Annotated in this window: 35 protein-coding genes, 3 pseudogenes and 1 riboswitch; of the genes and pseudogenes, 16 read left to right on the top strand and 22 right to left on the bottom strand. The window is 34.9% G+C overall.

Features of this window, described 5'->3' with window-relative positions:
* The first annotated feature begins 40 nt into the window (after positions 1-40).
* The 3 genes from CD147_RS04055 (at position 41) to CD147_RS04065 (ending at position 5590) form a co-directional block, all read left to right on the top strand.
* Complete coding sequence (locus tag CD147_RS04055; protein ID WP_103166167.1) at positions 41-1585, top strand: AbgT family transporter; 1545 nt, start codon at positions 41-43, stop codon at positions 1583-1585.
* Between the two features lie 201 nt (positions 1586-1786).
* A complete protein-coding gene (ppx, locus tag CD147_RS04060; RefSeq protein WP_103166168.1) occupies positions 1787-3328 on the top strand; it encodes an exopolyphosphatase in 1542 nt (513 codons plus the stop codon).
* Between the two features lie 96 nt (positions 3329-3424).
* On the top strand, positions 3425-5590 hold the full coding sequence (locus tag CD147_RS04065; protein ID WP_103166169.1) for an RNA degradosome polyphosphate kinase: 2166 nt from the start codon (positions 3425-3427) through the stop codon (positions 5588-5590).
* A 79-nt stretch (positions 5591-5669) separates the two neighbouring features.
* On the opposite strand, the gene CD147_RS04070 is transcribed toward CD147_RS04065, so the two are convergent.
* The gene (locus tag CD147_RS04070; RefSeq protein WP_103166201.1) at positions 5670-6911 is read right to left on the bottom strand and encodes an acetylornithine deacetylase; all 1242 of its coding nucleotides are present in this window, start codon (positions 6909-6911) and stop codon (positions 5670-5672) included.
* 78 nt (positions 6912-6989) lie between these two features.
* A complete protein-coding gene (locus tag CD147_RS04075) occupies positions 6990-7685 on the bottom strand; it encodes an SDR family oxidoreductase (RefSeq protein WP_103166170.1) in 696 nt (231 codons plus the stop codon).
* Positions 7686-7861: 176 nt separating this feature from the next.
* On the opposite strand from CD147_RS04075, the gene CD147_RS04080 reads away from it, so the two are divergent.
* Positions 7862-8137: a DUF1413 domain-containing protein gene (locus CD147_RS04080; RefSeq protein WP_174694338.1), complete on the top strand. Its 276-nt coding sequence runs from the start codon at positions 7862-7864 to the stop codon at positions 8135-8137.
* Positions 8138-8356: 219 nt separating this feature from the next.
* Here the strand turns inward: CD147_RS04080 and CD147_RS04085 are convergent, their stop codons facing one another.
* The 13 genes and pseudogenes from CD147_RS04085 to CD147_RS04145 all read right to left on the bottom strand — a co-directional run bounded on the left by CD147_RS04085 (position 8357) and on the right by CD147_RS04145 (position 25454).
* Positions 8357-8548, bottom strand: a complete 192-nt coding sequence (locus CD147_RS04085) for a hypothetical protein (RefSeq protein WP_103166172.1) — start codon at positions 8546-8548, stop codon at positions 8357-8359.
* A 724-nt stretch (positions 8549-9272) separates the two neighbouring features.
* Positions 9273-12140 (bottom strand): annotated as a pseudogene (locus CD147_RS04090) (DEAD/DEAH box helicase).
* Positions 12140-12535, bottom strand: a pseudogene (locus tag CD147_RS04095) ((deoxy)nucleoside triphosphate pyrophosphohydrolase). Before CD147_RS04095 ends, CD147_RS04090 begins: the two co-directional pseudogenes overlap by 1 nt.
* A gap of 1288 nt (positions 12536-13823) precedes the next feature.
* Positions 13824-14690: a UTP--glucose-1-phosphate uridylyltransferase GalU gene (galU, locus tag CD147_RS04100; RefSeq protein ID WP_103166173.1), complete on the bottom strand. Its 867-nt coding sequence runs from the start codon at positions 14688-14690 to the stop codon at positions 13824-13826.
* A gap of 339 nt (positions 14691-15029) precedes the next feature.
* On the bottom strand, positions 15030-16388 hold the full coding sequence (locus CD147_RS04105; protein WP_103166174.1) for a gluconate:H+ symporter: 1359 nt from the start codon (positions 16386-16388) through the stop codon (positions 15030-15032).
* Positions 16389-16426: 38 nt separating this feature from the next.
* Positions 16427-17962, bottom strand: coding sequence for a gluconokinase (gene gntK, locus CD147_RS04110; protein ID WP_103166175.1), 1536 nt, complete (start codon positions 17960-17962; stop codon positions 16427-16429).
* A 21-nt stretch (positions 17963-17983) separates the two neighbouring features.
* Positions 17984-18664, bottom strand: coding sequence for a GntR family transcriptional regulator (locus CD147_RS04115; RefSeq protein WP_103166176.1), 681 nt, complete (start codon positions 18662-18664; stop codon positions 17984-17986).
* Positions 18665-18805: 141 nt separating this feature from the next.
* Positions 18806-19522: a MerR family transcriptional regulator gene (locus CD147_RS04120; RefSeq protein WP_103166177.1), complete on the bottom strand. Its 717-nt coding sequence runs from the start codon at positions 19520-19522 to the stop codon at positions 18806-18808.
* A 327-nt stretch (positions 19523-19849) separates the two neighbouring features.
* On the bottom strand, positions 19850-20548 hold the full coding sequence (locus CD147_RS04125) for a GTP pyrophosphokinase (protein ID WP_103166178.1): 699 nt from the start codon (positions 20546-20548) through the stop codon (positions 19850-19852).
* Positions 20549-21039: 491 nt separating this feature from the next.
* Positions 21040-21453 carry a DUF2188 domain-containing protein gene (locus CD147_RS04130; protein ID WP_103166179.1) on the bottom strand — a complete coding sequence of 138 codons (414 nt, stop codon included), beginning with the start codon at positions 21451-21453 and terminating at the stop codon, positions 21040-21042.
* Positions 21454-21527: 74 nt separating this feature from the next.
* A complete protein-coding gene (locus CD147_RS04135; protein WP_411841047.1) occupies positions 21528-23411 on the bottom strand; it encodes an FUSC family protein in 1884 nt (627 codons plus the stop codon).
* A 210-nt stretch (positions 23412-23621) separates the two neighbouring features.
* Entirely contained in the window at positions 23622-23906 is a 285-nt protein-coding gene (locus CD147_RS04140) for a putative quinol monooxygenase (RefSeq protein WP_103166181.1), read from the bottom strand.
* A 267-nt stretch (positions 23907-24173) separates the two neighbouring features.
* Positions 24174-25454 (bottom strand): pyruvate MFS transporter, encoded by a 1281-nt coding sequence (locus CD147_RS04145; protein ID WP_103166182.1) that lies wholly within the window; start codon positions 25452-25454, stop codon positions 24174-24176.
* A 340-nt stretch (positions 25455-25794) separates the two neighbouring features.
* Positions 25795-25904, top strand: a riboswitch (TPP riboswitch).
* A 66-nt stretch (positions 25905-25970) separates the two neighbouring features.
* Here CD147_RS04145 and CD147_RS04150 point away from each other — a divergent pair.
* The 7 genes from CD147_RS04150 to CD147_RS04180 all read left to right on the top strand — a co-directional run bounded on the left by CD147_RS04150 (position 25971) and on the right by CD147_RS04180 (position 32546).
* A complete protein-coding gene (locus CD147_RS04150) occupies positions 25971-26561 on the top strand; it encodes a thiamine phosphate synthase (protein WP_103166183.1) in 591 nt (196 codons plus the stop codon).
* Positions 26554-27669: a glycine oxidase ThiO gene (thiO, locus tag CD147_RS04155; RefSeq protein WP_103166184.1), complete on the top strand. Its 1116-nt coding sequence runs from the start codon at positions 26554-26556 to the stop codon at positions 27667-27669. Before CD147_RS04150 ends, thiO begins: the two co-directional genes overlap by 8 nt.
* Positions 27653-27853: a sulfur carrier protein ThiS gene (gene thiS, locus CD147_RS04160; RefSeq protein ID WP_103166185.1), complete on the top strand. Its 201-nt coding sequence runs from the start codon at positions 27653-27655 to the stop codon at positions 27851-27853. Before thiO ends, thiS begins: the two co-directional genes overlap by 17 nt.
* A 1-nt stretch (position 27854) precedes the next feature.
* Positions 27855-28622: a thiazole synthase gene (locus tag CD147_RS04165; RefSeq protein ID WP_103166186.1), complete on the top strand. Its 768-nt coding sequence runs from the start codon at positions 27855-27857 to the stop codon at positions 28620-28622.
* Complete coding sequence (locus tag CD147_RS04170) at positions 28622-29620, top strand: ThiF family adenylyltransferase (RefSeq protein WP_103166187.1); 999 nt, start codon at positions 28622-28624, stop codon at positions 29618-29620. The genes CD147_RS04165 and CD147_RS04170 overlap by 1 nt, the downstream gene beginning before the upstream one ends.
* Before the next feature lie 140 nt (positions 29621-29760).
* Positions 29761-30378 carry an undecaprenyl phosphate transporter UptA gene (uptA, locus tag CD147_RS04175; RefSeq protein ID WP_103166188.1) on the top strand — a complete coding sequence of 206 codons (618 nt, stop codon included), beginning with the start codon at positions 29761-29763 and terminating at the stop codon, positions 30376-30378.
* A 203-nt stretch (positions 30379-30581) separates the two neighbouring features.
* Positions 30582-32546, top strand: coding sequence for a fructose-1,6-bisphosphatase (locus CD147_RS04180; RefSeq protein ID WP_103166189.1), 1965 nt, complete (start codon positions 30582-30584; stop codon positions 32544-32546).
* A gap of 379 nt (positions 32547-32925) precedes the next feature.
* Here CD147_RS04180 and CD147_RS04185 read toward each other — a convergent pair whose 3' ends face one another.
* Positions 32926-34707 (bottom strand): cation:proton antiporter, encoded by a 1782-nt coding sequence (locus tag CD147_RS04185; protein WP_103166190.1) that lies wholly within the window; start codon positions 34705-34707, stop codon positions 32926-32928.
* 247 nt (positions 34708-34954) lie between these two features.
* Between CD147_RS04185 and CD147_RS04190 the strand changes: the two genes are divergently transcribed.
* Positions 34955-35998, top strand: coding sequence for a YkvI family membrane protein (locus CD147_RS04190; protein WP_267919580.1), 1044 nt, complete (start codon positions 34955-34957; stop codon positions 35996-35998).
* 69 nt (positions 35999-36067) lie between these two features.
* Here CD147_RS04190 and mhqR read toward each other — a convergent pair whose 3' ends face one another.
* A complete protein-coding gene (mhqR, locus tag CD147_RS04195; RefSeq protein ID WP_103166192.1) occupies positions 36068-36502 on the bottom strand; it encodes a MarR family transcriptional regulator MhqR in 435 nt (144 codons plus the stop codon).
* A gap of 194 nt (positions 36503-36696) precedes the next feature.
* Between mhqR and aldA the strand changes: the two genes are divergently transcribed.
* The gene (aldA, locus tag CD147_RS04200) at positions 36697-38121 is read left to right on the top strand and encodes an aldehyde dehydrogenase (RefSeq protein WP_103166193.1); all 1425 of its coding nucleotides are present in this window, start codon (positions 36697-36699) and stop codon (positions 38119-38121) included.
* Between the two features lie 152 nt (positions 38122-38273).
* Here aldA and CD147_RS04205 read toward each other — a convergent pair whose 3' ends face one another.
* Complete coding sequence (locus CD147_RS04205) at positions 38274-39233, bottom strand: metal ABC transporter solute-binding protein, Zn/Mn family (protein WP_103166194.1); 960 nt, start codon at positions 39231-39233, stop codon at positions 38274-38276.
* A gap of 182 nt (positions 39234-39415) precedes the next feature.
* Between CD147_RS04205 and CD147_RS04210 the strand changes: the two genes are divergently transcribed.
* Positions 39416-39697, top strand: coding sequence for a GNAT family N-acetyltransferase (locus CD147_RS04210; protein WP_103166195.1), 282 nt, complete (start codon positions 39416-39418; stop codon positions 39695-39697).
* 608 nt (positions 39698-40305) lie between these two features.
* On the top strand, positions 40306-41112 hold the full coding sequence (locus CD147_RS04215) for a VOC family protein (protein WP_103166196.1): 807 nt from the start codon (positions 40306-40308) through the stop codon (positions 41110-41112).
* Between the two features lie 110 nt (positions 41113-41222).
* On the opposite strand, the gene CD147_RS04220 is transcribed toward CD147_RS04215, so the two are convergent.
* Both CD147_RS04220 and CD147_RS04225 read right to left on the bottom strand, forming a co-directional pair.
* Positions 41223-42716 (bottom strand): aldehyde dehydrogenase family protein, encoded by a 1494-nt coding sequence (locus CD147_RS04220; protein WP_103166197.1) that lies wholly within the window; start codon positions 42714-42716, stop codon positions 41223-41225.
* 228 nt (positions 42717-42944) lie between these two features.
* Complete coding sequence (locus tag CD147_RS04225; protein WP_103166198.1) at positions 42945-43604, bottom strand: NAD(P)H-dependent oxidoreductase; 660 nt, start codon at positions 43602-43604, stop codon at positions 42945-42947.
* Between the two features lie 319 nt (positions 43605-43923).
* Between CD147_RS04225 and CD147_RS04230 the strand changes: the two genes are divergently transcribed.
* Positions 43924-44916 (top strand): D-lactate dehydrogenase, encoded by a 993-nt coding sequence (locus CD147_RS04230; RefSeq protein ID WP_103166199.1) that lies wholly within the window; start codon positions 43924-43926, stop codon positions 44914-44916.
* Positions 44917-45133: 217 nt separating this feature from the next.
* Here the strand turns inward: CD147_RS04230 and CD147_RS04235 are convergent, their stop codons facing one another.
* Complete coding sequence (locus tag CD147_RS04235; RefSeq protein WP_103166200.1) at positions 45134-45931, bottom strand: Cof-type HAD-IIB family hydrolase; 798 nt, start codon at positions 45929-45931, stop codon at positions 45134-45136.
* 193 nt (positions 45932-46124) lie between these two features.
* Positions 46125-49574 (bottom strand): annotated as a pseudogene (locus tag CD147_RS04240) (DUF4988 domain-containing protein); the annotation flags it as partial.

Genomic DNA, 49574 nt, shown 5'->3' on the forward strand with positions numbered 1-49574 from the left:
TTGTTATACTTTACGTTAACTAATAAAGGGGGGCTACTTTATGACTACAAAGACAAAAGAAAGACCATCTTTAATTAATCGATTTCTCAATATTGTTGAAAAAGCTGGCAACAAATTACCAGATCCGGCTGTACTATTCTTTTTAATGTGTGTTGGCTTAGCTGTCATTACATGGATTGTGTCATTATTTGATGTGTCAGTTAAACATCCAGGTAGTGGAGAAATGATCCATATTAAAAATATTATCAGTACCGAAGGCATCGCGATGATTATGAATGATGCGATTAAGAACTTTTCAGAATTCCCTGCACTTGGGCTTGTGCTAGCTGTAATGATTGGTGTAGGTGCCGCTGAAAAGTCAGTCTATTTCGATAAACTAATGATTTCAGTAGTCAATAAGGCCTCAAGGAAAATGATTGTGCCTACCATTATTTTGATTGGAATTTTAGGGAGTTTAGCTGGGGATGCTGCGACAGTCATCTTACCACCGCTTGCTGCAATGATCTTCATTAAAATTGGTTATCATCCCATTGCCGGTTTGGCTATGGCATACGCTTCTGCTGTTGGAGGATTTGGTGCTAACTTACTTATTGGTATGCAAGATGCTTTAGTATATGCTTTTACAGAACCAGCGACAAAGATTGTTTCTGATAGCGTAAAGATCAACGTCGCAATGAACTGGTATTTTATTGCAGCGAGTGTCTTTCTCGTGTTGCCGATCATTTATTTTACAACGACTAAAATCGTGCTGCCACGACTAGGTACATATGATGAAAGTCAATCTAACTTCGATGAGGAGGAAGAAACATCATCAACTATAACAATGACGGAGAAACGTGCATTATTTTGGGCAAATATGTCATTTATCGTTTTAGTTGTTGCGCTTATTATTTGTTGCCTTCCTGAAAGTAGTTGGTTGCGTAACGCTAAAACAGGTAGCCTGATTGATGATTCACCCCTTATTAATGGCGTGGGTCTTGTTATTCTTGTACTCTTTTTAATCCCTGGTATCGTTTATGGCGTGCTTAGTAGACAAATTAACAATACTAAAGACTTGGGTGCCATGGTTAGCGAATCTTTAGGTTCAATGGGTTCATTCATCCTAATCGTCTTCTTTGCCGCTCAATTACTCGCCTTTTTACAATGGAGCAACTTAGGAATTATTGTGTCTGTTTACGGAGCTAAGTTATTACAACACCAAAGTGGTATTGTCCTTATTATCGGTATTATCATTCTAAGTAGTTTAATCAACCTAATCATTGGTAGCGCCTCTGCTAAATGGGGAATTCTCGCTCCAATCTTTGTGCCGATGATGATTTTAGTTGGCTACCATCCTGCTTTTACGCAAATGATTTATCGTGTAGGTGACTCAGTTACAAATCCAATTACGCCTATGATGCCTTATTTGCCTCTCATCTTATCTTATGCGCAAAAGTATGATAAAAATATGAAGCTGGGCTCTCTACTTTCAAGTCTTATGCCATATACAATCGCCCTATCCATCATATGGACGCTCTTTATTATTGTATGGTACTTAATTGGACTTCCATTAGGCCCAGGTGGCCCGATAAAAACACCAAAATAACACGTTAATTTAGTCATTTTTTCCGACTAAATAAAGTGGTTAATCATCTTCATAAATAAATTAAATACTTGGGTAAATAAATTCTTATTTATTAAATAAGATTTCTGCTTCAGTACCTTTTTCAAACGGCAATATTACGGTAAAATATAAGTATAGAGAGTGTATAAATTCAGCTATTTTTTAGCAATTTAGGAGGACACGATGGAAGAACGTATAGGTTTAATAGATATTGGGTCAAACACCATCAGGTTAGTTATATTTAAATTTGATAAGGCGACAGGTGTTAATGAATTGTTAAACATTAAAACACCTGCACGTCTTAGCCAATATCTCAATAAAGATAATGAAATGAGTAAAGAAGGTATTCAAGTTTTAATAGATGCCTTACACAGTTTTAAATCTGTTTCTGAGAAATTTAACGTCACAGAATTACATCCAATTGCGACAGCTGCAATTCGTCAGTCTAAAAATAACGCTGACATTGTAAAAGCCGTCAAAAAAGAAGGCGATATGGATATTAAAATTGTACCTGAAGAAGATGAAGCATTTTACGGTTACTATGCGATTACACATACCACAGAAATCGAAAACGGTGTTTCAGTTGATATTGGTGGTGGTTCAACAGAAGTTACATTATTTAAAGATAAAGAGCTTCTTAAAGCACACAGTTTCCCATTTGGCGTCGTAACACTCAACCGTAAATTCTTTGACGGTAAAGCGCATAACGACAAAGGTGCCATTAAAGATATGGAGAAATTCTTGGCACAACAATTCGATACTTTAGATTGGTTAAAAGGCCAAGACGTGTCACTTGTAGGCGTAGGTGGTTCTGCACGTAACATCGCTCGTATCCATCAAGCGAAACACTCTTACCCTATCGGTGGTGTGCATAACTATACGATGACATATAAAGATATCGATGAAGTTTTTGATCTTATCCGTAAAAGTTCTCGTGATGAGTTAACGAATCTTGATGGTTTAAGTCGCGATCGTGCTGACATCATTTTACCAGCCGTTTCTGTCTTTAAAGCACTATATAAGAAAGTAGACGCAAAACAATTTACATTTTCAAGAAATGGGCTTCGTGAGGGCTACATCATTCACCAAGTGCGTGAACGCTATCCTGATGTGTTCGATAAACACAACGTGCGTAAAGAATCGATTCATTTCTTAGCACGTGAATATATTATTGAAGATGAGAGTTCACAAGTACGATTGAAACTAGCAAAATCTTTACTCGCTCAACTTATCAAGACGGCTAATTTAGATATTAGTGAGAACGACCAACGTTTATTTGAAGAAGGAACATATATTTATTACTTAGGTAGTTTTATTGATTCCGATTCAAGCTCACCACATACGTACTATATTATCGCGAACTCAATGATTAATGGCTATACACATAAAGATCGTGTCAAATTAGCACTATTAGCTAGTTTTAAAAATAAATCATTATTGAAATTCTATTGCGAAGAAACGGACTGGTTTAGCAGTAAAGAAATAGACACTATTCAAACTCTCGGGGGTATTATCAAGTTCATCAATGCATTAAACATCTCACACACAAGTTTCGTTGAAGATGTCGTATTGAAGAAGAAGAAAAAAGGTGATGAGGATTACGAACTAACTGTATTTTACACTGAAGGTGAACCTATCGCTGAAGAGTATCAAGCTGTAAGACAAAAAAAACATATAGAAAAGATACTTAAAGGGAAAGTTTCCATCATCTTTACAAAATCTTAAAATAACTATGCTATTTTAAAGTTAGGTAGTTATGCCTTTCGCTAAAAAACAATTAAACAAAGTATATTTGAGGAAATGACGAGGTGTATTCGGAATATGCAAACTCAATTGGGAGAAAATGATATTAGCTTACCACAATACTATAATAACCGCGAATTAAGTTGGTTAGACTTCAACTATCGTGTACTTCAAGAGTCATATGATAATAACAATCCATTATTAGAAAAATTAAACTTTATTTCTATTTTTAGTTCAAATTTAGACGAGTTCTTCATGGTGCGTGTAGCCGGTTTAAAAGACCAAGTGAAATTAGGTTACGACAAGCCTGAGAATAAAACACAAATGACGCCACAAGAACAAGTCGATGCCATTCAAGAAAAAGCTAAAACATACGTAAATAAACAGTATGAACGTTATAACGAATTAATGAACGAACTTAAAGATTATGACATCGTAATGTGTGAACCTGACGAGTTATCAGAATCTCTATTAGAAAAGTTAGAAAAGGACTTTAAATTAACCATTCTACCAACATTAACACCACTTGGTATCGATGCGTATCATCCTTTTCCAAAACTTAATAATAAAAGCTTAAACATCTTTGTAGATATTGATACAGAAGATGCGATTAATTCAGCGATTGTACAAATTCCATCACTTATTCCAAGATTCTTAACTTACAACGAAGGGCCTAAGCAATATGTCCTAATGATTGAGGATGTTATTTCTTACTTCATTAATTATTTATTCACAGGGTATGAAGTTTTAAATACGTTCACATTCAGAATTACAAGAAATGCCGACTTAACTATTCATGAAGATGGCGCTGAAGACTTATTAATCGAAATTGAACGTTTCCTTAAAGAACGTAAAAGCGGTTCTGCTGTACGTTTAGAAGTAGATGGACGCACTGCGAACCCTGATGATTTAGACTGGCTAATTGAAACATTAGAAGTTGATAAACAAGACGTGTATTTCTTAGACGGTCCATTAGATTTAACATTTATCTTTAGTTTAGTTGATCATCTATCTCATAAACTAAATTATTTAACTTATAAAAAATATTCACCACAAGTTTCTCGTTCTTTAGGCAACAATAATGTGTATGAATTAGCATTAAAACGTGATATCTTCTTCCACCATCCTTACGAATCATTTGACCCTATCGTTGATTTTATACGTGAAGCGGCAGATGATCCAAATACAATCGCGATTAAACAAACGCTTTATCGTGTAAGTAAAGATTCACCGATTATCAACAGTTTGAAAGAAGCTGCTGAAAAAGGTAAACAAGTAACTGTTCTAGTAGAATTAAAAGCTCGTTTCGACGAAGAAAATAATGTGCATTGGGCACGTATGTTAGAAGATGCAGGTTGTCACGTCATTTACGGTATGACCCATTTAAAAACACACAGTAAAATTGCCTTAGTCGTCAAACGTATTGGTGGCGAATTGACATCATTCGTTCATCTTGGCACTGGTAACTATAATGATAAAACTGCGAAACTTTATACTGACATGGGTATCATTACCACTAATAAAGAAATTGCAGAAGACGCGATTAACTTCTTCAATTACCTAAGTGGTTACTCAGTGAAACCAGAATACAACAAATTAATCGTTGCGCCATTTGATATCCGTGACGTCTTTATCGACCGTATCGACAAAGAGATTAATAGTCATCTTCAACACGGTAACGGTAAGATTATGATGAAGATGAACTCTTTAACTGATAAAGCTATCATTGAAAAGTTATTCGAAGCATCACAAGCTGGCGTGAAGATTCAATTAATTATCCGAGGTATTTGTTGCTTAAAACCAGGTATCCCCGGTATTAGTGAAAATATTGAAGTCGTAAGTATCGTAGGACGTTTACTTGAACATTCTCGTATTTATTACTTCCATAATAACGGCGATGAGCGCATTTATTTATCATCTGCCGATGTAATGACGCGTAACATGATTAAGCGTGTGGAAATTTTATTCCCTGTCGAAGATAAAGAAATTGGTAAACGTTTAGTAGATTTTATGAATTTACAATTATCTGACAATCAAAAAGGTTGTTATCAAGACCAAGAAGGTAATTATCATTACGTTGAAAATGATTTATCACCATTAAATTCTCAAGTGTATTTAATGCGTGAAGCTGTTGAATATGGCCAAGAACTAAAGAAACAATCGGCGCAACCATCAGGTATGCCTGTCGTTTCTAAACGTAAAGCGGGTTGGGTCAATCGTATTCGACGTTCATTAAAGAAGTAGGATTTTAATACTAAAAAGCTAGGACGCTTATATGATAAGTATCCTAGCTTTTTTCATTGATTTATTAAGTTGTATATCATTATTTTTCGGGGTTTTGGTACCAATGTTTGAGGAAGGGGTATAAGACGTTGCTATAGGTCTCTAGTTCTGAAGCTTCTATTTTTTCATCTACGCTATGAGCTTCTTCAAGACTTCCAGGTCCATATAAAATAGTCGGAATGCCAAAATGCGCCGTCCAACCACCATCTGTAACAGTCGTACTCATACCATATTGCATGTCGGTACTATTTACTGTTTGATGTGCATCTTGTAATTGTTTAAATCCAGGGTGTTCTGTTGGAATAGTAAAGCTTGGGAAGATTTCCCCTTTATCTTCAATCATAGATTCTCCGCCCCATTCAAATTGTAATGGGTTCTCTCTTAACCAAATATCTGCATTTGCCATTCGATTCAAGTAATCTTCAATTTCTACAATAACATCTTCATAGCTTTCATTTGGTAAGTAGTGTACCGTAATCCATAATCGGCACTCGTCTGCAATAAAGGCTGGATGGCGACCACCTTCTATAACTGCAGGATTAATAGTATTTGCGCCTGGTGGCATACCAGGGCTATGTTTCATAACCGCCCAATGTTGTTCCAACTCATTCAAGGCTTGAATAACTTTAGTCATCTTTTCAATAGCACTTGCTCCAAACAAGCCACCGCCAGCATGAATTGTTTGGCTACGTGCGCCGTCATGGATTGTGTTTTTACTTTTCACTGTCACCCAACCTGTAATAACGCCGCCTTGACCTAGTGCCATCATTTCACTTGTATCTAAGACTAAAGCTAGATCTGCTTTTGGACCAATTTCACACGCTAACTTTGTCCCCGCTTCGCCTACTTCTTCACCTACTACCGATTGTACGATAATATCGCCTTCAGGTTGGTGTCCTTCTTGGCGTAACTTTTCAAGAACATAAAATAATGAAGCCATGCCGCCTTTCATATCACTCACGCCACGACCATATAGCCAGTCACCACTTTGCGTAAGTTTAAATGGTGGATAAGTCCAGTTCGAGTCATCGTCAACGGAGGCTAAATCTATATGACCATTTAAAATTAACTTCGGTGCGTCGGGATTCTTACCTTTCAAGGTCCCTACAATTACACTGTCATTCTTATACAGTTGTTCACGTCGAATACTAAAACCTAAATCTTTTAATAAATGCTCAATCTTATCTTGTAATCGATCTGTATTACGTCCAGGAGGGCTCTCCGTATTATACTTAACCAATAAATCTAATAAGTCATAAAGACGTTGTTCCATGTCAGTCACATCCTTGTATAAAATTGAATACACTAAGCGTATGTCAACTTTAGTGTAACATTTTACAGGGTATTATTTAGCCACTATTTACACCGGGCGCACAATGACTTCGTTGACATTGACATGATCAGGTTGCGTTAATGCATAAATGACTGCATTGGCGATATCTTCAGGGTCTAACTTTTTACGTCCTCCGAAATCGGAGTTTTCTGTCATAGGCGTATCTACCATACCCGGTAAGATGCTTGTTGATTTAATGCCTGTACGCGCTAATTCTTTCTCTAAGGCTTCCACGATACGTAGTACTGCCGATTTACTTGCGCTATAGAGTGCACTGTCTTTTGATACTTCGAAGCCAGAAATTGAGGCTAAATTGATAATATGACCACTGCCTTGTTCTTCAAAGTGTGGTAACACTGCATTCAAGCTATATAATAAGCCTTTAACATTAGTGTCTATCATACTGTCCCAAGTTTCAACGTCATAATCTGTAATTTTAGATGAACCGTTAATACCGGCGCAATTGACTAGAATGTCGACTTGTTTAAACTTGGCGACGGCATTTTCAACTAATGCGTCCACTTCATCTTTAGATGTGATATCTGTTGGAGTGATGAGGTAATCGCCTTCTGCCATGTCGCTTGCTACTTCTTGTAGTTTGTCTTCATTACGTCCTGCTAAGACGACTTTTACGCCTTGATGTGCAAGTGTTTTAGCAGTTGTCGCACCGATACCACTACTTGCTCCTGTAATAATTGCTACACGTTCATTTAATTCTGCCATTTCAACTTCACCCTTTACTTTAGTTTCATTGATTACCTATCCTTAATCATCATTGGCTAAACTTGGGTTGCTTTAATTTTCAAAAATTCTCAGAGAAAATCTTATGAAGAATTGTATTATTTGTGAAAACGTAATAAAGTTAAGATATAGGATTCATGGGCATATAGAAATGGAGGATGACGAGAGTGACATTTACTGAACGTATTCAAGCATTACGTAGTAGCATAGGTAGAACGAGTTTCTCATTCCGCTTCGAGGATTTATTTACTGAGGAAGAATGGTTGGAGATGAGTGTGAAGCAACGTACGCGTCAAGAGAGAGAATTTATTGCACAGATTGATCGTATTCCACGTGTGAGAATGACTTTCTCAAGTGCAGAGCATTATAAATTTAAGCTATATAATCAAGAGTATCAATATAATGAAGTTAAGAAGAACTTTAAAGCAGTATAATGTAAGCGAGAGTTGGAATGGATTAAGTATGTATTAAGCGTACTGGGATTCAATTAGCTCGTACCACATGAAAGGCTGAGACACTTCTATAGAAGTGTCCCAGCCTTTTCAACACATTATTCCATGATGATTAGGGGTATATTTATGGTATGCCTCCGACTGCTCACCAACGAAGGCATAGTAAGTTCTTGAATGTTATAGGAGGTCATTCAAATTGTGTTAATTGCTTACGAGTGTTTTACGTTCGAGTCCATAGAAGTATAATCGTTCGGCATCGATATAAGGAATTGAGTCGATTGTTAAATAGCCATCTCTAATATCGCCAATAGTTCCTTGGTTTACACCTGTTTTCAAATAAATATCGTAACTGCCTTCTTCAGAAAAAATCACATCTTCAATTACTTTTCTCATCCGTATCACTCCAATTACTTATTCCTTACAATTATCATCATACACCCTTTTTAAAATTTTTAAAGTGATTTGTGATAGTTTTCACAAATAGTTCATTATTTTTAAAAATCATATCTTTTCAATGTTTTTATGTAGATAGTATCTAATATGTTGTTTTGAGAAAAAGGAATCAAAATGGTTTGGGTTACGATTATGTTGTGACGCTTTCCTGCGTGAACTCGACGAGCCACGGTCTCGCCATTCGTTCTTTTACGCTAGGAGTCGCACAACAACACTCCACCCGGCATTTGGGAGCAGGACTGAAATCTAATGTAATTTCAAAGATTTCGTAGTCCTGCCCCGGCAAGGTTGACTAGAGATGAAGAAAGTGCGATTAAACGCATCTTCATCTTAGTCAACTACTGCCAATTGGCCCAGAAATTCAGCATTTAAAGCGTAGTTTCTTTTCAATTGCGAAAATCATCTTTACTTATTATTCGGCTCGCTTTCCAAGGATGCCATCTCATCCAGTAGTCTTCGACCGGCATCGTTTCCTCAGGAGTCTCGCCAACATTACTATGTTGCTACCTTGAACATTACATCGAAATATAAAATCCTTTAGAACAAAATTTAATTAAAAAATGATAATCTCTATCTTATTTCAATAGAAATTACCATTTTATTTTTAATCTGAGATATTTATGTCTCAGAGTGATTTTTTCATATTAACCTGAAAGTGTATATATTATTCTTCAACAATATATCTATAAATATCATCTCTAATTGAAGTCTTCATAGCTAAATTCATAGTAACTACTCTATCCCCAATATCTCTAGTTTCTTCTTTAGCAGTGCCTTTTATATATTCCGCTTCTCCTAAATAATAATGTAGTTTGCCTTCAGCATCACTTTTTTTAACAAATATATATATCTTCTTATTTCTTTCCTTATGATTAATAATATCTTGGATTTCTTTACTCTTAAGTGAAGCATTTGCTCTTGAAACCCACGCTAGCTCATCTTGACTAAGAAAACGATCTTCATATTTTATATTATCATCTATACCTTCAGATTTTGTATAAGTTATAAATACTGGAATATGATCATCTAATACTCTATAACCATAGATATTATTACCCATATTTTTTCATCATTTCTCCAATTGACTAACTTAAGGAAATCTAATCTTGAATATTGGTTATATAAAATTAAATCATTACCAGAATCTTGAAATTTATTATTATAATATTTAGATAAACTAAGAATATCGATTACATACTTTTTAAACTCTTCATCTTCAATATACTTTTTAAATGTATTACTGAGTGAAACTTGCGAATCATTAACGACAATAGGTGAACCATATCTTTCTTGTTCAGGTAAACCAAAATAATCTAAAGTTAGTATTTTAATTGTCGTATCAATATCTTCATTTTTAATCGTATCTAAATTTTCATATAGTGCTTCACGAGTCATATCAGTATTAATAATTTTTTCTAAAACATCAATATCAGAACGTTTCAAACCTGGTAATATTTCTTTAGAAAGAAATGTTAGATTTTTAATCGCATTTTCAGACAAAACTTTTTCAGTATAATTAATTATATTTTTTTAAGAAACAATAATAATTACCAAATTTAGAAATTATTACTTCAGGATCTATAGAATGCTGTTCAATATAATCCATCAACATAGGTGTTCTACCAATTCTCTGTTTAACACTATTAAAAGCTTCTTTAATTACTTTAACGCTATTTAAAGTTGCTTCGTTAATCGAATCATAAATTTTCTTTTTAGCTACTTCTTCAAAATTAATGGTTGATACACCTTCAATTTGATTTGGGTCACTTAGAAATTTACGATAATCATTTTTATTTTGTGATTGATTATCTGACAATGCAATTGGAATAAGATAATTATTTTTATAATTCCCAATAAAGTCAATCACAGTTACATAGTCTTTATTTAAACTTTTTCTTAATCCTCTTCCTAATTGCTGAATAAAAATAATACTAGATTCTGTCCCTCTAAGCATAACAATTTGATTTACTTCCGGGATATCTACGCCCTCGTTTAATAAATTAACTGAAACTATATAGTTTATGTCCCCATTTACTAGTTCATTTATTACTTTTAGCCTTTTATTTTGATCGTCTTGATCACTAGTTAGTGACTTGCTAGGTATATTTCTATCTTGTAATAATTTAGCTATTTCTTTTGCTTCTTCTGTACTACTAACAAAAATTAAACCCTTTAGTTCTTCACCTGAATATCCATAATAATTCGTCTTTTCGATAATATGATTTATTCTTTCATCTGAAGTTAAATCTTTTAAAGTAGTTAAATCGTCACTTTCTACTCCGTTATATATATAATCTGTAACTCCAAAATAATGGAAAGGACAAAGTATATCACTTTCTAACGCTTTAGGCAGTCTAATTTCATAAGCTACATTATTATCAAAAAGCTCAAATATATTCCCTGTATCTGTTCTTTCAGGCGTGGCAGTCATGCCTAAAAAGAAGTCTGGTGTGAAATATTCTAAAATTTTACGATAGGTTTTTGCATCAGTTCGATGTGCTTCGTCAAAAACTATATAATCAAATTCGTCTTTGTTAAAATATTTATAACTATCTTTACTATTTAAAGATTGGATAGTTGCGAAAATATATTTAGCTTCTTTATTTTTAATAGTTCCTGTATAGAAGCCAAATTGATCATCACTTTCAAAAGGAAGTACCTTTTTAAATTCTTGGCGTGCTTTTTTTAGTATTCCTTCATTGTGGACTATAAATAAAAACTTTTGAGGATTATAATTTCTAACATCTAGAGCACATAAAATAGTTTTCCCAGTTCCTGTTGCTGAAACTATAAGCCCTTTGTGTTCTCCTGAAGTTCTTAATTTTTTCAAAGCCATTAAGGCTTCCTCTTGCATTTTATTAGGCTTAATTTGTATTGAATTAGTAAACTTTTCTATAGCTTCGTTTTGTTTACTATTAATCTTAAACAAATCTTTATACAATTTTGATTCGAATGTTTCTTCATAGTTGCTAATCCATTCATAGTTTAAAGGAATGCTCTTTTCCCATAAATCAAAGAATTGACTTTGAACATTATAAATTAACTCTCCATTTTTATGAGTCGATAATAATACATTATGTTCATAGTTTATTTTCAAAGCTGTTGAGGTTAAATTTGAACTTCCAATAATCATTGAAGAATGATTTTCATGTTCAAAAATATACCCTTTAGCGTGGAAACCCTCGATATCAGTTAATCGTACCTCAACGTTCTTCAATTTTAACAATTCTTTGTACATTTTAGGTGTATTAAACCCTAAATAATTTGAAGTGATTAGTTTGCCTTGAACACCTTTTTGTTTTAAATCATATAATACTCTCTTTAAACTAGTTAACCCGCTTTCAGTTATAAACGCTACTGAAATATAAAACGTTTCACATTTTTCTAACTCATTTATAATTGAAGTAAGAACATTTTGATTTCTATTATTAATTAACAACTTAGGGTTTAAGTTACCTGTGTGAGCTGCGTTTTTATCAATGAATCCTTTGTATAAAGACTGTGTCAGCTTAGGTACTAAATTACTTTCCATTAGTTTTCACCCTTAATGAGGATATTAACAGCAGGGACATCTGCTGGGGCCCAATTTAAATTACTTAATTCATTTAATGGTAGCCATTTAATAGCTTTATGTTCTGTTAAAGTAGGCATTTCCTTATTCAACTCACATTTATAGGTCGATAAGCTTACTATTCCAAAATCGTACTCATAATCTGTAGTAGTAATTTTTTCTTTCACTATAAGATCACATTTCATCTCTTCTTTAATTTCTCTAATTAAAGCTTCTTTTTCAGTTTCTCCTTTTTCAATTTTTCCACCAGGGAATTCTCACATCAAAGGAAGACTCATATTTTCACTACGTTGTGCACATAACACTTTGTTTTCTGAGTAGATAACTGCTCCAACTACTTTTATAACTTTTTTCAATAAAAACACCCTTTTTGTATTATTATCTTTAATTTTATCAAAATTAGCTTTTTCATCAATATCTTAAATACCATAGCTATTATTTTATAATAAATGCATTTATCGAATATAACTGGTTAATATAAAGTTATATTAAAAAAAGACTAAAAAGTGATATTTTTAGTCAAAAGATTGCTATTTCTAGGGGTTTAAATATAAATTATTTATATTATAATTTAATTATGTAATAGCTTTGTGGCTATTACATAATTGGGGGTTTGCGTGGTTATGGAAAGGGAAATTCAAAAATCTTCCTTTTTATACATCTTAGCGGAAAATGAGATGTTTTTTTATATTATTAGTAATTAGTTTACTACTTTTCCATTTCCATAGTTTCGGTAGATCGATCTAATTATCATTGAGGATGTCGTTGTTTCTCAATTGGTAAAATTCCTTAGGGGCTTATCTTAATGGAGAGTATGATGAGTCCCTTTGTTTATTTTTTACCGATATATACTTTTGCAATTTTTATTTCTAAAACGGTTATCCATACATTTTATAAAATTTGAAAATTAAAACTTACTTAAAGATGGTATAAGGACTATTTTTTTCATCTTTATTTTTGTTATTTGCTTTTCGGTTTAGTATATCGATAATATAAATTCTAATTTCTTTTAAAATAGCTGGTAATCGGTAGATGACTACTGATTGTCAGTATTTTTGTGTCTGATTTTCATTTCCCGTGGTTCATACACCTTTTTATTAATCAATTTCTTAGTGTTTCATGATTTTTAGATTGAATTTTATAAATTAGTCAAAAAAGTGATATTTTTAGTCAAAAGATTGCTACTGCTTGTGGTGTATTTTCGAATATAATAAATGCATATTAGATTTCGGTCTAATATACGGAGAATCATAAGGGGGGGGGACATTACATATGTAACTTCCCCGGGGATGCTCATCTTAGCGGAAAATAGGATGGGTTTCTCTCATAGTTAGTTTTATACTTTGTCTCATATTTTGTTTAGTTTAAATGATTTTAAATATCTATTCTTTGTTTAAAACGAGTATAGCCAATATTATCAACGATTTATCATTATGACAGACGAAGGATGTATTAATCGTTTAACTATTACAAGGTAAGAGGACACATTTGTCATGTTTAATGCCTTCTCTCTACTCCAAATATAAGGCAGACGCAAGACATTTTAATCGAGTATTGCGTATTTCTTAATACGCAAAGAGCCTAGAGCGATATTAGTTAATCATTTAGGGTGTTTAATATTAACTTACGCTTTAGGCTCTTTTTTTATAATCCGAGTTGTTTAATAAAATGTACAAGTTCATCTTTCATTTTTGGATCTTTGAGGGCATATTCAATTGTTGTTTTGACGAAACCTAGTTTTTCTCCGACGTCGTAGCGATTGCCATCGAAGTCATATGCGTATACTGGGATGTCGTTGTTCATGCGTTCTATTGCGTCGGTTAATTGAATTTCGTTGCCGGCGCCTTCTTTTTGTGTTTTTAAGTAGTCGAATATTTCTGGCGTCAGAATATAGCGTCCCATAATAGCTAAGTTGGATGGTGCAGTCCCTTGTTTAGGTTTCTCTACAAACTGTTTAACTTTGTAACGTTGGCCTTCTTTTTCTAAAGGATCAATAATGCCATAACGATGTGTAACCTCTCCTTCTACTTCTTGTACGCCAATAACTGAATGGCCTGTTTCTTCATAGACATTCATTAATTGTTTAATCGCAGGTTCTTCAGATTCCACGATATCATCGCCTAATAAAACCGCAAATGGATCATTACCGATAAATTGACGTGCTGTATAGATGGCATGTCCTAACCCTTTTTGTTCTTTTTGACGAACGTAAAAGATATTAGCCAAACCTGTGGAATAATTTACCTTTTCAAGTAGCTCTGTTTTACCTTTTTCTTCTAGTACCATTTCTAATTCTTTTTGATTATCAAAATGATCTTCAATCGCACGTTTATGTTTGCCAGTTACTATAATGATATCTTCAATTCCTGCGCGAGAGGCTTCTTCTACTATGTATTGGATGGTAGGTTTATCTAAGATTGGAAGCATTTCTTTAGGCATCGCCTTGGTAGCTGGTAAAAATCTTGTTCCTAAACCAGCGGCAGGTATGATAGCTTTTTTTATTTGTTTCAAACTTGAGTAACTCCTTTGTACATTCTGTTGTTTTTATCATTTGTTAGTTTATCACTCTTTATGTGTCATTCCTAGTGATAGCCTAATGATTGCTTTATAAATAGAAACCGTTTCAAATTATAAAAAGAGGCTAAGCCATTAATATAAAAAGTGGTTCAGCCTTTAGTTATGGCAGTAGTTGTCTGAAATGAAGATGCGTTTAAACCTCACTTTCTTCATTTCTAGTCAACCTTGCCGGGATGGGACAACGAAATCTTGGAAATTGTATTAGATTTCTGTCCCACTCCCTAGATTTCTGTCTCGCTCCCTTAAATGACGAAATAGTAATGTAGCTTAATTTTAAATAAATAAACTAATAAACAGGATAAAGATAATACCTGATACTGAAATAATAGTTTCAAGTAGTGACCATGTTAAGAAGGTTTCTTTAACTGTCAATCCAAAGTATTCTTTAAACATCCAGAAGCCTGCGTCGTTAACGTGTGAAAGGATGACGCTTCCGGCTCCGATTGCAAGAACAACAAGTGCGACGTTTACATCTGAATGTTGTAATAATGGTAAGACAATACCTGTCGTTGAAATGGCTGCCACTGTTGCTGAGCCTAATGCGATACGTAAGACTGCTGCGACTATCCATGCTAGTAATATTGGTGACATAGTTGAACCTTCAAACATTTTCGCAATCGTATCACCTACGCCGCCGTCGATGAGGACTTGTTTGAATGTACCGCCACCGCCGATGATTAAGATCATCATGCCGATTGGGTAAATCGCATTAGTGGCTGATTTCATAATGTCGTCCATTTTTCTACCACGTTGTAAGCCCATTGAGAAGATGGCGAAGATGACAGAAATCAACATTGCCGTTCCTGCTGTGCCTATAAAGTAAATGACTTGTTCGACAATATTTTTCGCTTCTTCATGTCCAGTGACCAACTGTACAATCGTTGAAATCAACATTAAGATGACAGGTAAGATAGCTGTGAATATACTTAATCCAAAGCCTGGCATTTCAGATTCTTTGAATTCTTTTTGAGACCCTAACGCTGAAATGTCACCTTCACGTGTATAGGCTGATGGGATTATTTTTTGTGCTACTTTATTGAAAATTGGGCCAGCTATAATAGTTACGGGTATCGCAATAATAATACCGAATAATAATACTTGACCTAAGTTAGCTTTTAACTCTTTAGCGATAACTACTGGACCAGGGTGTGGTGGCAAGAAACCATGTGTTACTGAAAGTGCAGTCACCATTGGTAAGCCGAGTTTCAATGGTGACACGTTAGCGCGTTTGGCGATTGTAAATACTAACGGTATAAGTAAAACTAGTCCTACTTCAAAGAATAATGCAATACCGACGATGAAGGCTGCGATAAGCATTGCCCATTGAACGTGTTTTTGTCCAAATTTAGCGATTAACGTATCGGCAATTCGGTTTGCCCCGCCTCCGTCTGCGAGTAATTTACCGAGCATCGCACCTAAACCAAAGATTAATGCGATATGGCCAAGTGTGCTACCCATCCCATTTTCAATGGTTTCCATAATTTTATTCAGTGGCATGCCGAGTAAAATGGCAGTGACGACTGATGTAACGATTAGCGAAATAAATGTATTAAGCTTTAAGAATATAATAAGTGACAGTAGTAATAAAATCCCAATAACCACGCTTATTAGTGGCCAAATTTCTCCAAACATCGTAAATCCTCCCTGTTTCTTTTTTATGTACTGATTGACTACATATGTTTACGTTGAAAATCTGCTATTTCTGCATATCTTTCTTCTAGCGAACGACTTAAATTGATAAAGATAGATACTAATTGTTGATAGACGTTCACTGTATCTTGATCAGGTTGATGTTCGTGTGTGGTACCGACCATCTTTTCAACAATAGAAAAATCATCAATCTCACCTAAAGCTTTAAGACCAAGTACACAAGCGCCTAGGCAAGAACTTTCATAGCTCTCTGGTACGTTAAGATTTGTATCAAAGATATCAGCCATCATTTGACGCCACATCTCACTCTTCGCAAAGCCACCTGTCGCTTTAATTGTCTTAGGTGTTTCATTCATCACTTCTACTAAGGCAAGATAGACGGTATAAAGGTTATATAGTACGCCTTCTAAAGCGGCTCGAATCATATGTTCTTTCTGGTGTGAAAGTGTTAAGCCAAAGAATGAACCGCGCGCATCTGCGTTCCATAAAGGTGCGCGTTCCCCGGCAAGGTAAGGATGGAAGATTAATCCATCAGCGCCTGGTTTCACTCGGCTAGCGATTTTAGTAAGGACATCGTAAGGATCGACGCCTAAACGTTTAGCCGTTTCTACCTCACTTGCAAGTAACTCATCTCTTAGCCATCTAAGGACTACACCACCATTATTGACCGGCCCACCAATAACATAATGATCTTCATCTAAGACGTAACAGAAGATACGGCCTTTATAGTCTGTACGAGGTTGATTAATTACTGTACGAATAGCACCAGAAGTTCCAATCGTGACTGCGACTTCACCTTTTTTATAGCTATTTACTCCTAAGTTAGACAGCACACCATCGCTTGCGCCAACGACTACTGGCGTATCTTCATCGATGCCCATCAATGTAGCGTAACGTTTCTTCATACCTTTTAGTATATGTGTAGTGGGTACTAACTTTGGTAGTTGTTCACGTGTGATATCTAATAATTGAAGCGCCTCGTCATCCCAATCTAAATTTTTCAAATTGAACATACCTGTAGAAGACGCCATTGAATGGTCAATGACATACGTGTCAAAAAGTTGATGGAAAATATATGTCTTAATATCTGCAAACATAGCCGTTTGATTATAAATTTCAGATTGCTCATGTTTCATCCAAAAGATTTTAGCTAGGGGTGACATTGGATGAATCGGTGTACCAGTGCGTTGATAAATATCGAAACCGTTATGTTGTTGATTAATCATTTCAGCATATTTACTAGCACGATTATCAGCCCACGTGATACTTTCCGTTAAGCGACTGTGTTGTGCATCTAATGCAATTAAACTGTGCATTTGGGCACTGAAAGATATCAATTTAATATCTGATTTGTTGATGCCCGCTTCTCTAACGACATATTTTACTGTCATTAGTACTGCATCAAATAATTCATCTGGATTTTCTTCAGAAACATCTACGTTTGGCGTATGTAAGGGATAACCGATATGATGTTTCATAATCAATTGTCCATTTTCATCGTATAATACTGATTTCGTACTTGTGGTACCAATATCAACGCCAATCATGTATTTCATAATATTCCTTCTTTCCTTTATTTATTGTAACCAGAAACTTTCAATGTCTTTACCGACGTCATCAAAGTTGAGATGAAATGCTTTCTTTAATGTCGCCGAATCATAGTTCTCTACTGCTTCTATAAATACTTCATGATTATGATGTATGCGTTCAAAATCTGCTTTATCACGTTCCATACGTTGTCGCATCGATATTAAAACGAGCGATTCTATGATGGGTTTTAAGTGACTCCAAAACGTGAGTAAGTATTGATGATTAGAGGCCTTAATTGTTGCTTCATGAAATTGTATATCATGTTGCGTAAATGCTTCAGCATCATCAAATTTTATAGCAACTTTCATCATTTCTAGATGTTTACGCATTTCTTGTACGATCGTTGTCGTGTCTAGATGCTTTATTTTTGAAAATGCGAACGACTCGAGCATTAATCTTAAATCATAGAGTTCTTTCTTTTCTTGTTCACCGAATTGAAGTACCTTCGCGCCCATACGTTCTAACTGTATCAATTGATCAGTTTGTAATAATTTGAAGGCATCTCTAACTGGGGAACGGCTCACGTCAAACTGTTTGGCCACTTGGTTCTCTGTAAGTAATGTGCCTGCCTCGATATCGCCATTAACAATTTGTAACCGTAATTCCGCTGCTACACCTTCTCCTTTGGTCATACCTCCAAGCCATTGTTTTGGGTATCCCTGTTCCACTTTTGTCACTCCCACTGCCTAATTTCCAACTTGTATACAAGTATAGTAATACACAAAAGTAACTTTTGTAAACGTTTTCTTTTTAAGATATAAAAATTCCTGCCTTCTTTTAGAAGTCAGGACATAAATTTGTCATTATTCTTATTTATTAGCCACTTCAATACAATAACGCTTTTCATGACATTTTGGACAAGATAAGTGTCGTGTTTTCGAAGTATGTTTTGCTAAGACGAAATCTTTTAGCGTTGGTTTAAAAACATATTGACAGTTAGGACAGAGATAAGAGATGCGCTTAAAGTACACTCCTGTTAAGGTAAAGCCGTAAGTTATTAAGATGGGCAAAACAGCAATGAATGGCTTGATAGAACTTCTTAACAAGCTAACTAAAAGACTAGTATATTGAATAACTCCAATCACGCTTGCGCTTAGCCACATTTTCGATTTGAATGATTTTAAGGTTGATGTTTGTTTCATGACTTTATCTATGTCAGTTAGATGATTGATTGGAGAATTTGATTGAGCTGAAATATAGTTTTGAACTTCTTCTATATTATTTAATATATCTTTTTGATTATTGATGCTTGTTTCTAGTTCTTCTTTATGCAATGTGAGTATCATTTTTAATGTTTGCAAATTACTCTCATCATGAAGAAGCCTCTTAATTTCGTCTAAGGTACAGCCGAACCTTTTCAATATTAATATGAGTTGAAGTTGGTGAAGATGTTCATCATTATAGATGCGACGGTTAGAGTCTTCTAAACGTTGAGCGGTTAACAGTCCTTTGTGATCATAGTATTGTAAGGTTCTTACGGTAATACCTACGTGATTCGCAAGTTCTCCAATAGTGTATTGTGACATAAAGTTCACCTCCTACTTGCACTATAGCTAATAACGCTACGTCATGAGCAAGTAAGTATTTCAATTTTTTTAATTGGTTAGTCTGCCGGTGGTCTTTTATTTATCAATTATTGTTTCTTATTATATGTATGGTTGAGATAAAAGCATTTAGAATTTGAGCATAACCGAACGATGAGCAAAAAATATTATCTCCTGCTATGGTTAGACAGTAGTTGGCTGAAATGAAGATGCGTTCGAGCCTCACTTTCTTCATCTCTAGTCAACCTTGCCGGGGCGGGACAACGAAATCTTCGAAATTACATTAGATTTCTGTCACCGCTCCCCCTGTTAATTATTATCTGTAATTGCGGAATGTATGGATTGCATTTTTGATTCTACGTCTGAAATTTCAAACGCGCATTCTTTTAATGTTTCTTTGTAATCTTCGGTACTTGCATTATTTTTATATCGTATTTTATGTTCTAAGCTAGCCCACATATCCATGCCGATTGTACGAATCTGAATTTCTACTGGAGTAATTTCTACTCTATCTGATAAAAAGACAGGGATAGAAACGACAATATGTAAGCTACGATATCCGTTTTCTTTAGGTTCTTTAATATAATCATTGCGTTTTAATAATTTAACGTCTTCTTGTTTAAGTAACATCTTTTCAATAACATAAATATCATCCAAGTAGTTGCAGACAACTCGAATACCAGCGATATCGAGAATATTTTCTTTGGCACTTTCTGCACTTACGATTAAATTTTTACGTTGTAGCTTTTTCACTAAACTGTTCATTTCTTTCACACGACGTTCCATGTGATGTATGGGATTATGTTTATACACATGATTGAAATTATCGTCTAAGATGTCTAGCTTCGTGCATATTTCTTTTAATGCTGAGGAGTATAGATGATCAAGTTCAACGAAGCCAATTAAACGGTCGAATGCTTCGTCCCCATTTTCAAAATGATTTAAACTCTCTTTAAATTCATTACGTAATTCTTCAATATACAATGACGGTTTTCTCTCTACGTACATAGTATTTCCTCCTTATTTATCACATTACATTATATCGAATTGAAAAATGAACTAAAAATAATATCCATCTGTATTTACTACATCATTAGCCCGATATACGTTTTGTGCATAATAAAGAGGTAAATTAGAATGTCGCTTCAAAATATTATGCCTTGATTTATAAATATTAAGAAGTATTAAATATATCTTTAAGAATACATGAGTATAAAATTTCATATTTATACGTAGTATTGGTGGCGGGACTTCTTGGCAAGCAATGCTTGTTGAAGGCTACAAGCTAAAACTGGCAGTAGTTGTCTGAAATGAAGACACGTTCGAGCCTCACTCTCTTCATTTCTAGTCAACCTTGCCGGGGCGGGACTACGAAATCTTGGAAATTCCATTAGATTTCTGTCCCGCTCCCCGGAACGGAGCCAATCAATACGAAGTATTAAAAAACCTAAGACATTCATACTGAAAATGTCCTAGGCTTTGATTGGAAGTCTCTTTAATTATTCATCTTTTTTATGTTCGATAACTTTTGTATCGCGATTATCGGCAATATTTTGTGCTTTCTTTTTAGCTTCTTCTTTAGTATCAAACGTGTCTGATGCTTGTTTCGCACCTTCAGTTTTCACTTTCCATTCGTTCTCTTCATAATACACATGCACATTTTTATCATTTAATTTAGGATTAGCTGATTGATCTTTTTGATGCTCAGTAATATGTTTATTCTTTAACTCTTCTAGCTCATCTTTACTTGCATCTTTATACCAATCTTCAGCTTGTTTTGTCGCGATAGGTACAACATCGCCTTCTTTATAACCATCTTTCAACATGGCATTACCGATATCAATCGCTTTTTTACGTTCAAGCTCTTTCATATTTTTCCAAGTATTTGGATAATCGTTCATTGTCCAAGGCATAATGTCACACTCCTCTATTTATTAATAGTAAGCTTTACCACTTCTCTTGAAAATGAAACCTCCACTACACCAAACTACGCTTTCGTCGCCGCGCCATCTTCAATCTCATCAATATCTTTTCGCGTGTAAACACAATTATTTTGTAACTTCATCAATACAGATTTTAAATAATTATATTGAGGTAAGTCCGATAACGTATTTATTTCAAGACTACTTTGTAACTCAAAATGCTTAGCAATATTTTCAAAAATAACTAAGTATTCTCCCATTTGTTCATCTGAAATATGTTGACGTTGGTGATTCTGCATAGCTCGCATTAACATAAAGTTGATTTCTTCTAATGCGAAGATACTTGGATAGTAATAGCGAATCACTTCTTTATTAGAGAATAGTTCTTCACTCGCTGAATTATAAACTTGGGTCATATTGCTCATTTTCACTGATAATGCTAAACTTTCGTTTTTCTCGTAGTCTTCATCATGATACGCGTTACTTGAGAAGACATATTGAAAAATGTCGGCTTCTTTACGTACTACTTCCGCTATCGTACCTGGAAGCATGGCAGACGATGTTTGACGATTAATTAATAAAATACCAATAATCGCTATAGTGATACCAATTAACACATCAAAAATACGTGTGTAAGCAATGTTAATTGATAGATTTTCAGAGGCTAAACCGTTTAATAAAATAACTTGCGTTGTAATAAAAATCACGGCGAAAGCATAGTTTGAACCTACAAATGCTTCAGTCATCATCGCTGCAAGTCCCATTACAATAACTGCCACAATAAGGTGAGGGTTAAAGTATAGAATCACCGATAATAACAAGGTACCCATAATCGTACCGAGTCCACGCGCTGTGGCACGGTCTAACATACGTCGTGTCGTCATACCTACCAAAACAGTGTGCGCCGTTAATGGAATCCAGTATGATTTTTGAATGTTAAACGCTAGCGAAATAAAGATTGCGACCGCCATAATTACGGTATAAATTAACGTATTACGGAAGACAATTGAATCTAGCGTTAAATTATGAATAATTCTTTGACTATATAATGGCTTTCTGACGCTTGCCTCGTGTTCAATTTGGTTTGAACCTAAGTTTGCTATTTCGTCGATTTTTAATATATATTGCAACAAATTATCAAATTCAGCATCCACGCTAACTTCTTTCGTCCATTTCTCACGATTTGCGCTTGGGCGATATGCATTACGTGTCGTTACTTCCATCATTTCAATTAACTCTTGTGGAAGTGGACGTATATCTTTTTCATGTAGTTCAAGAAGTTCGGAATAAATACCCTGTGCCGACGTATGTAACAAGAGTAATCTTTGGAAACGTTGACTCAAATTATTATTTGTTCCAGCTGTCGCAGTTATCAGTAATTCATCTGACGTTTTAAATTGTGTGACTGCACTTTTGGTAATTTCTTTAAACTTTTCACGATCATTAAAGTTATGCATTAATTGATTAATAGTTTTAAAGTCAGAATTAATGGCTTTATTTTCAATTTTTTGTTTTTGGAGAAGCACTGTAATAAGTACAAGAAGTGTCGCAATTCCCCCACCAATAAGAATGGCTAAGCCACGTATTAATGCTTGGTCTGGTGCTACTGGTAAGTTACTAGGTAAACAAAATGTAACTAAGAAGAAGGTTGAAGATGGTCCGGCAATCTTCAAGGCACTAAATACGTAGAATGGGACTACCGTTACAATAAGTAATGTTACGCCATAAAGTATGGGTTCGGTAACAGTGAGTGTACCTAGCATCATACAGACTGCGAAAGATAAGGTACATAAAATGACCGTTCTAAGCATAGAACGTGGCGAGCTTTTAAAGACATAAATATGTGCTAATGTACCTGTGGCAACAAGTAAGCCAAAACTAAAATTACCTAGGAAATAACCTATTAATGCTGGGATAATCATTAGTAAGCCCTGTCTAATCCCTTTCATTGGGTCAATTTTAGAGGTATCAAAGCTTATAAGAGATTTTAGTACGTTTCCCAATGCTATCGTTCCTTTCTATAAACATATACACTCTATGATAACATTTTTATCACTAAATTTTGTTGTAGAATACTAAACCACTATTTAGAAATTCAACAATATTAAAAGCTGAAACATTCTTATATCAATGCCCCAGCTTATAGATTTATTATTAAATTATTTTGTTTCAGCAACATCAATTTCTGGTTGTTCAGTAATATATTTACCAATATTTTCACTAAATACTTTGAAATGTTCTGAATGGTTGTGCGCTTCTACCGCTTCTTGGTCTTTATAATTTTCAACAACAACAAACGTATTGCGTTCACTTACGTCTTCGTAATGGCTATAAAATGTATTACCTTCTTCTTGACGTGCATTGTCTACAAGGCCTTTCATTAATTCTAAATATTCTTCACGATACGCTTCATTTACTTTAAGTTTTGCATTAATAATGATCATACGAATCACCCTTACCTTTAAGATTTACCTTTAGTTTATCATTTTCTTTGTTTTTAAGTTAATTTTATACACATGAGGCCTCATTAATTTATTAAAATATACGAAAGTATAATATTCTTAAAGCACTCTAATGTAAATTCTCACCTAAACCACGGAGTATTGTCATAAAGTATTGATAGAAAAAGCGTAGAAACAATTCATAATTGAATCATTTCTACGCTTATTAAGATTTATGTTTCAACCTATAATAGGTGGTTGTCGTTCAATCTATTTCAATTTACGTGTTTCATCTTTAATCAGTGGTTTATCTGGTGTAACAAATAACCATAAGATAGCAGCGATAACTGCTGGAATAATTAATAATTGGAATGTCATTGTCCAACCAAGTGATGCAACTAAAGCACCGGCTAAGAATGGACTTAATAAGGCACCAAAATTCCCCCATAAGTTCATCCAACCTGACACTGTTCCAGCAAAGTTACGACCAATATCGTTCGCTACAGCCCAGCTCATACCCATTGAAATACCCATGCCACCTAAACCAAGTGATAACCAGAAAATAGTGACATATAAGCTCTCAGTATGTACTGCAAAGAAGATTGAAATCGCAAATACAATAAAGCCAAGAATAGCAATTAATCCTCTTGAAACGAAACGAGATTGACCACTACGTAAAATTTTATCTGAGATTGCCCCAGCAGATAAGATTAAAATAAACATGATAAACCATGGTAATGAACTAATTGTCATGTGTTTAAATTCTACGTGGTATTGTTCAGTTAAATATGTTGGTAACCAAATTAAGAATAATGTAATTACAAATTGAACTACAAAATATTGTCCTGCAATCGCATAGAAACTTAAACGACGGAAGAATTGATTCCATGGAGGTGTTGATTGAGTTGTTTGTACTAAATCACGGTTCTCCATAATAAAACGTTTCTCTGCTTCATTTACCATACGATGTTGTTCTGGTAAATCTTTTGCGATGATGCCCCATAAAATAGCGATTAAAATACCTGCACCACCAAAGATATAAAAGACTGCTTGCCAATTAAAGGCATTAACAATCGCAATTGTAATAATAGGTGCTAATACGGGTCCAAAGTATGAACCTGCTAATAACATACTTGATGCTCTACCTTTTTCATCTTTTGAGAACCAAGTCGAGTTAAACACGGCATTAGATGGATACATTGGTGCTTCCCCTATACCGAATAAGAAACGAACTAAATATAATAATCCGTGATGTTTAATCATACCTGTAAAAATAGTGAAAGCACTCCACCATAATAAGGCAATTGTAATCATCTTACGTGGACCAAATTTCTCTGCTAACATACCTGAAGGCACTTGCATTAAAGCATAACCTAGCGAGAAGAATGAAGCGAGCAACCCAAATTGTTGCTTGTTCATATGTAAATCTGCCATCATTTGTGGCGCGATATATGAGATATTCGATCTATCCATATATGCGATAACTCCGATAATAAAAAATGCTAATGCGAAAAACCAGCGAACACTACTTCTTTTTTGTCTTTGAACCATTTCCTCTTTTTCCTACTTCCCTTAAATTTGTTGATTCTTAAAATGTTGTCTAATATATTCTTCGAGACTCCCAATTCTCTAAAAAATATTATCCTATAAAGCCCATTCTCATAGGCTTTTTAACTTATTTTTGTTTATAATATCAGGTTTTGTAATCGTTTATAATAGATTTTCTTAAAGTTTTTTATTAAATTGTGTTTATTTAAATATGAAAGCAACTTTTTCCTTTAAGAAGCCTTGCGCTACGTGTGATAAACTAAGATTTGAATTCTATCCCAAAAAATTGTAGAATGAATTTGAAATAAAACGTGAACGGTTATTTTTTAACACATAAAATTTAATTTTCCACTGGAAGTGCCTTTGTTTAGGGCTGAGAGTAAAGAATGGACTTTATAATTCCTGGAACCTGATCCAGTTTGTACTGGCGTAGGAAAGTGGCGCATAAGTTATTATAAGGTTGAGTTAAACGCTATTTCCCTACGAGGGAGATAGCGTTTTTTTATATCTTAGGGAGTGATGCTCATTTTCATTGCTATAACATCTTATAAAGCGTTAACGACTAAAGATTTACACCATTTTCTCGAAATTGCTAAAGGCATAGACGGCTTATTATTCAGGAGACCAATGTCTCATGAAGACTTATTTTATTTTATAACGAACTTGATTCAACAAGGATTTCCTAAAGATAAAATAATTATTCATAGTGACATCGAATTACTAGAAAAGCTAAATCTCTCACGCTTACACATGCGTGAAATGGACGCCCGAGCGTTTGATTATAAATCACGACACCCAGAAATTGAAATTAGCATGTCGACACACTCACTAGAGTCTGTAACACAAGCTTATGAACACCATCTTGATTACGTGTTTTATGGTCATATCTTTGAAACACCATCTAAACCTAATCAGACGCCACGGTCCATGGAAGAGATTTACCAAGTTTTACAACTCCCAATTCCTGTCTATGCGATTGGCGGTATAACTAAAGAAACGATTCACGACTTGCCACTTGGCTTTGCTGGTATTTGTGCAATTTCTTTCTTTATGAACGCATCTTTGACACAAATTGAACAGTTACGAAAGGAGTGGGTGAAAGATGCATGACGTTCTCATTATTGGTTCGGGCGTGATTGGTATGTCTATCGCTAGAAACTTAAGCCAATCACAAATGGACATTGCTATTGTAGACCGTGATATCCCAGGTAAACATGCCTCATACAAAGCAGGTGGCATGTTAGGTGCGCAGAATGAATTTACTGAAGATAATGATTTATTTAGACTTGCACTTGAATCGCGTAGCCTTTTCCCAAAACTGTGCGAAACATTGCAAGATGAAACGGGCATCGATATCCAATATCAAGCTTCTGGTTTAATTAAAATTGCGAATCGCCCAGAAGATATCGAGAGTTTGCGTAAACAGTATCATTTCTTAAATTCACTAGATGACAGTGTAGTAGAACTTTCAGATTCTGATTTGATTCACTTAACAAATGGAAGTGTCACATCAAGCGAAATGGCTATCTACATCCCTCATGACGGCCAAATTAATGCGAACCATTATACGAAAGCTTTATTTAAATCATTGCAACAACGTCATATTAAACGTTATTTCAATACGGAAGTGACACGCATTGAACATTTAAATGGATATTATCAGGTAGAAACGTCTAATGACTCACTTTATGCGAAGAAAGTGATTGTTGCTGGTGGCGCTTGGTCATCTCAACTATTAAAAGACTATCACCTTCCACGTGAAGTTGTAGGCGTTAAAGGTGAAGTCTTACTCATTGAAAATGATAATCTGGATTTAAAAGAAACGGTATTTATGACAAATGGTTGTTATATCGTTCCTAAACAACCTAACCGCTTCTTAATCGGTGCGACAAGTGAATTTGATAATTATTCTGTCGGAAACACAAATGAAGGTGTGTCTTGGCTTCACCAATATGCGAACGAACGTATCCCTGAGCTCGCTCAAGGTAAAGTGATTAAACAATGGTCTGGTGTGCGCCCATATACCGAGGGCGAAGTACCGATTATGGACCGTATTGATGATGGGCTTTATGTCATTACTGGTCATTATCGTAATGGCATCTTACTCTCGCCTATCATCGGACGCGACATCGCGAACTGGTTATTTACGGGCGTGAAGCCACGTAATTATGAATCTTTCAATGTTTCAAGGAGGTCAAATCATGAAGTGTATCATTAATGGCGACGAATTCAATTTCGATTCAGAACAGTCCATCAACGACGTTTTACGTTCTCTCGAATTGGATCCACAACGTGTCATTGTCGAATATAATAAAACGTTAATTAAACAAGAAGACTACGATAATAATACTGTTAGAGAAGACGATCAACTAGAATTATTAGAATTTGTTGGAGGCGGATAATATGTTTAAAATTGGACCATTAGAATTACAATCTCGTTTACTATTAGGTACTGGTAAATTTGAAAATGAAGATATACAAACACAAGCGATTAAAGCGTCAGAAACCAATGTACTTACTTTCGCAGTAAGACGCATGAACCTATATGATAAAAACTTACCTAACCCACTTGCGAATATTAATTTAAAAGACTTTATTACTTTTCCAAATACTGCAGGCGCAAAAACGGCTGAAGAAGCGATTCGTATTGCAGAAATCGCAAAACATGCCGACGTATGTGACATGATTAAAGTCGAGGTCATTGGCGATGATGAAATATTACTACCCGACCCATTCGAAACTTACGAAGCTTGTAAAGTCTTATTAGATAAAGGTTATATCGTTTGTCCATACATTTCTAACGACGTCGTATTAGCGAAGCGTTTAGAAGAACTTGGCGTACATGCGGTTATGCCACTTGCTTCTCCAATCGGTACAGGACGCGGTATTAATAACCAACTTAATTTAATCTACATTATTAAAAACTCAAATGTCCCTGTTATCGTAGACGCAGGTATCGGTTCAGCGAAAGATGCTTGTCATGCAATGGAGTTAGGCGCAGATGGTATTTTACTTAACACAGCAGTTTCAGGTGCTAAAGACCCTGTGAAGATGGCTGAAGCAATGAAATTAGGCATTCATGCTGGTCGTTTATCTTACGAAGCCGGCCGTATACCTGTGAAATATACAGCTCAAGCTTCAAGCCCTACTGAAGGATTAGGATTCTTATAATGCAACGTTATCAACGTCAAATGCGTTTTCATCCTTTTGGGGAAAATGGGCAAAACGCCCTAACCCGTGCCAATATTTTAATATTAGGCGCCGGCGCATTAGGCAGTCATGTGGTTGAACAACTCGCACGCATGGGCGCGCACCATTTAACCATCGTTGACATGGATATTGTCGAAGAATCCAATTTACATCGTCAAGCACTCTATACTGAAGACGATGCAGTGAATATGACGTCTAAAGTCTATGCGGTCAAAGACAAAATTGCCCATATCAATTCTAACGTCGATGTTCAGACTTATTATCAAGAAATTGACTCGACCAATATTGAAGATTTATTGAGAGATGTTAATCCAGATATTGTGATAGATGGCATGGACCACTTTAAAATACGTTATCTCATCAATGAAGCATGTCATAAACACAATATTCCATGGGTTTATGGCGCAGCCGTTGGTAGTAAAGGGACGGTATACGGTATTGATTTCAGCGGTCCTTGTTTAAAATGTTTATTAAAACGTATGCCATCAAGTGGCGAAAGTTGTGCTATCAACGGTTTCTTACCACCTGTCATTTCTCAAGTAGCAAGTTATGAAGTGTCCGAAGCCGTTCGTTACCTATCTGGCCACGGCTTTTCAAAAAAGCTTATAACTATCAATGCATTTGATATCGATTATAAAGCAATGAATGTGGATATCTTGAAGGATGACACTTGCGAAGTGTGTGCTAAACACCATTACACTTTACTTGAAACGAAGCAACAACAACAAATTGAAAGTTTATGTGGGAAGACCTATCTCTTTAGATATGATGCGTCAGTGTTTGAACATGCAGACTATTTCCCAGGCGATATTGTGAAATCAACGTCATTCGCTAAGTTGATTAAAGATGATGACTATGAAATCACTTTATTTAAAGATGGGCGTATGAATGTTTACGGTGTGGAAGATGATGACGAAGCGAACAAATTATACCATTATTATTTAAAAGCAATAAAATAATGTGAGTAAGTTGTATTCATAATAAAATCGGGCAATTTTTAGGCTTATACAAGCAATTCATAGTAAATTTTATTATAATGAATTTACTATGAATTTTTGTTTTCAATATAGCTTAATATTAAAGGAGTCCTTGCTAATAAATGGAACAATTAATCACCGACTTTATAAGTAGATGGGGTTATACAGCAATTTTCATTCTTATTTTACTGGAGAATGTATTGCCTGTAGTACCATCTGAAATTATCTTAACGTTTGCTGGGTTAATGTCAGTTAAATCAGGCTTATCGATTCCAGTCCTATTCCTTATTTCAACTATCGCCTCATTAATTGGATTATTAATCTTGTACTATATCTGTCGCCTCATCAATGAGGAAAGTATTTACCGCTTTGTAGATAAGCATGGTAAATGGTTTAAGTTGAAAGGGAAAGACGTTAAACGTGCCAATGATTGGTTCAAGCGTTATGGTTCTTGGGCTGTATTATTATGTCGCTTCATCCCAGTCTTACGTGTACTAATAACTATCCCGGCTGGTATTAATAAAATGAATATCGTGCAATTTATGACACTTTCATTGATCGGTACAACAATTTGGAACTTTGCCTTAATCCTATTAGGTCGTCTGTTAAGTGATAGCTTTGACGCTCTAATGGCTGGCTTGCACACGTATTCATATTTCATGTATATTATCATCATTCTAGCTGTATTATACCTAGTGTATAGAATATTCTTCAAAAATAGAAAACGTGGTGTGAAATAATCGAAGAGGTTGGGAGAAACTTGCGTATAGTTGTTTTATCCTAGCCTTTTGTAGTTTTACTAGCTCATTTGTAATTTAATTATGACATTTTAAGCATCACCATTGAAAAAGTGATGCTTTTTAACGATAATTTATGTAAGCGGTTTACTAATTACTGTTACTTTTCGAAAATAAATGAAAATTCCACACAGGAGTGAAATTGAATGACGCAAACAACTGAAAGTGAATTAAGAACAAAATATTTAGACCTACTATCCCAACAATTTGATAGTCCAGAGAAATTAGCTACAGAAATCGTGAGCTTAGAATCTATTCTCGAATTACCTAAAGGTACGGAACACTTCGTAAGTGACTTACATGGGGAGTACGAATCATTCCAACATGTATTACGAAATGGCTCAGGTAATGTTCGAGCAAAGATTAACGATCTCTTCGCAAAATCATTATCACAAAAAGAAATCGATGAATTAGCTGCCCTAGTTTATTATCCTGAAGAGAAATTAAAACTCGTCAAAAATAACTTTGATACTAAAGGTAAGTTAAACGTTTGGTATATTACTACTATTGAACGTCTTATCGATCTTATTACATATTGTTCTTCCAAATATACACGTTCAAAATTAAGAAAAGCATTGCCTAAAGAATTCGTATATATTGTTGAAGAACTACTTTATAAAAGTAACGAATTTAATAATAAAAAATCGTACTATGAAACTCTTGTAAACCAAATTATCGAACTGGAACAATCTGATGATTTAATCATTGGCTTATCTTATAGCGTGCAACGTCTTGTAGTTAACCACCTTCATGTCGTTGGCGATATTTATGACCGTGGACCACAACCCGATAAGATTATGGATACTTTAATTAACTATCATTCAGTTGATATTCAATGGGGTAACCACGATGTATTATGGATTGGTGCATATGCCGGTTCGAAAGTCTGTCTAGCCAACTTACTTCGTATTTGTGCACGTTACGATAACCTAGACATTATTGAAGATGCGTACGGTATCAATTTGCGTCCATTATTAACTCTAGCTGAAGAACAATATAGTGGGGATAATCCTGCATTCAAACCTAAGAAACGTCCAGATAAGCCTGCCGCATTGTCTAAATTAGAAGAAGATCAAATTACAAAGATTCACCAAGCTATCGCCATGATTCAGTTCAAATTAGAAATTCCAATTATTAAACGTCGCCCTAGTTTCGAAATGGAAGATCGCTTAGTATTGGAAAAAGTGGATTATGATAAAAACGAAATTTCAATTTATGGTAAAACATATCCTTTAAAAGATACATGTTTTAGTACAGTTGATACCCAAGACCCAGGAAAATTATTACCTGAAGAAGAAGAAGTAATGAACAAACTCTTGCTTTCTTTCCAACAATCTGAAAAACTTAAACGCCATATGTCATTCTTAATGCAAAAAGGTAAATTATACCTACCTTATAATGGTAATTTATTAATCCACGGGTGTATTCCAGTTGATGAACAAGGCGAAATGGAAGCCTTTGAAATTGAAGGCGAATCACATAAAGGACGCGACTTATTAGATGTATTCGAAAGACATGTACGTCACGCCTATGACCATAAAGAACTTACAGATGATTTATCAACTGATTTAGTATGGTATTTATGGACAGGTAAATATAGTTCACTTTTCGGAAAACGAGCTATGACGACATTCGAACGTTACTTTATAGAAGACAAGGCATCTCATAAAGAACCTAAAAATCCATACTATTATTTACGTGAAGACGTTGATATGATTCGTAAGATGTTAAAAGATTTCGGACTAAATCCAGATGAAGGGCGTATTATTAACGGCCATACACCTGTGAAAGAAATTGATGGTGAAGACCCAATTAAAGCAGACGGCAAGATGTTAGTTATTGATGGTGGTTTCTCTAAAGCTTACCAAAAAACAACAGGCATCGCTGGCTATACATTGTTATATAATTCATTCGGTATGCAACTGGTAGCCCATCAACATTTCGATTCAAAAGATAAAGTATTATCAGATGGCGCCGATGAGTTATCAGTCCGTCGTGTCGTTGATGAGGAACTACAACGTAAAAAAATTAAAGACACTAACGATGGTAAAGCAATGCAGGAACAAATCCGCATCTTAAAATTATTAATGCATGATAGATATTTGAATTAAAATACGAATCTAAATAAATAGGCGTACAGATGATATCATTTAGTAATCAATCATCTGTACGCCTATAGTTTTGAATATATTTTCTAACATTCTATATTAGTTATGACACTTATACGAAGTATTGTTGGCGAGACTCTTGAGAAAATAGGATGAGCGTCGAGACCGAGGCTCGAATTGGCAGTAGTTGTCTGAAATGAAGATGCGTCCAATCTGTACTTTCTTCATTTCTAGTCAACCTTGCCGGGACGGGACTACGAAATCTTTGAAATTACATTAGATTTCTGTCGCCGCTCCCTAGATTTCTGTCTTGCTCCGCCCCTAAGAAAGCGAGCCAAACAATACGAAGTATGGTGATAAAACTTAGTTATCTTAAATTATACTAATGTACATCTTTTAAGATGCCATAAACGCCGTGTTCATGTTGTGGCATTGGTTTAGTACTTTTGTTAAATGTCACGACGCTTTCATTATCTATATGATAAATAATCATATCTTTATCTGTAATGTTATCGTATTCATCTGCATCTATTTCAATAATGTTTTGTTTTGATATAACGTTATCAAACCAGCGTGGGCTATGGTTGTCATCAAATAAGATATGATTGCGCAATGGCCCATTTAAATTATTACGTGCTTGTTCATCGGTAAATGATACAGGCATCATACTAACATTGTTCAAACCAAATTCAGGAACAAGTTCGTTAAATGCTAAACTATTGAAGATGAACGACTTAGTCATCAATAAACATTTACTATAATGAATTAAATCCGCAGAGAGACGGTCACTACTTGATAGCAAATGTCCTCTAAACACTTCAAATCCTAATTCTTTCGCATCTTCTGAAGCATCGTCAAAGAGATTAAATACCATTACTGGAATCTCATGTTCACGTAACTTTTTCCCTAAATGGAATGAGAATTCGCTTTCCCCTACTAGTATCACACCAGGTGGTTCTGTACTAGCTAATCCAAGCAACTTACTTAATGGTTTAAAACTAAAGCCATAAATTACTACGGTAATAAAGACTAGACCGAACGTAACTGGCGTTATATAACTCGCCATTTTAACGTTATCTTCTGAAAATAGACTACTGAAAAATTGTGCTACAGTAAGTACTACGATACCTCTCGGTGCCATCATTGCGACAATCGCTCGTTCTTTTTTAGTAATTTCAGTCCCAATTGTTGATAACAACACTGAAATCGGACGCACAAGAACAATCATCACAATAGCAAATATCAATAATTGCCATGATAAAACATTCATAAGCACAGATGACGTCAATGATGATGTAATGAGAATAAAGACAGTTGAAACCAGTATAGATGACGTATTTTCAATAAAATGATCGGATTCTTTGAAAATTAAATCATGACGTTTATAATATGCCATCATTAATCCGAAAATGGTCACTGCTAATAATCCAGATTCTTGAAGTATCTGGTCACAAACACTAAACACCAACAAGATGAAAACGAGTTGTATCGATGGCATTAATGTTTGTGGAATTAAGTCTCGTTGTATCAACCAATTGAATATAAACGATGCACCAAATCCAATGATAGCAATGGCAATCATTTTCAAGATAAAGAAGAAAATAAGATGAAAACCAAAGCCCTCACCTATAATTTGATATACATAGAATGCGGTAAGCGCTAAAATTGGCCCTATTGGATCCAAAATAATACTTTCCCAACGTAATATTGAATCGACACTTTTACGTACTTTCGCTTGTTTCAATAAAGGCTGAATAACGGTTGGGCCAGTAATTAAAAATAGTCCTCCCATCACCATAGCTACAGAAATTGGAAAGTCCAATATCTTATGTAAAGCGATGGCCCCAAGTATCCAAGCTAACACGGCTCCTATAGTAATAATACGGATAATTGCTTTAGAAACGCCTCTTAATTCGCGGAAATCTAAATTACTGCTTCCTTCAAACAGAATGACTGCCACGGCTAGTGAAACAATCGGACTGAATACTTCAGAACCCAATGTAGCTTCTGGGTTGGCTATCCCTAAAATAGGTCCTACTAATAATCCAACAATCGACATAACTACAATTGAAGGCCATTTAATACGATCTGCTAACCATTGACTGAAAATACCTAGTGCTAGAAAAAGTACAATGACTAGCATAACAGGTAAATCTAGTGACATACCTACACCTTCCTCAATAAATTCAAGTTTTATTTAATTACTTGCCATACTATCAAACTTTATTTAAGACTGCATTACTATTTTATAACACTTTGATTAATGACCTCACACAAAAAACAATGTTCATGTGGAATGAACTTACTATTTATTTTTGAGTCATTTTCGGCTAAAATAAGTTATTGCGTCTTACATATATAAATACAATAATTGAAAGGACTTTTTCAAAGTGCAACAATTTAAAGAGGCCATGATGGTGGCTTTCGCCTTTGTTGGTGTCGTAGTTGGTGCTGGATTCGCTACTGGACAAGAAATTTTTCAGTTTTTCACTAGTAATGGGAGCTTTAGTGTTCCAGGTATTATTATCACAGGAGCAATTGTGACGCTCGGTGGCATATTCGTATTAAATACTGGTTTCATCTTAAAATCTCATAACCATTCTGAATCTATTCATTATTATTTACACCCGATTATTGCGCGTATATTTGACATTATTCTTACAATTTTTCTGTTTTCGCTTGCAATTATTATGACTGCTGGCGGGGCTTCTACTATACATGAAAGTTTTGGTTTACCCTATTGGCTAAGTTCATTATTTCTTGTAGCAATGATTTTAGTCACTTTATTTTTAAAATTTGATCGCCTTATTACAGTGCTTGGCATTGTGACACCATTCTTAGTTATTGTAGTAACTATAATTGCCATTTATTATTTTTCAACAGGTTCACTTAATTTCGATAGTGCGAATCAATTTTCAGAACATCACCATGCGCTTTCACTTGGTTGGTGGTTCGATGGTATTAATTACGGCAGTCTTCAAATCGCGGCAGCGTTTAGCTTTTTAAGCGTGATGGGTGGACGTCTGCACTATCAACGTTCTGGACTATGGGGTGGCTTAATTGGTGGTATCATCATTACATTTCTACTCTTAATGATTAATTTAGGCCTTATTACTGAATTCAATGAGATTAAATCGGTCGCTTTACCAACATTATTACTTGCTCACCATATTTCGCCAATATTAGGGACAATTATGTCGATTATTATGATTCTGGTTATCTATAATACGATTGTGGGCCTTATGTACGCCTTCGCTTCACGTTTTACAGAGCCATTTTCAACACAGTACTTCATATTAATTATTATTATGGCGATAGTTACGTTTATTTGTACATTTATCGGTTTCATTTCATTAATTGGAAAAGTCTTCCCAATTATGGGGCTATTCGGTTTCATACTCCTTATCCCAATTATGTATCGAGGCTTTCTAAATTTGAAATTCCTTAAAAAATAAAATATTTTAATTTTAAAAGGTTCTCAAGTTGATGTAGTAGCATCTCTTTGAGAACCTTTTTTCTTATCGTTATATATCAGTAGTTTGTGCACTTAGTTTCTTAAATGCCTGTTGTAATATGATCAATTCGTAGTCAGTTAAGACGGAGAAAGCGTCTTCTAATGTAGCTGCGTGCTGTGGAAATATCTTTGCCATAAATTGTTGACCTTTGTCGGTGAGTGTTGCATTATACACACGTTTGTCGCAAGAATCTTTGTCGCGAATAATCCAGCCTTTTTCCTCAAGTTGTGTGACCACATACGAAATACTGCTACTTGCGATGAGCACTCTTTCTCTAATGCGTTGTATAGGTTGAGGACCTTTATTGTAAAGTAATTCTAATACCGCAAATTCAGTGACATTGAGTCCGTAATTTTGAACATCTTGTTTTACAATTTTTTTCAAAGCATCGAGTGAGCGATTCAGCCCTATAAATGCATTCAAAGAATATTGTGTTCTATCCATTATGTCACCCACTTTATATTATTTCGATTTCGAGATAAATTATACACTCTGTTGATACATGCGTCAACGTCTTGGTATAGGCTATTTATCTTGAAAATGAAGCCCCCATCGTTTGCGTACGTGGGGTCCCTTTTCAAAAAATAAAAGAATGAAAGCAAGACTTTCAGGGAATACTATCTTTGGAGGTGTCACAAATGACCAATCAATTATTTATAAATAATGAATTTGTAGCAAGCAAATCTAACGAAACAATGGACGTTATCAATCCAGCTACGGGTGAAACAATTGATACTATTACATTTGCGACTGAAGAAGAAGTAAACGATGCGATAGAAAAATCTAAACACGCACAAGGTGAGTGGGAACAAGTCCCTGCTCCAACACGTGCTGAACATGTTAAATTATTAATTCCATTATTGGAACAGAATAAAGATGAGTTAGCCAATTTATATGTTAAAGAGCAAGGTAAAACACTTGCTGAGGCAGAAGGTGAAATTGATAAAGCCATACAATTTATTGATTATATGACAAGCTTAAGCATGAGTAATAAAGGTGAAGTCTTACAAAATAGTGTTTCAAATGAAACGATTCAACTAACTAAAAAGCCGATTGGAGTAACGGCAGGTATTGTACCATGGAATGCGCCAATTATGGTATTAATGCGCAAGGTGATTCCAGCACTCGTGACTGGTTGTTCCGTCGTTATTAAACCGAGTGAGGAAACGACACTACTCACATTGAGACTAGCAGAACTCTTCCGTGCGTCAACGATTCCAGCGGGCTTAGTTCAAATTCTTCCAGGTACAGGCGAAACAGTAGGCACTCAACTTGCTAGTCATAAAGATGTTCAAATGATTTCATTAACTGGTAGTATGCGTGCCGGTAAATCAGTGTATCAACATGCGGCCGATACTGTGAAGAAAGTGAATCTAGAATTAGGTGGTAATGCACCAGTATTGATTACGCCACATGCAGATTTAGATAAGGCAGTTGAATATATTGTGACGGCTCGTATTAATAATGCCGGCCAAGTATGTACTTGTCCTGAACGTATCTTCGTTCATAAAGACGTGCATAGTCAATTTATTGAAAAAGCAAAACAACGTATGAACGACCTTCAAGTGGGCGACCCTTTCGATAACAATACAGATTATGGTGCTATTATTAACCAGAAACAATTAGACAGCATTGATTATAAAGTTCAAGAAGCAGTGAACAATGGCGCTAAGTTAGTATTAGGTGGCCATAAATTAGAGGGTCCAGGTTTCTTCTATGCCCCTACTATTTTAGACAATGTCAAAACAGATGACCGAGCGTTTAAAGAAGAAATATTTGGCCCAGTCTTAGCTATTACAACGTATAGTGACTTTGATGAAGCCCTCGAAGCTGCTAATAATACTAATGCAGGACTATCTTCATATATCTTCTCCGATAATCTACAAGAAGTGATGACGGCTACAGAACGTTTAAAATTCGGCGAAGTATACGCCAATTGCGAAGCTGAAGAAGTCGTCAATGGCTATCATGCAGGTTGGAGAGAATCTGGACTTGGAGGCGCAGACGGCATTCATGGGTTTGAAGAATATTATAATACAACAGTAAGTTATATTAGATGGTAAAGTAAGCATTCTCGAAATGACTTTTTAAATATTGCGTAATTAAATCCCTTATTCCATTAAGTTGGAGTAAGGGATTTGATTTTTATAGCGTTATTCTTGTTTGAACGGAGTTTTAAGGTTTGAACTCGAACTAAATGATTATCGTTATCCTCTTATTTATTTAAAGCTTTGTCTAAGGATTTAATATTTTCCTTCATAATAGATTGAATTGTAAGTGACTCATCATTAGCTTGTGATTTAGACAATACTGATAAATTATTAAATCTCACAGGTTCTGCATTTGTTTCATCACGTATAATATCTGTTATTTTTGAAGTGATGTTTTGTTCGTATAAAATGTACGGTTGTTTTGTATTATTAATGTTTTTAACTAACGCTAGAATATCTTTCTGACTTGGCTCTTCATTATTCATACCACTTACGCCTTCTTGTTCGAAGTGATAGCGATGTGCTAAATAGCCTAATGAATCATGTGAAATTACCACCTTATCGCGCTTTGGATTGGCCGTAATTCGTTTTAACTCTTTATCTAAATCTGTTAAATCTTTATTGAGTTGTTTATAATTCTGTTCATAATACGCTTTGTGGTTAGGATCTCTTTTCACTAAATCATTTTTAATTTTCTCGCTCATTTGTTTATCTAATACTGGATCTAGCCACACGTGTGGATCATGACTTTCTTCTTCATGACTATGATGCTCATGGCCGTGTTCATCATGGTCTTCGTCTAATAATTCATCATGATTAAGTCCCTCAGCTACTGCTAATTTCATATTATCGTTATTCATGGATTTCGTAATCTTCTGAGCGACTGAATCTAAGTCATCACTTGAGTAAATAAACAAATCACTTTTCGCGATATTAATCATCTCTCTTTGCGAAGGCTCATATGTATGCGTATCCGCGCCTGGAGGATAGATCGTATCTACATTTACATATTTACCGCCAATTTGTTTCGTAAAGCTTTCAAAGGCGAAGACGGTAGTATAAATATTCATTTTATTTTCAGTAGTTATTCTATCTTTCTCATTATGCGTATAGTGTTCTGAGCTACACGCCGTTAACGCAACACTTACACACATGATTAGTATGATATAGACCAACTTTTTCACAACGAGTCCTCCAGAGCGTAATAATTTCGTTCTCAACTATATCTATTCTACCCTATAATTGCAATATCTATAGATAGATTAACTTCGATATTATTTATAATTTAATATCATTTTTATACGATGTTTTAATTTTCCTGAAAAGTGATACATAATACTATGACATTATTAAGGAGTGAATTTTCATGGCTGAAGAAATTAAACAAGGTAATAACAAATTTTACGTTGGCGAAGATGAAAATAACGCACAAGCAGTAATCACTTTTAAACAAGTGGATAATAATGAAATCGATATTGATCATACTGGCGTAGCTGACGAATTAGGTGGTCAAGGTTTAGGTACAAAACTAGTAGAAGCAGTTGTTGAACATGCCCGTAAAAACAACTTAAAAATTATCGCATCTTGCCCATTTGCGAAAGATGTATTAGAGAAAAATAAAGATTACCAAGATGTGTACTTTGGCTAATCAAATTTAGGAATAAATTTCCGAACATAAGCGTAGAGGTGATTCTAAGTGAATCATCTCTACTTTTTTTATCAATATTTTATGTTAATACTCCGTATTGTTTGGCTCGCTTTCTTAGGGGGGAGCGGGACAGAAATCTAATGTAATTTCAAAGATTTCGTAGTCCCGCCCCGGCAAGGTTGACTAGAAATGAAGAAAGTACAGATTGGACGCATCTTCATTTCAGACAACTACTGCCAATTCGAGCCTCGGTCTCGACGCTCATCCTATTTTCTCAAGAGTCTCGCCAACAATACTCCGTTATTTGCGTGTGGTTTTACTTTAAAATACTTAAAAAACACTTTTTCATAAATTAATAAATATTATTACATCAACATTATCTATTTCTATAAAAAGCTTAACGCCCTTTGATTTAAACTTCTAATAAGAAGTTATATCTTAATCTATTGTATATCGTCATATTATATTAATCGGTTGCATTGATATCTCAACTTCTTTTTAACTTCCTAAACAATGTACTTGCTTATTCTTTATCATAGTAGTATATTTATTATACTTAATATAAATAATAGATAAAGATGGTATTTCATCTTAGGAGGCACTTTACTATGAATGCATTTCATACTACTAAAGCTACACAAGTTACTAACGTTACATTAAACGTTGAAGATATAAATAAAATGACACAGTTTTACTCAAATATTTTAGGCTTTTCAATTAAAGAACAAGATGATCAACACACTGTATTTAATATCGGTACACATGGACATACATTAACTTTAAACTATTTAGCTGACGGACGTCGTCAAGGATTCAGAGAAGCTGGTCTCTTCCATGTCGCCTATCTTTTACCTACACGAGCTGATTTAGCGAACTTCTTATATCATGCAAGTCGCTTAAATATACGTGTTGGTGGCGGTGATCACTTAGTTAGTGAAGCGTTATATTTAGCTGACCCTGAAGGCAATGGCATTGAAGTATATCAAGACCGTCCAAATGAAGACTGGCAATGGGATGGCAATTACGTCAAAATGGATACCCTAGAAGTGGATGCAGATGACTTAATCAATCAACGCACAGAAGAAGGTTGGCAAGGTTGGCCTAAAGATGGCATGATTGGTCACTTACATCTTAAAACACATGATTTAGGACAAGCACGGGACTTTTATATTGAACAAATTGGTTTAGAACATATTTCTAATTACCCACAAGCTCTATTTATGTCTACAGAAAAATATCACCATCATATTGCCACAAATACTTGGCAGTCTAGTGAAGTAAGAACAGACAATGAACATACTTACGGCTTAGCGCATTTTGATATTTATAAACCAGGTGTAGAAGAAACTCATTTAACATCACCAGAAGGATTCGATGTAACCATTCATAGCGATACTAGCGTCGTGCCAGGCTAAATTTTTCCATATAAAAAAGGTCCAGATTGAAAATATATCATTTTCAACCTGGATCCTTTATTTACGAGCTATATTTCAAGAAAGATTTATTCGCTTAAATATTACTCAAATTAGTATAAACCGTTTGTTTCATTGCTTGTATCTATGAAGATATTTTTAGATTGTTGATAATTTTTAATTGTATCTTTGTAAATTTCACGACCGATACCTGATTTTTTATAACCGCCGAATGGTGCGCCAGCTGGGAATTGGTTGTAAGTGTTAATCCAAATACGACCTGTTTTCATTGCTTTAGCAACATTTAGTGCACGGTTAATATTAGTAGTAAAGATACCACCTGCTAAACCGTATTCTGAGTCGTTTGCAATTTTAATTGCTTCGTCTTCATCTTCAAATTTTTCTACTACTAGTACTGGTCCGAAGATTTCTTCTTGCGCTAATTTGTGACTATTATCTTTTAATTCGATAATTGTTGGTTCGAAGAAGTAACCTTTGTCGCGACCGTTGTCAGTAATACGGTGACCACCAGTTAGAATGTTAGCTGAACTGTCTTCTTCTGCAAGTTTTACGTAGCTTTCAATTTTTTCAAGTTGTTCTGGTCCAGTTTGAGCACTCATCTTAACGTCTTCCTCAAATGGATCGCCAACTTTAATATTTTCAAACGCTTCTTTTAGTTTAGGCATTACTGTGTCATAAATAGAAGATTGAACTAATAGACGTGAACCTGCACTACATACCTCACCTTGATTGAATAAGATACCTAATTGCGCACCTTCAATGACTTGATCTAGGTTAGCATCGTCAAAGATAATATTTGCACTCTTACCGCCAAGTTCTAATGTAGTTGGTACGATACGTTCTGCACCTGCTTTAGCAACACCATAACCAACATCAGTTGAACCAGTGAATGATAATTTATTTACACCTTCATGATTAAAGATAGCGTCACCTGATTCAGAACCTTTACCTGTTAATATATTCACTACACCTTTAGGTAAGACTTCTTGGAAAATCTTCGCAAGTTCAATTAATGATAATGGTGTAGATGAAGAAGGTTGAATGACAACTGTGTTACCAGCTGCTAATGCTGGCGCTAATTTCCATGATGCTAGTAGAAGTGGGAAGTTCCATGCTACTACGGCACCTACAACGCCGACAGGTTCGTTAACTACTAAACTCATTGTGTTATCATCGATTTGGTTAACTGTACCTTCATCAGTAGTTAATACACTTGCAAAGTATTTAAAATGACTTGCTGCTAATGGTACGTCGATTGTAGACGTTTCACGATATGGTTTACCATTTTGCAATGATTCAACAGTTGCGAAGTGTTCTGCTTTTTCATGAATACGACGACTAATTTCTAATAAATAATCTGCACGTTCTTCTTTGGAAATTTTACTCCAATCGTCGAATGCATCATGTGCAGCTTGAACGGCTTTGTCGACATCAGATTTTGATGCTTTAGCTACTTCGGCTAAATCTTCCCCGTTAGCTGGGTTTGTTACTGTTAATGTGTCTCCACTTTCACTTGCTTGGAATTCACCATTAATAAATAATCCGTATTTTTCATCTATAAAATCTCTAACATTTACTTTTGCCATAGTTCATCATCCTTTATATAAGATTTATGAATCCTTTTGCAATTGTTCTATATCTATTACATCATTTAAATGTAAGCGTTTGCTACAACTAAAGTTATTTTACCTTTTCTTACTTCGGATATAAAATAACTTGCTTATATTTAATTCCACATTTTCAAAATTTAAAACCTATAATAAAAAGACTACTAATAGTCAGTGCAATACTTCTAATAGTAGTCTAGTATATATTTATTTAATCCATTCAATAACATCTTCAGCTGGCTGGCGAACTTTACCTTTAGGTTCGTTCTTACGATAACCAAATGCAACCATAACTGATGGCGCAAAGTGTTCTGTATCTACTACGCCTTCTTCTGATAAAATTTCTGTGACTTGATCTAAGTCGAACCCTTCCATTGGACATGAATCAATGCCAAGTAATGCTGCTGAAGTCATCATGTTAGCTAATGCGATATAAGTTTGTTTACTGGCCCAGTCCAATAACGTTCTTTCATTATCATTAATATGGAAGTTAGTTTGAAAATTATTGAATTTATCTTCTACGGCTGGGATTGTACTTTCTTCGTATTTCTTAATACCACGAATAATATGTTGTACATATTCTGATGATGCAGTTACATTTTTACGAGCAAGAATAATTACGAAATGACTCGCACTATCTAATTGCTTTTGTGCTCCCCAACTATAAGGTTTAAGCTTATTTTTCAATTCTTCGTTCTCCACTACGATAAAACGCCAAGGTTCTAAACCTAATGAACTTGGTGATAAGCGTCCAGTTTCTAAAATTGTATTAAAATCTGATTCACTTATTTTCTTTTGATTATCAAATTCTTTTGTCGCATGTCTAAAATTAAACGCTTTGATAATCTTATCTTGCATCTCAGTCATGACATATACCTCCTAAGTATGTAATAGTTAGATTATAAATGATAAATTTTTTTAACTAAAGTTATGCGCTTACATTTTATTGATTTTGAAAATTAATGAAAATTTATAACTTTATGTGAAATTTTTAACATTCTAAATAAATAAATTATATCTTATCTATTGAAATGTGAATAAATTCACAATATAATGTATTTATGAGTTAAGTAATAGAAATGTTTCCAACCATTATTCTAATTATATATATTCATTTCTATATGTAACTTCTGTCTTACTTACTTATTTATTAATATTTTATACAAAATGAAATGGGGTTAATATAATGACAAAAATTATGTTTTACGGAACTCGTGATTACGAAAAAAATGACGCTTTAAATTGGGGAAAAGCTAACAATATAGAAGTTGTTACAACTGAGGAAATTTTAAGCGAAGATACAGTAGATATGGCTAAAGGTTTCGATGGCGTTACTACAATGCAATTTGGTAAATTAGCAGACTCTGTATATCCTAAACTTGAAGAATATGGCATTAAACAAATTGCTCAACGTACTGCAGGTTTTGATATGTATGATTTAGAGCTTGCTAAAAAACACGGTATCATTATTTCTAACGTACCAAGTTATTCTCCAGAAACTATCGCTGAATATTCAGTATCAATTGCTTTACAATTAGTTCGTAAATTCCCTGCAATTGAAAAACGCGTTCAAGAACATAATTTCAAATGGGCTGCACCAATTATGTCTACACCTATTAAAAATATGACTGTAGCAATTATCGGTACTGGTCGTATTGGTGCTGCAACTGGTAAAATCTTTGCTGGTTTCGGTGCTAAAGTGGTAGGTTATGATGCATATCCTAATAATTCACTAGATTTCTTAGAATACAAAGATTCAGTAGAAGAAGCAATTGCTGACGCAGATATCATTTCATTACATGTACCTGCAAATAAAGAAAGCTTCCATCTATTCGATGCTGACATGTTCTCTAAAGTTAAAAAAGGTGCTGTATTAGTTAACGCTGCACGTGGTGCTGTTATCGATACACCTGAATTAATTAAAGCAGTTAACAATGGTACTTTATTAGGTGCTGCTATCGATACTTATGAAAATGAAGCAGATTACTTCACTTATGATTGGACTAACAAAGAAATTGAAGATAAAACATTATTAGAATTAATTGAAAATGAAAATATCTTAGTAACACCACACATTGCATTCTTCTCAGACGAAGCTGTAAGAAACTTAGTTGAAGGTGGCTTAAATGCTGCATTATCTGTTATCAATACAGGTAAATGTGAAACTCAATTAAACTAAGATAATAGTTATATAATTTAAAAAGGAAGTGGGACAGAAATCTAATGTAATTTCAAAGATTTCGTCTCCCACCCCGGCAAGGTTGACTAGAAATGAAGAAAGTGAGGCTCGAACGCATCTTCATTTCAGACAACTACTGCCATAACTAAAGGCTGAACCATTTTTTATATTAATGGCTCAGCCTCTTTATATTGTTGGAATTTCGCCAACAATACTACTATGTCAATACTTCTTGTTCGATAATTTGTAATACACCCTGTTCGTCATTGCTTGGTGCTACTGCTTTTGCGATATCAAATAGTGATTGATCTTGACTGTTTGACATTACATAACTATGTTCTGCTAATTCCAACATATCTTTGTCATTATTCGCATCTCCAAATGCCATAAGTTCTGAAGTCGACATTTCCCACTCTTCTAACAAGCGAGTAAGTGCTTGGCCTTTTGTCATATTAGGCATAATAATATCAATACTATTATGTCCACTTGAGACAAGTTTAATAGTCTCGCTAAATTTCTCTTCTAAATCAGTATCGAGTGTGGAATGCGTGTCGCGATTAATATTAAGCGCAATCTTCACATATTCATCGTCTGGTAATGGTTGGAATGAATCAATTTCTTCTAGTTGATGATAATAAAAGTGTGCATCTTTTTTAAATGCTTCGCTTGTTTCTTTTAAAATATAGGCACTTTTTAATCCACACACTATAAATTCATCAATTTTTCTATCAATATTTAAATAATCTACTACTTCTTTATAATCTTTTTTATTAAAACTTCGATAATTATATAATTCACTTCCATGGTATATAACTGCCCCATTTTCAGAAATAAAGAACATATCTCTTTCTCCAAAGATAGATTTCAGTTTCGCAAATTGATTGCCACTAGCAGCGATAAACTCAACATTTTGTGATTTTAATTCTTGAAAAATTTTCTCAAAACGTGCTTTATCATAGGCTTTATTTGAATCTAAAAATGTGCCATCCATGTCTACAGCGATTGCTTTGACCATGCACTTATCCCCCTTCTAAGCTATGTTGTATTCTTATTTATTATATAGCTCATAGGCTATAGCTTGAAGATATCCCCGCCATGATGAAACTATATTCACATTTTGGAATGTCTTTCAGTATTAAAATAAGAGCCTCTTTTCCTTTGAAGAAAAAGAGACTCTTAATATCTTTATTTAATCAGATATCGCTAGCTTATTTAGTTTGTTTTTTGCGATTGCCTTGTAATACTAACAAACTACCAACAAGTAATAACAAGTACTCTAATGATAATGAATCAGATTGACCTGTATTAGGTAAAGCGTAGCGTTGTGCTACAACTGAACGATATTGGTTCATAGCTTCTGTCATAGTGTAACCTTGACCGTGTTTGATCATTTTTACATGTGATGAAGAATCTTCATATCTATTTCCGTTATAATGTCTAGTTGCATTGTCTACTTGATTCATATTGTATGCTGAGTAGTTACCACCGTTATATCCATAGTTATTGAATCCATAATGATTCATAAACTGATTATGGTCATTACCATAATATCTATCAAAGTGTGATTGATGATTATAATCATAATGCATTTGATGATTGTATCCATGGTTAAATTGTGGTGGAGCATTATAACCATAGTTGTAATTAAAATTATGATCATAATAATTATGGTTAATATGTGTTACTTCGATTGGCTTTCTTGGAATTACAATACTTGGATGGTTATCAAAATCAATATGCACATTACCATCTCTATCCATGTAATAATAATTGATTGTAGCTGCACTATTTCCCATGCTAGGTACCTTAATTTGTCTGCCATCAGCTAGGAATATATTAGTATTGCTATGATTATCAATGTAATAATGATTTACGATATTTTGAGATGCTCTACTTTCTTGTGGTTTAGCTACTGTGTTATTATCAATAACCACTTTTTTATCATCACTAAAGATAATTATCGTATTACCATTGTTATCTTTTTGAATTTCTTTAACAGTTACTGAGTGACCATCTTGTCCTTTTGGTATAGTAACACTATTTCCATCACTAAATTCAATTATTGTATTACCATCTTTAGTAATTCTTTGATTTGTAATACGAATTGATTCACCATCTTTGCCATCATGGCCTTTTTCAACAGTAATTGTGTTGCCATCGCTAAAGGTTACAACTGTGTTGCCGTCTTTATCTTTATGGCTTTCTTTCACTGTTACTGAGTGACCATCTTGTCCTTTTGGTATTGTCACAGAATGGCCATCACTAAATTCAATAATAGTATTACCTTCAGGTGTAACTCTTTGATTTACTATTGTAATTGATTGGCCATCTCTTCCGTTTTGGCCGTTATTGCCATTTTGACCATTGTAGCCATTATTACCGTTTTGACCGTTTTGACCGTCACGACCATCACGTCCGTCACGTCCATCTCTTCCATCTCGGCCATCACGTCCATTTTGGCCTTTTTCAATAGTTATAGATTTATCATCACTAAAGATTACGACTGTATTACCATCATTATCTTTATGAGTTTCTTTTACTGTGATTGAATGACCATCTTGTCCTTTTGGTATTGTCATTGTTTTTCCATCAGTGAAGTGAACGACTTTATTGCCATCGTTATCTGTATCAATGTTTGTAATACCAACTGATGTACCATCATGTCCATCTTGGCCATTGTCACCTTTAGCACCTTTTGGTATCGTGATTGTTTTTCCATCGGTAAATGTCACAATTGTGTCGCCAGCTTCGTTTACTTCTGTTTTAGCAATGCCTACAGATGTACCATCGTGGCCGTCTTGACCGTTATCACCTCGGTCACCTTTATCGCCTTTTGGTATTGTTACTGTTTTTCCGTCGCTAAAGTGAACAACTTTGTTACCATCGTTATCTGTTTCTGTGCTTGTAATTGTGATTGATGTGCCGTCTTGACCATTGTCTCCACGGTCACCTTTATCACCTTTTGATATTGTCATAACTTTGCCATCTGTGAAATGAACGACTTTATTACCATCATTATCTGTTTCAATGTTTGTGATACCGATTGACGTACCGTCATGTCCATCTTGGCCATTGTCACCTTTAGCACCTTTCGGTATTGTGATTGTTTTACCATCGGTAAACGTTACAATCGTATCTCCTGCATCGTTTACTTCTGTTTTAGCAACGCCTACAGATGTGCCATCGCGACCATCTTGACCATTATCACCACGGTCACCTTTATCGCCTTTAGGGATTGTTACTGTTTTTCCGTCACTAAAGTGAACAACTTTGTTACCATCGTTATCTGTTTCTGTGTTTGTAATTGTGATTGATGTACCGTCTTGACCATTGTCCCCACGGTCACCTTTATCACCTTTTGGTATTGTCATAACTTTGCCATCTGTGAAGTGAACGACTTTATTGCCATCGTTATCTGTTTCAATGTTTGTAATACCAACTGATGTACCATCTTGACCGTTGTCACCTTTTGCACCTTTCGGTATCGTGATTGTTTTACCATCGGTAAATGTCACAATTGTGTCGCCAGCTTCGTTTACTTCTGTTTTCGCAATGCCTACAGATGTGCCATCGTGACCGTCATGACCATTATCACCACGGTCACCTTTGTCTCCTTTTGGTATTGTGACTGTTTTTCCGTCGCTAAAGTGAACAACTTTGTTGCCATCGCCATCTGTTTCTGTTCTTGTAATTGTGATTGATGTGCCATCTTGGCCATTGTCTCCGCGATCACCTTTATCACCTTTTGGTATTGTCATAACTTTGCCATCTGTGAAGTGAACGACTTTATTACCATCATTATCTGTTTCAATGTTTGTAATACCGATTGATGTACCATCTTCACCACGGTCACCTTTATCACCTTTGGCACCTTTTGGTATCGTCATTGTTTTTCCATCGGTAAATGTGACAACTGTATCTCCATTATCCTTAGGAATTATTGATTTAATACCAACTGATGTACCATCTTCACCCTTAGCACCTTTAGGGATTGTCATGACTTTGCCATCTGTGAAGTGGACGACTTTATTTCCATCATTATCTATTTCAATGTTTGTAATTCCAATTGATGTACCATCTTGACCGTCGGCACCTTTTGGTATTGTCATAACTTTGCCATCTGTGAAGTGGACAACTTTATTTCCATCGTTATCTGTATCTATGTGAGTAATACCAATTGATGTACCATCTTCACCACGGTCACCTTTGTCACCCTTATTACCTTTAGGGATTATCATGACTTTGCCATCTGTGAAGTGGACGACTTTATTGCCATCGTTATCCGTATCAATGTTTGTAATACCAATTGATGTACCATCTTGACCATTGTCTCCACGATCGCCTTTATCACCTTTTGGTATTGTCATTGTTTTTCCATCGGTAAATGTAACAATAGTATCGCCGTTAGCTTCTTTATGAATTTCATCAATACCTACTGATGTACCATCACGTCCCGGTTTGCCTGCTGGTATAATTATTGATGAGTTGTCACTAAATTCTACAGTAGTATTTCCATCCGCATCTTTTGAAATACGCTTAACAGTGATAGATTGTCCTTGTGCACCTGTGTCTCCTTTATCGCCCTTGTCGCCTTTTGGGCCGGCTACACCTTGTGCACCTGTATCTCCTTTATCACCTTTATCGCCCTTGTCGCCTTT

Origin of the sequence: Staphylococcus devriesei, from assembly GCF_002902625.1 — a bacterium.
Classification (GTDB): Bacteria; Bacillota; Bacilli; order Staphylococcales; family Staphylococcaceae; genus Staphylococcus; species Staphylococcus devriesei.

Coding starts and splice junctions, on each gene's coding strand:
- CD147_RS04065 (WP_103166169.1), top strand. CDS start 3,425: ATGCAAACTCAATTGGGAGAAAATGATATTAGCTTACCACAATACTAT.
- CD147_RS04220 (WP_103166197.1), bottom strand. CDS start 42,716: ATGGCAAAAGTAAATGTTAGAGATTTTATAGATGAAAAATACGGATTA.
- CD147_RS04135 (WP_411841047.1), bottom strand. CDS start 23,411: ATGAAAGGGATTAGACAGGGCTTACTAATGATTATCCCAGCATTAATA.
- CD147_RS04130 (WP_103166179.1), bottom strand. CDS start 21,453: ATGCCTTGGACAATGAACGATTATCCAAATACTTGGAAAAATATGAAA.
- CD147_RS04210 (WP_103166195.1), top strand. CDS start 39,416: ATGGCTGAAGAAATTAAACAAGGTAATAACAAATTTTACGTTGGCGAA.
- CD147_RS04185 (WP_103166190.1), bottom strand. CDS start 34,707: ATGTCACTAGATTTACCTGTTATGCTAGTCATTGTACTTTTTCTAGCA.
- CD147_RS04165 (WP_103166186.1), top strand. CDS start 27,855: ATGTTTAAAATTGGACCATTAGAATTACAATCTCGTTTACTATTAGGT.
- CD147_RS04125 (WP_103166178.1), bottom strand. CDS start 20,548: ATGTACGTAGAGAGAAAACCGTCATTGTATATTGAAGAATTACGTAAT.
- CD147_RS04055 (WP_103166167.1), top strand. CDS start 41: ATGACTACAAAGACAAAAGAAAGACCATCTTTAATTAATCGATTTCTC.
- mhqR (WP_103166192.1), bottom strand. CDS start 36,502: ATGGATAGAACACAATATTCTTTGAATGCATTTATAGGGCTGAATCGC.
- CD147_RS04145 (WP_103166182.1), bottom strand. CDS start 25,454: ATGGTTCAAAGACAAAAAAGAAGTAGTGTTCGCTGGTTTTTCGCATTA.
- ppx (WP_103166168.1), top strand. CDS start 1,787: ATGGAAGAACGTATAGGTTTAATAGATATTGGGTCAAACACCATCAGG.
- CD147_RS04150 (WP_103166183.1), top strand. CDS start 25,971: ATGCTCATTTTCATTGCTATAACATCTTATAAAGCGTTAACGACTAAA.
- thiS (WP_103166185.1), top strand. CDS start 27,653: ATGAAGTGTATCATTAATGGCGACGAATTCAATTTCGATTCAGAACAG.
- aldA (WP_103166193.1), top strand. CDS start 36,697: ATGACCAATCAATTATTTATAAATAATGAATTTGTAGCAAGCAAATCT.
- CD147_RS04140 (WP_103166181.1), bottom strand. CDS start 23,906: ATGATCATTATTAATGCAAAACTTAAAGTAAATGAAGCGTATCGTGAA.
- uptA (WP_103166188.1), top strand. CDS start 29,761: ATGGAACAATTAATCACCGACTTTATAAGTAGATGGGGTTATACAGCA.
- CD147_RS04170 (WP_103166187.1), top strand. CDS start 28,622: ATGCAACGTTATCAACGTCAAATGCGTTTTCATCCTTTTGGGGAAAAT.
- CD147_RS04085 (WP_103166172.1), bottom strand. CDS start 8,548: ATGAGAAAAGTAATTGAAGATGTGATTTTTTCTGAAGAAGGCAGTTAC.
- thiO (WP_103166184.1), top strand. CDS start 26,554: ATGCATGACGTTCTCATTATTGGTTCGGGCGTGATTGGTATGTCTATC.
- gntK (WP_103166175.1), bottom strand. CDS start 17,962: ATGAAATACATGATTGGCGTTGATATTGGTACCACAAGTACGAAATCA.
- CD147_RS04225 (WP_103166198.1), bottom strand. CDS start 43,604: ATGACTGAGATGCAAGATAAGATTATCAAAGCGTTTAATTTTAGACAT.
- CD147_RS04215 (WP_103166196.1), top strand. CDS start 40,306: ATGAATGCATTTCATACTACTAAAGCTACACAAGTTACTAACGTTACA.
- CD147_RS04180 (WP_103166189.1), top strand. CDS start 30,582: ATGACGCAAACAACTGAAAGTGAATTAAGAACAAAATATTTAGACCTA.
- CD147_RS04120 (WP_103166177.1), bottom strand. CDS start 19,522: ATGTCACAATACACTATTGGAGAACTTGCGAATCACGTAGGTATTACC.
- CD147_RS04075 (WP_103166170.1), bottom strand. CDS start 7,685: ATGGCAGAATTAAATGAACGTGTAGCAATTATTACAGGAGCAAGTAGT.
- CD147_RS04105 (WP_103166174.1), bottom strand. CDS start 16,388: ATGTTTGGAGAAATTTGGCCACTAATAAGCGTGGTTATTGGGATTTTA.
- CD147_RS04230 (WP_103166199.1), top strand. CDS start 43,924: ATGACAAAAATTATGTTTTACGGAACTCGTGATTACGAAAAAAATGAC.
- CD147_RS04190 (WP_267919580.1), top strand. CDS start 34,955: ATGATGGTGGCTTTCGCCTTTGTTGGTGTCGTAGTTGGTGCTGGATTC.
- CD147_RS04235 (WP_103166200.1), bottom strand. CDS start 45,931: ATGGTCAAAGCAATCGCTGTAGACATGGATGGCACATTTTTAGATTCA.
- CD147_RS04080 (WP_174694338.1), top strand. CDS start 7,862: ATGACGAGAGTGACATTTACTGAACGTATTCAAGCATTACGTAGTAGC.